Origin of the sequence: Stenotrophomonas sp. NPDC047960 (assembly GCF_043204395.1) — a bacterium.
GTDB lineage: Bacteria > Pseudomonadota > Gammaproteobacteria > Xanthomonadales > Xanthomonadaceae > Stenotrophomonas.
This window is the reverse complement of sequence record NZ_JBIDBX010000001.1, coordinates 1,045,655-1,102,867: the sequence shown is the minus strand read 5'-3', so window position 1 is coordinate 1,102,867 and position 57,213 is coordinate 1,045,655. Positions and strand designations below refer to the sequence as shown.

54 protein-coding genes (2 of these 54 only partly in view) are annotated in these 57,213 nt (G+C 67.2%); 51 read left to right on the top strand and 3 right to left on the bottom strand.

Going from position 1 to position 57,213, the window contains the following annotated elements; genetic code table 11:
• The 51 genes from ACGFZ3_RS05220 to ACGFZ3_RS04970 form a co-directional block, all read left to right on the top strand.
• Positions 1-525: the final stretch of a flagellin gene (locus ACGFZ3_RS05220; RefSeq protein ID WP_392917315.1), read on the top strand. The gene continues 648 nt to the left of window position 1, outside the view; 525 of the gene's 1,173 nt are visible here — the last part of the coding sequence; the start codon falls outside the window, past its left edge; it ends in the stop codon at positions 523-525.
• 193 nt (positions 526-718) lie between these two features.
• Entirely contained in the window at positions 719-1,936 is a 1,218-nt protein-coding gene (locus ACGFZ3_RS05215; protein WP_392917312.1) for a flagellin, read from the top strand.
• Between the two features lie 234 nt (positions 1,937-2,170).
• Entirely contained in the window at positions 2,171-3,391 is a 1,221-nt protein-coding gene (locus ACGFZ3_RS05210) for a flagellin (protein ID WP_392917309.1), read from the top strand.
• A 234-nt stretch (positions 3,392-3,625) separates the two neighbouring features.
• The gene (gene fliD, locus ACGFZ3_RS05205; RefSeq protein WP_392917306.1) at positions 3,626-4,984 is read left to right on the top strand and encodes a flagellar filament capping protein FliD; all 1,359 of its coding nucleotides are present in this window, start codon (positions 3,626-3,628) and stop codon (positions 4,982-4,984) included.
• Between the two features lie 102 nt (positions 4,985-5,086).
• Entirely contained in the window at positions 5,087-5,503 is a 417-nt protein-coding gene (gene fliS, locus ACGFZ3_RS05200; RefSeq protein ID WP_392917303.1) for a flagellar export chaperone FliS, read from the top strand.
• Positions 5,503-5,817: a hypothetical protein gene (locus ACGFZ3_RS05195; RefSeq protein ID WP_392917300.1), complete on the top strand. Its 315-nt coding sequence runs from the start codon at positions 5,503-5,505 to the stop codon at positions 5,815-5,817. The genes fliS and ACGFZ3_RS05195 overlap by 1 nt, the downstream gene beginning before the upstream one ends.
• Positions 5,814-6,395 (top strand): PilZ domain-containing protein, encoded by a 582-nt coding sequence (locus tag ACGFZ3_RS05190; RefSeq protein WP_392917297.1) that lies wholly within the window; start codon positions 5,814-5,816, stop codon positions 6,393-6,395. The genes ACGFZ3_RS05195 and ACGFZ3_RS05190 overlap by 4 nt, the downstream gene beginning before the upstream one ends.
• 133 nt (positions 6,396-6,528) lie before the next feature.
• Positions 6,529-7,161 carry a response regulator gene (locus ACGFZ3_RS05185; protein WP_392917294.1) on the top strand — a complete coding sequence of 211 codons (633 nt, stop codon included), beginning with the start codon at positions 6,529-6,531 and terminating at the stop codon, positions 7,159-7,161.
• A 264-nt stretch (positions 7,162-7,425) separates the two neighbouring features.
• Positions 7,426-8,835 carry an RNA polymerase factor sigma-54 gene (gene rpoN / locus ACGFZ3_RS05180; protein WP_392917291.1) on the top strand — a complete coding sequence of 470 codons (1,410 nt, stop codon included), beginning with the start codon at positions 7,426-7,428 and terminating at the stop codon, positions 8,833-8,835.
• A 14-nt stretch (positions 8,836-8,849) separates the two neighbouring features.
• Positions 8,850-9,227, top strand: a complete 378-nt coding sequence (locus ACGFZ3_RS05175; RefSeq protein ID WP_068851692.1) for a response regulator transcription factor — start codon at positions 8,850-8,852, stop codon at positions 9,225-9,227.
• Positions 9,224-10,720 carry a sigma-54 dependent transcriptional regulator gene (locus ACGFZ3_RS05170; RefSeq protein ID WP_392917287.1) on the top strand — a complete coding sequence of 499 codons (1,497 nt, stop codon included), beginning with the start codon at positions 9,224-9,226 and terminating at the stop codon, positions 10,718-10,720. The genes ACGFZ3_RS05175 and ACGFZ3_RS05170 overlap by 4 nt, the downstream gene beginning before the upstream one ends.
• A 529-nt stretch (positions 10,721-11,249) precedes the next feature.
• Positions 11,250-12,314: a YadA-like family protein gene (locus tag ACGFZ3_RS05165; RefSeq protein WP_392917284.1), complete on the top strand. Its 1,065-nt coding sequence runs from the start codon at positions 11,250-11,252 to the stop codon at positions 12,312-12,314.
• A gap of 349 nt (positions 12,315-12,663) precedes the next feature.
• Positions 12,664-13,026, top strand: coding sequence for a flagellar hook-basal body complex protein FliE (gene fliE, locus ACGFZ3_RS05160; protein WP_392917281.1), 363 nt, complete (start codon positions 12,664-12,666; stop codon positions 13,024-13,026).
• 12 nt (positions 13,027-13,038) lie between these two features.
• Positions 13,039-14,685, top strand: coding sequence for a flagellar basal-body MS-ring/collar protein FliF (gene fliF, locus ACGFZ3_RS05155; protein ID WP_392917279.1), 1,647 nt, complete (start codon positions 13,039-13,041; stop codon positions 14,683-14,685).
• Positions 14,686-14,707: 22 nt separating this feature from the next.
• On the top strand, positions 14,708-15,694 hold the full coding sequence (gene fliG, locus ACGFZ3_RS05150; RefSeq protein ID WP_392917607.1) for a flagellar motor switch protein FliG: 987 nt from the start codon (positions 14,708-14,710) through the stop codon (positions 15,692-15,694).
• The gene (locus ACGFZ3_RS05145; RefSeq protein ID WP_392917276.1) at positions 15,691-16,326 is read left to right on the top strand and encodes a FliH/SctL family protein; all 636 of its coding nucleotides are present in this window, start codon (positions 15,691-15,693) and stop codon (positions 16,324-16,326) included. The genes fliG and ACGFZ3_RS05145 overlap by 4 nt, the downstream gene beginning before the upstream one ends.
• Positions 16,323-17,705: a FliI/YscN family ATPase gene (locus tag ACGFZ3_RS05140; RefSeq protein WP_392917274.1), complete on the top strand. Its 1,383-nt coding sequence runs from the start codon at positions 16,323-16,325 to the stop codon at positions 17,703-17,705. Before ACGFZ3_RS05145 ends, ACGFZ3_RS05140 begins: the two co-directional genes overlap by 4 nt.
• A 3-nt stretch (positions 17,706-17,708) precedes the next feature.
• Entirely contained in the window at positions 17,709-18,164 is a 456-nt protein-coding gene (fliJ, locus tag ACGFZ3_RS05135) for a flagellar export protein FliJ (RefSeq protein ID WP_392917271.1), read from the top strand.
• The gene (locus ACGFZ3_RS05130) at positions 18,164-19,303 is read left to right on the top strand and encodes a flagellar hook-length control protein FliK (protein WP_392917604.1); all 1,140 of its coding nucleotides are present in this window, start codon (positions 18,164-18,166) and stop codon (positions 19,301-19,303) included. The genes fliJ and ACGFZ3_RS05130 overlap by 1 nt, the downstream gene beginning before the upstream one ends.
• A 245-nt stretch (positions 19,304-19,548) precedes the next feature.
• Entirely contained in the window at positions 19,549-20,082 is a 534-nt protein-coding gene (gene fliL, locus ACGFZ3_RS05125; RefSeq protein ID WP_392917268.1) for a flagellar basal body-associated protein FliL, read from the top strand.
• A gap of 9 nt (positions 20,083-20,091) precedes the next feature.
• Complete coding sequence (gene fliM, locus ACGFZ3_RS05120; RefSeq protein WP_392917265.1) at positions 20,092-21,099, top strand: flagellar motor switch protein FliM; 1,008 nt, start codon at positions 20,092-20,094, stop codon at positions 21,097-21,099.
• Positions 21,096-21,437: a flagellar motor switch protein FliN gene (gene fliN / locus ACGFZ3_RS05115; RefSeq protein WP_392917262.1), complete on the top strand. Its 342-nt coding sequence runs from the start codon at positions 21,096-21,098 to the stop codon at positions 21,435-21,437. Before fliM ends, fliN begins: the two co-directional genes overlap by 4 nt.
• Positions 21,434-21,835, top strand: coding sequence for a flagellar biosynthetic protein FliO (fliO, locus tag ACGFZ3_RS05110; RefSeq protein ID WP_392917259.1), 402 nt, complete (start codon positions 21,434-21,436; stop codon positions 21,833-21,835). The genes fliN and fliO overlap by 4 nt, the downstream gene beginning before the upstream one ends.
• A gap of 2 nt (positions 21,836-21,837) precedes the next feature.
• Entirely contained in the window at positions 21,838-22,620 is a 783-nt protein-coding gene (fliP, locus tag ACGFZ3_RS05105; RefSeq protein WP_392917256.1) for a flagellar type III secretion system pore protein FliP, read from the top strand.
• Positions 22,621-22,627: 7 nt separating this feature from the next.
• Complete coding sequence (locus tag ACGFZ3_RS05100; RefSeq protein ID WP_017356083.1) at positions 22,628-22,897, top strand: flagellar biosynthetic protein FliQ; 270 nt, start codon at positions 22,628-22,630, stop codon at positions 22,895-22,897.
• 7 nt (positions 22,898-22,904) lie between these two features.
• On the top strand, positions 22,905-23,696 hold the full coding sequence (fliR, locus tag ACGFZ3_RS05095) for a flagellar biosynthetic protein FliR (protein ID WP_392917252.1): 792 nt from the start codon (positions 22,905-22,907) through the stop codon (positions 23,694-23,696).
• 211 nt (positions 23,697-23,907) lie between these two features.
• A complete protein-coding gene (locus ACGFZ3_RS05090; protein ID WP_392917249.1) occupies positions 23,908-26,049 on the top strand; it encodes a putative bifunctional diguanylate cyclase/phosphodiesterase in 2,142 nt (713 codons plus the stop codon).
• Between the two features lie 177 nt (positions 26,050-26,226).
• Entirely contained in the window at positions 26,227-27,357 is a 1,131-nt protein-coding gene (flhB, locus tag ACGFZ3_RS05085) for a flagellar biosynthesis protein FlhB (RefSeq protein ID WP_392917246.1), read from the top strand.
• Positions 27,354-29,459 carry a flagellar biosynthesis protein FlhA gene (gene flhA / locus ACGFZ3_RS05080; RefSeq protein ID WP_392917243.1) on the top strand — a complete coding sequence of 702 codons (2,106 nt, stop codon included), beginning with the start codon at positions 27,354-27,356 and terminating at the stop codon, positions 29,457-29,459. The genes flhB and flhA overlap by 4 nt, the downstream gene beginning before the upstream one ends.
• A gap of 151 nt (positions 29,460-29,610) precedes the next feature.
• A complete protein-coding gene (locus ACGFZ3_RS05075; protein WP_392917240.1) occupies positions 29,611-31,512 on the top strand; it encodes an AAA family ATPase in 1,902 nt (633 codons plus the stop codon).
• Positions 31,499-32,386 (top strand): MinD/ParA family protein, encoded by an 888-nt coding sequence (locus ACGFZ3_RS05070; RefSeq protein WP_068851643.1) that lies wholly within the window; start codon positions 31,499-31,501, stop codon positions 32,384-32,386. The genes ACGFZ3_RS05075 and ACGFZ3_RS05070 overlap by 14 nt, the downstream gene beginning before the upstream one ends.
• The gene (locus ACGFZ3_RS05065) at positions 32,383-33,129 is read left to right on the top strand and encodes an RNA polymerase sigma factor FliA (RefSeq protein ID WP_392917236.1); all 747 of its coding nucleotides are present in this window, start codon (positions 32,383-32,385) and stop codon (positions 33,127-33,129) included. The genes ACGFZ3_RS05070 and ACGFZ3_RS05065 overlap by 4 nt, the downstream gene beginning before the upstream one ends.
• A gap of 16 nt (positions 33,130-33,145) precedes the next feature.
• Entirely contained in the window at positions 33,146-33,538 is a 393-nt protein-coding gene (gene cheY / locus ACGFZ3_RS05060; protein ID WP_017357461.1) for a chemotaxis response regulator CheY, read from the top strand.
• A complete protein-coding gene (locus ACGFZ3_RS05055; protein WP_392917232.1) occupies positions 33,538-34,152 on the top strand; it encodes a protein phosphatase CheZ in 615 nt (204 codons plus the stop codon). The genes cheY and ACGFZ3_RS05055 overlap by 1 nt, the downstream gene beginning before the upstream one ends.
• Positions 34,153-34,156: 4 nt before the next feature.
• Positions 34,157-35,989, top strand: coding sequence for a chemotaxis protein CheA (locus ACGFZ3_RS05050; RefSeq protein ID WP_392917229.1), 1,833 nt, complete (start codon positions 34,157-34,159; stop codon positions 35,987-35,989).
• Positions 35,990-36,056: 67 nt separating this feature from the next.
• Positions 36,057-36,797, top strand: coding sequence for a flagellar motor protein (locus ACGFZ3_RS05045; RefSeq protein ID WP_392917227.1), 741 nt, complete (start codon positions 36,057-36,059; stop codon positions 36,795-36,797).
• A gap of 1 nt (position 36,798) precedes the next feature.
• Entirely contained in the window at positions 36,799-37,791 is a 993-nt protein-coding gene (gene motD, locus ACGFZ3_RS05040) for a flagellar motor protein MotD (protein ID WP_392917225.1), read from the top strand.
• 4 nt (positions 37,792-37,795) lie between these two features.
• The gene (locus tag ACGFZ3_RS05035; protein WP_392917222.1) at positions 37,796-38,578 is read left to right on the top strand and encodes a ParA family protein; all 783 of its coding nucleotides are present in this window, start codon (positions 37,796-37,798) and stop codon (positions 38,576-38,578) included.
• Positions 38,575-39,642 (top strand): chemotaxis protein CheW, encoded by a 1,068-nt coding sequence (locus tag ACGFZ3_RS05030; RefSeq protein ID WP_392917219.1) that lies wholly within the window; start codon positions 38,575-38,577, stop codon positions 39,640-39,642. The genes ACGFZ3_RS05035 and ACGFZ3_RS05030 overlap by 4 nt, the downstream gene beginning before the upstream one ends.
• 104 nt (positions 39,643-39,746) lie before the next feature.
• Complete coding sequence (locus ACGFZ3_RS05025) at positions 39,747-40,055, top strand: lipid asymmetry maintenance protein MlaB (protein WP_095363812.1); 309 nt, start codon at positions 39,747-39,749, stop codon at positions 40,053-40,055.
• Positions 40,052-40,417 carry a response regulator gene (locus ACGFZ3_RS05020; RefSeq protein ID WP_038688521.1) on the top strand — a complete coding sequence of 122 codons (366 nt, stop codon included), beginning with the start codon at positions 40,052-40,054 and terminating at the stop codon, positions 40,415-40,417. The genes ACGFZ3_RS05025 and ACGFZ3_RS05020 overlap by 4 nt, the downstream gene beginning before the upstream one ends.
• A gap of 48 nt (positions 40,418-40,465) precedes the next feature.
• Positions 40,466-42,445, top strand: coding sequence for a chemotaxis protein CheA (locus ACGFZ3_RS05015; protein ID WP_392917215.1), 1,980 nt, complete (start codon positions 40,466-40,468; stop codon positions 42,443-42,445).
• Positions 42,446-42,808: 363 nt separating this feature from the next.
• Complete coding sequence (locus ACGFZ3_RS05010; protein ID WP_392917212.1) at positions 42,809-45,043, top strand: methyl-accepting chemotaxis protein; 2,235 nt, start codon at positions 42,809-42,811, stop codon at positions 45,041-45,043.
• A gap of 155 nt (positions 45,044-45,198) precedes the next feature.
• Positions 45,199-45,978, top strand: a complete 780-nt coding sequence (locus ACGFZ3_RS05005; protein ID WP_392917209.1) for a flagellar brake protein — start codon at positions 45,199-45,201, stop codon at positions 45,976-45,978.
• A 477-nt stretch (positions 45,979-46,455) separates the two neighbouring features.
• Positions 46,456-46,947 (top strand): chemotaxis protein CheW, encoded by a 492-nt coding sequence (locus ACGFZ3_RS05000; RefSeq protein WP_392917206.1) that lies wholly within the window; start codon positions 46,456-46,458, stop codon positions 46,945-46,947.
• 147 nt (positions 46,948-47,094) lie between these two features.
• Positions 47,095-47,478 carry a hypothetical protein gene (locus tag ACGFZ3_RS04995; protein ID WP_392917203.1) on the top strand — a complete coding sequence of 128 codons (384 nt, stop codon included), beginning with the start codon at positions 47,095-47,097 and terminating at the stop codon, positions 47,476-47,478.
• A 94-nt stretch (positions 47,479-47,572) separates the two neighbouring features.
• A complete protein-coding gene (locus ACGFZ3_RS04990) occupies positions 47,573-49,933 on the top strand; it encodes a methyl-accepting chemotaxis protein (protein ID WP_392917200.1) in 2,361 nt (786 codons plus the stop codon).
• 195 nt (positions 49,934-50,128) lie between these two features.
• Positions 50,129-52,399: a methyl-accepting chemotaxis protein gene (locus tag ACGFZ3_RS04985; RefSeq protein ID WP_392917197.1), complete on the top strand. Its 2,271-nt coding sequence runs from the start codon at positions 50,129-50,131 to the stop codon at positions 52,397-52,399.
• A gap of 12 nt (positions 52,400-52,411) precedes the next feature.
• On the top strand, positions 52,412-53,278 hold the full coding sequence (locus ACGFZ3_RS04980; RefSeq protein ID WP_392917194.1) for a CheR family methyltransferase: 867 nt from the start codon (positions 52,412-52,414) through the stop codon (positions 53,276-53,278).
• Entirely contained in the window at positions 53,275-53,871 is a 597-nt protein-coding gene (gene cheD, locus ACGFZ3_RS04975; RefSeq protein ID WP_282248259.1) for a chemoreceptor glutamine deamidase CheD, read from the top strand. Before ACGFZ3_RS04980 ends, cheD begins: the two co-directional genes overlap by 4 nt.
• Positions 53,868-54,935, top strand: coding sequence for a chemotaxis response regulator protein-glutamate methylesterase (locus ACGFZ3_RS04970; protein WP_392917190.1), 1,068 nt, complete (start codon positions 53,868-53,870; stop codon positions 54,933-54,935). Before cheD ends, ACGFZ3_RS04970 begins: the two co-directional genes overlap by 4 nt.
• A gap of 272 nt (positions 54,936-55,207) precedes the next feature.
• On the opposite strand, the gene ACGFZ3_RS04965 is transcribed toward ACGFZ3_RS04970, so the two are convergent.
• The 3 genes in view from ACGFZ3_RS04965 to ACGFZ3_RS04955 are tightly spaced (at most 23 nt apart) and all read right to left on the bottom strand, a layout consistent with a single transcriptional unit that may run on beyond the window.
• Complete coding sequence (locus tag ACGFZ3_RS04965; protein WP_392917187.1) at positions 55,208-56,095, bottom strand: amidohydrolase family protein; 888 nt, start codon at positions 56,093-56,095, stop codon at positions 55,208-55,210.
• Positions 56,095-57,117, bottom strand: coding sequence for an amidohydrolase family protein (locus ACGFZ3_RS04960; protein ID WP_392917184.1), 1,023 nt, complete (start codon positions 57,115-57,117; stop codon positions 56,095-56,097). The genes ACGFZ3_RS04965 and ACGFZ3_RS04960 overlap by 1 nt, the downstream gene beginning before the upstream one ends.
• Positions 57,118-57,140: 23 nt before the next feature.
• Positions 57,141-57,213: the end of a carbohydrate porin gene (locus ACGFZ3_RS04955; RefSeq protein ID WP_392917181.1), read on the bottom strand. The gene runs 1,208 nt beyond the window's last position; 73 of the gene's 1,281 nt are visible here — the last part of the coding sequence; its start codon lies off the right edge, out of view — the gene reads right to left on this strand; the stop codon is at positions 57,141-57,143.

Below are 57,213 nucleotides of genomic sequence, written 5' to 3'. Positions count from 1 at the left end.
GCCGCCGACGTCAGCAAGAAGCTGGTCAACGCCATCAACGACAAGATGGACCAGAGCGGCGTGTATGCCTCGCTCGATTCCACCGGCAAGCTGGAGCTGACCTCGCTGAAGTCGGGCAAGGACTTCACCTTCACTGCCGCCACCACCGATGCCACCGGCCTGACCGTGGCACTGGCCGGCATTGCCGACGCCGATGCCGACGCCCGCGACACCGTTGCCGGCGTGAACATCTCCTCGGTGGCCGGTGCCCAGAAGGCGCTGTCGATCGTTGACGATGCCCTGAAGGCCGTGAACTCCTCGCGCGCCGACATGGGTGCGATCCAGAACCGCTTCACCTCCACCATCGCCAACCTCAACACCACGTCGGAAAACCTGTCGGCCTCGCGCAGCCGTATCCGCGACACCGACTATGCCAAGGAAACCGCCGAACTGACCCGCACGCAGATCCTGCAGCAGGCCGGCACCGCGATGCTGGCCCAGGCCAACCAGTCGCCGTCGAGCGTGATGAGCCTGCTGAACGGCTGATCCCGGTAGTGGACGCACCACAGAAAACCCCGCTCCGGCGGGGTTTTTTGTTGACAAATCAAAAAATCCGGCCCGCCGGGGCTAAAGGTTCCGGCCGGGGTGTCGTTAATGATTTCAACCAGGGCACATCGCCCACTGCCTCCCCCGGGGCACCCCAAAAAACCGCAAGACCTTCGTATCCAGGAGCACGGAAATGGCACAAGTCATCAACACCAATGTGATGTCGCTGAACGCACAGCGCAATCTGTCGACCAGCGGTTCCAGCCTGGCCACCACCATCCAGCGCCTGTCCTCGGGCCTGCGCATCAACAGCGCCAAGGACGACGCCGCCGGCCTGGCGATCTCCGAGCGCTTCAGCACCCAGATCCGCGGCCTGGACGTGGCCGTTCGCAACGCCAATGACGGCATCTCGCTGGCCCAGACCGCCGAAGGCGCGATGGTCGAAATCGGCAACAACCTGCAGCGTATCCGTGAGCTGTCGGTGCAGTCGGCCAACGCCACCAACTCCGACAGCGACCGTGAAGCGCTGAACGCCGAAGTCAACCAGCTGGTCTCGGAAATCGACCGCGTTTCCCGCCAGACCAACTTCAACGGCACCAAGCTGCTGGACGGTTCGTTCTCCGGCGCGCTGTTCCAGGTCGGTGCCGATTCGGGCCAGACCATCGGCATCAACAGCATCGTCGATGCCAGCGCCAGCGCCCTCGGCGGTGCCAAGTTCGACAAGAACACGTTCACCGTGGCAGCCCCGGCCGCCAACGGCGCTGTGAGCATCAAGGGCATGGAAATCCAGGGTGCCGACGGCAAGTCGTACAAGCTGGACGATATTGAAGTGAAGGCAGGCGTCGACGCCGCCGCGACCCAGAAGGCCACGACCGCCGCGATCGCTGCCGCCATCAACGCCAAGATGGACCAGACCGGCGTGTATGCCTCGGCCGATGCCGCCACCGCCGGCAAGCTGGACCTGACCTCGGTGCAGAACAATGTCGCTGCCGACGGCACCTTCAACGCCATCGACGTCACCATGGGCACCTGGACCGGCGCGACCGCACCGACCGCACCGACCCCGACCGCCGACGCGACCGGCCTGACCGCACAGTTCGCCAGCAACCTCAACATCTCCACCTTTACCGGCGCCCAGCAGGCCCTGTCCATCGTCGACAAGGCGCTGACCGCGGTGAACTCCTCGCGTGCCGACATGGGTGCGATCCAGAACCGCTTCACCTCCACCATCGCCAACCTTGGCACCACCTCGGAAAACCTGTCGGCTTCGCGCAGCCGCATCCGCGATACCGACTACGCCAAGGAAACCGCCGAACTGACCCGCACGCAGATCCTGCAGCAGGCCGGTACCGCGATGCTGGCCCAGGCCAACCAGTCGCCCTCGAGCGTGATGAGCCTGCTTCAGGGTTGATCAGCGCCAATGGTGTGTAACGAAAAACCCCGCTTCGGCGGGGTTTTTTGTGCTCGACGCCCGCAACTACCGGAGTCCGCGCAAAAACACGATTTTCTGGATAAATCGGCTAAAGGTTGTTGACATTGTGTCGTTAATGATTTCAGCCACGGCATGACGTAGCGCTGGGCCGCCTCCGACAAGGGGGAAACACCTCGACAACCCGGCGACATCATCGCCACCAGGAGCAAGAAAATGGCACAAGTCATCAATACCAACGTGATGTCGCTGAACGCCCAGCGCAACCTGTCGACCAGCGGCTCCAGCCTGGCCACCACCATCCAGCGCCTGTCCTCGGGCCTGCGCATCAACAGCGCCAAGGACGACGCCGCCGGCCTGGCGATCTCCGAGCGCTTCAGCACCCAGATCCGTGGCCTGGACGTTGCCGTGCGCAACGCCAACGACGGCATCTCGCTGGCCCAGACCGCCGAAGGCGCGATGGTCGAAATCGGCAACAACCTGCAGCGTATCCGCGAACTGTCGGTGCAGTCGTCCAACGCCACCAACTCCGACAGCGACCGCGAGGCACTAAACGCCGAAGTCAACCAGCTGGTCTCGGAAATCGACCGCGTTTCCCGCCAGACCAACTTCAACGGCACCAAGCTGCTGGACGGTTCCTTCTCCGGCGCGCTGTTCCAGGTCGGTGCCGATTCGGGCCAGACCATCGGCATCAACAGCATCGTCAATGCCAGCGCCAATGCCCTGGGCGGCGCCAAGTTCGACACCAGCACCCTGGACATCGGCGTGCCGGGCACCAACGGTGACGTGACCATCAAGGGCATGACCATCAAGGGCGCCGACGGCACGGCGTACACCCTGAAGGACATCGAAGTGAAGGCCGGCGTCGATGCGGCCGCCACCCAGAAGGCCGCCACCGCCGCCGTCGCCGCCGCCATCAACGAAAAGATGGACCAGGCCGGTGTGTACGCCACGATCAACGCCACCGCCGGCAAGATCGACCTGACCTCGGTCAAGAACAGTGTCAGCGACACCGGCACCTTCAATGCCATCACCGTGACCGCAGGCACCTGGACCGGCATCACCGCCCCGACTCCGGCCACCCCCACCACCGCCGCCGCTGGCGCCGCCCTGGCCAGCAAGTTCGCCAGCGACCTGGACATCTCCTCGGTCGCCGGTGCCCAGCAGGCCCTGTCGATCGTCGACAAGGCGCTGACCTCGGTGAACTCCTCGCGTGCCGACATGGGTGCGATCCAGAACCGCTTCACCTCCACCATCGCCAACCTGAACACCACCTCGGAGAACCTGTCGGCCTCGCGCAGCCGCATCCGCGACACCGACTACGCCAAGGAAACCGCCGAACTGACCCGCACGCAGATCCTGCAGCAGGCCGGCACCGCGATGCTGGCCCAGGCCAACCAGTCGCCGTCGAGCGTCATGAGCCTCCTGCAGGGCTGATACCTGCAGAGGGTGCGCAACAGGAAACCCCGCTTCGGCGGGGTTTTTTTTGTGGTCGTCGCGCATCGAACGACGGCCGATGCCTGCCTGCTCTGGCATGACACTTGCAGCTGCCGTTGCATCAGCGCGCCCACCGTCGGGTGGACGGGCCTCAAGCCTCCCCGTTCCGGGCCGATACCACCTGCAGGAAGCGCAGGTGGATGCGTGCCCACTTTTCAAGACAGGACTGCAGACATGGCGATTGGCACCATTGGTACCGGCCTCGATATTCCCACCCTGGTAGCCCAGCTGGTCGCCAAGGAACGCGAGCCGCAGGAGAACCAGATCAATTCCGCCGGCACCGCCGCCAGTGCCAAATTGTCGGCACTGGCGACCCTCACCAGCGGCATGACCAACCTGCAGACCACCCTGGCCAGCCTGATCAAGAACGCGGACAAGCCGTCCTACAAGACCAGCACCGTCACCGACTCGAACTTCAGCGCCAGCATCGACACCAGCGAGGGCGCCGCCTCGGCCACGGCCGGCACTCACCAGGTCGAGGTCAAGTCGCTGGCGCAGGGCCAGAAGCTGAGCTCCGGCGCATTCGCCAAGGACGCCGTGGTCGGTGACGGCAAGCTCACCATCGCCTATGGCGACAAGACGCTCGATGTCGCCATCAACGCCGACAGCAAGCTCAGCGACATCGCCGCAGCGATCAACAAGGCCGCTGGCGGCAAGGTGGTCAGCGCCAGTGTCATCACCGCCGATGATGGCCAGCACCTCATGCTCAGTGCGGTCGACACCGGCCTGGCCGGCGCCGTCAGGATCAGCGCCTCCGGCGGCAACGGTGGCCTCGCCGCCCTGACCTATGACGGCACTGCAGGCTCGCCGATGACCCAGGCGGTCGAGCCCAAGGACGCGGTCGTCATCGTCGATGGCTTCACGCGCACCTCCAGTTCCAACACCATCAGCGACATCGTGCCGGGCGTGAACCTGACCCTGACCAAGGCAGGCACCGAAGCCGGCAAGACCCAGACGCTGACCATCACGCGCGACAACACCTCGCTCAAGACCGACATGGCCGCATTCGTGGCCGCCTACAACTCCATGAACACCGCGCTGAAGTCCACCAGCGCCTACAACGCCACCAGCAAGACTGCCGCCGCGCTCACCGGCGATGCCATGGTACGTGGCCTGCAGCAGCAGCTGCGCAGCCAGTTCAGCAGCAACATCAACGGCCTCAAGGATATGGGCATCAGCCTGGCCGCCGACGGCAGCCTGACCCTGGACAGCGGCAAGATGGAAACGGCCATCGGCAAGGATCCCGACGCCGTCGCCAAGCTGTTCGGCAAGGACGGTGCCATCGGCAAGCCCATGGACACGCTCATCAAGAGCAATCTGGACAAGGAAACCGGCACCCTCACCCAGCGCACCAATTCGCTGAACAAGCAGATCAAGGACCTGGAAAGCCGCCTGGACGCGCTCGACGCGCGCATGGAAAAGGTCTCCGACCGTTACACCAAGCAGTTCACCGCCATGGAAACCCTGGTTACCCAGATGCAGACCACCAGCGACAGCCTGACCCAGGCACTGGCCAAGAAGACCAGCAGCTGAACCCCGGCGTCGCAACGCTCAAGTTTCCGCATTGCACCGCCGATATTCATGGCAGCACCCACCATCTGATTGTCGGCGTGGGGCCCAGAGGAGAGATTCCCAATGTACGGTTCCAGCCGTCAGTTCGCAGAGCAGTACCGAAAGGTCGGCGTGTCCAGCGCCGTCAACGATGCCGACCCGCACAAACTGGTCGCCATGCTGCTGACCGGCGCGTGCGAGCGCATCCGCCTGGCCGAAGCCTGCCTGGAGCGCAATGACCAGGCCCGCAAGGGCAAGGCGATCGGCGAGGCCTGCGCCATCGTCGGTCACCTCAATGGTTCGCTCGACCACGAAGCAGGCGGCGACATCGCCGGCAACCTGTCGGCCCTGTACGACTACGTCATGCAGCGCCTGACCGACGCCAACCTGCACAATGACGGCGCCGCCCTGCAGGAAGCCCTGCAACTGCTGACCGAGATTGATTCGGCGTGGAACGCCATCCCGCATGACCAGCGCCAGCCCGCTGCGGCAGGCGCCTGATGCGTGCCGCACTCGCCACCGACGTTCTGCCACCCCTGCACGACGCGCTGGACGAGTTGTCGCGCGCCGTTGAAGGCGAGGACCACGACCTCACCCAGCGCCTCATGGATGCCTACGACCAGCAGGTACGGGCGTACCTGGACGAACACGATGCGCGGATCGACGCCGGCTCGCTGCGTGGGCTGATCGCCCGCCAGCAGCAGCTCAGCATCCGCATGGCCGCCCGCCGCGACGAAGCGGCGACCCACATCACCGCCGACCGACGCGCCGTTCGCGCGTCCCTCGCCTACCTCCGGGCAGAATCCCTGACATGAGCGACCTTCGCCCCAGCGACATCCATCATCCGGCCGAAAGCGAGCTGTTCGATGAAACGCTGAGCTGCGATGTCGCCCTGCCCGCCGAATTCCGCCTGGGCACCAGCGTGATCCGCCCGGGCAGCGCCGAAACCCTGCTGCGCAGCGTTGCCCTGGTCGAGGATTCCCGGGGCGACGACGGCCACGACGACCGCGGCGAATCCAGCACCCAGCTGCAACGCCTGGAAGCCAAGCTGGACCTGACCATGGTCCTGCTCGGCCGGCTGGTGCGGCAGAGCGCCCAGGACCTGGACCTGCGCCCGCTGCGGTGGTCGCGCCGGGGCATCCGGCTGGAGCTGGGTGCGCGCACCGGTGCGCCTGCCGGCAGCCTGGGGGTGATCCGCCTGCAGCCCTGCGACTGGCTGCCCGACCATATCGACCTGCCCGTGGCCGTGCTGGCCGAGGCGGCCACCGGGTCCGGCTCCTGTTTCCTCTGGCTGCGCTTCGAGCCCATGAGCGACGGCCTGGAAATGGCCCTGGAGCGGCACCTGTTCCGCCTCCACCGGCGGCAGGTGGCAGATTCCCGGCGCTTGCGATAAAAGCCAGCGGCTGACGGGTTGCCCGGCCAGGCGGTGGAGCCGATCGCGCCGCCGCCCGGGGCTACCCGCGCTTGGCTTGGGCCCCGCGCTAGGCTAATGTGAAGAACTTCTTGTCTTCACATCGCCTTTGCCCGTGCGCGTTCTCATCGTCGACGATCACACCCTGGTCCGCGCCGGCCTCAGCCGCCTGCTCCAGGGCTTTGCCGACGTGGACGTCGCCGCAGAGGCCAGCAATGCACAGCAGGCGCTTGAAATGGCACTGCTGCATTCACCCGATGTCATCCTGATGGACCTGTCCCTGCCCGGCCGTACCGGGCTGGAAGCGCTGAGCGACATCCTGGTGCGCGCCCCCGGCACCCGGGTGGTGATGATGACCATGCATGACGACGCCGTGCACGTGCGCGACGCCCTGGACCGCGGCGCGGTCGGGTTCGTGGTCAAGGACGCGGCACCGCAGGAACTGGAGCTGGCCCTGCGCGCGGCGCACGCCGGCCAGGTCTTCCTGAGCCCGCAGATCTCGGCAAAGATGCTTGCGCCCATGCTGGGCAAGGAAAAGCCGGTCGGTGTCGCCGCGCTATCGCCGCGCCAGCGGGAGATCCTGCGCCAGATCGGCAAGGGCGAGAGCAACAAGGAAATCGCCGCCGACCTGGGCATCAGCGTCAAGACGGTGGAAACCCACCGCGCCCGCATGATGGAATCGCTGGGCTGCCGCCGCGCCAACGACCTGCTGCTGCTCGCCGCCCGTCACCAGCACGAACTGGAATAGCTGCCGTCGATTCCCCGACACGCACCGGACTCAGCGGCCATCGTCGTCGGCTTTTTGAACCGGGTGCCGCCGGAAGGCCCCCGGAAATCACGCTTCAACCCGCGCACAGCGTCAAATAACCAGACATCCTGTAAGGAATCTCCCTACACACTGTCGGGAAGCTGACGACCCCGCTAGGGAACCCCCTGATTTCGCCCCTGCGAGATCACAAGCAAGATGTGTTCCATAACGCACCGGGGAGTCGGTGCGACGGGGATACACCATATGAAGCCGATGATGTCGACCCAGATGGGTCAGCAGCTGCACCTCACGCCGCAATTGCTGCAGTCGATCCGACTGCTGCAGCTGGATGGCATGCAGCTGGAGCTGGAAATCCGCCGCGCACTGGACACCAACCCGCTGCTGGAGCTGGAAGAGGCGCCTGCGCCCGAAACCGCGGAAACCGGCGAGGCCGGGGCCACGGTGGAGGTGGCCGCCTTCGACGAACTGCCCGAACCGGCGATGTGGGACGTGGCCGGTGCCAGTTGGCACGATGGTGACGACGACCGTCTGCAGCGCATCGCCGCCGACGAATCCAGCGACCCGCAGCTGCGTGCCCTGCAGCGTCTGTCGCTGGAACTGGGTGCACGCGAGCTGGCGGTCGCCCGCTTCTGGCTGGAGCACTGCGACGATGCCGGCTACCTGGACGCGCCGCTGGAGCAGCTGACCCTGTTGGCCAGCGCCCACTGCGATGTCGACGCTGCCGGCGTGGAAGCGGTTCGCCAGCAGATCCTGCAGGGCGACCCGGCCGGCCTGGCCGCCCGCGACCTGCACGAATGCCTCTCGGTCCAGCTGCGCGCCCTGCACGGCCGCGTGCCGGCCCGCCCCCTGGCCCTGCGCGTGCTGGACCATGGCCTGGAAGCCCTGGCTGCACACGACTACCCTGCCCTGGCCCGCCAGCTGGACGCCGAAGTGGCCGACATCCACGAAGCGGTGCGTCTGATCCTGTCGCTGCAGCCGCGCCCGGGCGACAGCCTGCTGCCGGATACGGCCGGCGCGGTGATCCCGGACGTGGTCGCCTGGCACGCCGACGGCCAGTGGCGCGTGGCGCTCAACCCGGCCACCAGCCGCCGCCTGAGCATCAACGCGACCTACGAGAGTGCCCTGGCCGATGCTGGCGACAGCGCCCAGCCGCTGCGCGACATGCTGCAGGAAGCCCGCTGGCTCACCCGTGGCCTGTCCATGCGCTACGACACCCTGCTGCGCACCACACGCGTCATCATCGAGCGCCAGGCCGGCTTCCTTACGCGCGGCGAAGAGGCCATGGCGCCGCTGACCCTGAAGGAAGTGGCCGACGCCATCGGCATGCATGAGTCGACCGTGTCGCGCATCACGACCGGCAAGTACCTGCAGACCCCGCGCGGCACCCTGGAGCTGAAGCACTTCTTTGCCGTGCGGCTGGAGGGGGCCAGCGTCTCCGGCCAGGCCGTGAAGGCCATGGTCCGGCGGCTGATCGACGCCGAACCGGCCGGTCGGCCGCTGGCTGATGAAGCCATTGCGGGACTTCTGTCACGCCAGGGCGTGAACATTGCGCGTCGAACCGTTGCAAAATACCGCGAACAACTGGACATCGCCCCGGCCCGGGACCGCCGCCGGCACAATGCCCGCACCCCGCTACTGGCCCGGGTGGGCTGAAGGAAGTACACGACATGAACAAGCTCACCGTCCTGCTGGTCGATGACCACGAGGGCTTCATCAACGCCGCCATGCGCCACTTCCGCAAGGTGGACTGGCTGGATGTGGTCGGTAGCGCCGGCAATGGCCTGGAAGCCATCGAGCGTTCCGAATCGCTGCGCCCGCAGGTAGTGCTGATGGACCTGGCCATGCCGGAAATGGGCGGACTGCAGGCGACCCGCCTGATCAAGACCCAGGATGATGCGCCGTACATCGTCATCGCCAGCCACTTCGACGACGTCGAACACCGCGAGCACGCCCTGCGTGCCGGCGCCGACAATTTCGTGAGCAAGCTGTCCTACATCCAGGAGGTCATGCCGATCCTGGAGGGCTTGAAGGAGCCCACGCCATGAGCGAGTCGCGCATCCTGGTGCTCGACAACGACGCCGTGCGTGCAGAGCGCACCGTTGGCCTGCTGGAATTCATGGACTTCAACCCGCGCTGGATTGCCGACGCGGCCGATTTCGATACTGCCCGCCACCGCGCCACCGACTGGATGGCCGTCATCATCGGCGGGCTGGAGCCGGGCGCGCGCTGTGAAGCGCTGTTCGCCTGGGCCGGCCAGGGCGCATTGCCGCCGCCGGTGATGTTGATTGACGGCGACGCCGCCGCGTTCGCCCAGCGGCATGGTCTGCATGAGGCCAACGTATGGCCGCTGGAAGCTCCGCTGCGGCATGCACAGATGGAAGCCCTGCTGCGCCGGGCCAGCCTGAAGCGGCTCGATGCCGAGCACCAGGCCGGTGCCAGCCAGGACCAGGGACCGACCGGCGACGGTGCAGCGGTCAGCGCACTGCGCCAGATGATCGAGCAGGTGGCGGCCTTTGACACCACCGTGCTGGTGCTGGGCGAATCGGGTACCGGCAAGGAAGTGGTGTCGCGCTCGATCCACCAGCGCTCCCCGCGCCGCGATGGACCCTTCGTGGCGATCAACTGCGGTGCGATTCCGGCCGACCTGCTGGAAAGCGAACTGTTCGGTCACGAAAAGGGCGCCTTCACCGGCGCGCTGAGTGCCCGCAAGGGTCGCTTCGAAATGGCTGAAGGCGGCACCCTGTTGCTGGATGAAATCGGCGACATGAGCCTGCCGATGCAGGTGAAGCTGCTGCGTGTACTGCAGGAGCGCAGCTTCGAGCGCGTGGGCGGCAACCAGACCATCCGCTGCAACGTGCGCGTGATCGCGGCCACCCACCGCGACCTTGAATCGCGTATCGCCGATGGCAAGTTCCGCGAGGATCTGTTCTATCGGCTCAATGTGTTCCCGATCGAAGTGCCGGCGTTGCGTGATCGCAGTGAAGACCTGCCCGCGCTGGTGGGCACCATTGCCGGCCAGCTGGCACGCACCGGGCGTGGCGAAGTGCGCTTCAGCCCGGAAGCGCTGCAGGCGCTGGCCAGCTACGAATGGCCGGGCAATGTGCGCGAGCTGACCAACCTGGTGGAGCGCCTCGCCGTGCTGCATCCCGGTGGCAACGTCCGGGTGCAGGACCTGCCGGCGCGGTATCGGGGTGATTTCGCGGTCACGGCGCCGGTTGCGGTGGCGGCCCCGGTGGCTGCGGCAGGCGACGACCGGCTGGATCTGCGCAGCTTCTCGTTCCATGCCCCGGCAGCGGACGCCGGTGCGGTGACGAACGGTGCCGCCGCCAATGGCAAGGCACCTGCCCTGCCCGATGCAGGGCTCGATCTGCGCAACCATATGGCCAACATCGAGTTGAACCTGATCAACGAGGCATTGGAACGCACGCAGGGGGTGGTGGCACATGCCGCCCAGCTGCTTGGGTTGCGCCGTACCACGCTGGTGGAAAAGTTGCGCAAATACGGCATTGAGCGCGACCAGTCCGAACTGGCGGGTTGATGGGCCGCAGCGTTCACTCCCGTGTAATGAAGGCGCGGTCATCCTGCGGATACCCGATGAACGTTGAGCTCGATTGCAGCGCACGTCGGGGAACCGGGGGTTTATGACGCGCCGCTCACGCACTCGTGAAAGCACGGCATGCGCGCCCACAGAGGGTACCGTCCATGGCGACTACTTCGAAATCAACGCACGACACCACTGCCGACCTGCTCAAACCCCTTAAGGCCCGGTTTTTTCCGGGCCTTGTCCGTTCTGGGCGGGACATTCCAAAGCGAGCGCAACAATCGTGTCATCCGTGACCGTCTGTCTTCAGTACCTGTAGAAGATCCAGCCGACGGAGCCGTCCTAGATCACGATGGCAGATCAGTGCGGACCTTCACTCCGTCATGACGGCCACGGGCATAGCGTCGCCAGCAGCCGCGTGCAGGGGCCAACGACACGCTCCGGCACGCGGGGAATCGGGGGATTCACGCAGTTCGCTCGACCGGACAGACCCGGCCGGGTGCGCTGTCACCCGAGGATTTCCGCCATGGATCGTTCCTGGTATAGCATTGCATTGCGTGGCGTTTCGCGCGCCTCCTCCGCACGTTCCCTCGCCATCATCGGCGCAGCGCTGGGCGTGTTCCTGTCTACTTCCGCACCTGTGATGGCCCAATCGGTCTGCGACCAGACCGGGGGCACGGCGCCTACGGCTACCGGCGGGAGCGCCTTTGCGTGCGGCGATGGCGCAACAGCTGCGGGCGGCCTGGGCACCGCGTTCGGTACCGACAGTGCCGCTGGCGGCGGCAACTCCGTCGCCGTAGGTGGGATTGCCAACGCATCGGGTGACTTCAGCAGTGCCATCGGCCGCAGTGCCGCGGCAAGCGCCACTGCGGCTACCGCCGTGGGCTTCAACAGTGCTGCGTCAGGCGAGAACTCGATGTCGTTTGGTGCAAACTCCGCCGCGAGCGCAGCCAACGCCCACGCGTTCGGTACCGGCGCGGTCGCGTCCGGCGCCGACAGCACTGCCATCGGCAACGCCGCCAGCGCGACGGCTGCCAATTCGGTGGCGTTGGGTGCTGGATCCGTGGCTGGCGAAGACAACACCGTGTCGGTCGGTGCGGCCGGCGCCGAGCGCAAGGTCACCAACGTTGCCGCGGGCGTCAACGATACTGATGCGGTGAACGTGAGCCAGCTCAACGATACAGCAGCCACCACGCTTGCGGCGGCCAATACCTACACCGATCAACAGATCAACCAGATCGGCGGATTGGCCAACAGCGCTGCTGCGGACCTGGCGCAGTTCAAAGCGGAAGCCAATGACCGTTTCGTGGGCATTGACGACCGTTTGAACGGCATGGACGAGAGCCTCCGCAACATGGACCGCCGGATCAGCCGCCAGGCGGCCATGGCGACCGCCCAGGTCCACTCCCTGGGCTCGCCCGAAGCGGAAGGCGAAAGCTGGTTCGGCGTTGGCGTAGGTCGGTCGGAAGGATCCAACGCCGTCGCGGTTGGATTCCGCCATCGCTTTACCAAGGGGTTCTCCGCCTCAGCGGGAGTTTCGAAGAGCAGCGGCGAGAGCTCCGTGGGTGGTGGCGTCGGGTTCACCTGGTAACGCTCCGCCGCAATGAAGCAACGGACGCCCGGGCCTCCCGGGCGTCTTCATTTCAACGGGCACATCGCCGCCGCTGGCGGGCCAGGTGACCTCCGGACTTGATGTGCGCCGGCCAACAGCGCCACCGGATGCCGGCTTCGAATCCCGGCGACGGTTTCCCGACGCCGGGGTTCCGTCACCTGCCCCGCGTCGCCTTGACGCAGCGGCATTCCGTCGCGCCTGTCCTGTAACCGGTTGCGCCGCAGGCCTTCACACGGCGCCATCACCACATCGCTGAACCACTCAGCCGTTTCGGCACGGGGCTTGCAACGTCATCACTCGAAACCCCCAAACAGCCGGAACGTTCCAGATGTCACACTCCGTCACCTCGATTCTCTCCCAGATCCGCACCTACCAGACCCAGGTCGGGCAGTCCGTAGCCAGCCCGCTGGCCGAGACTCCCCAGACCAACGCCCTGCAGGGGCTGGTGGCGCCGCGCGATGTCCAGGGCCCGAGCTTCACCGAGACCCTGCGCGGGGCGATCGCCGGGGTCAACGAGGCCCAGCAGAAGTCCGGCGCACTGGCCCGCGCCTTCGAGCTGGGTGAACCGGGCGCCGACCTGGCCAAGGTGATGGTCGCCTCGCAGCAGTCCCAGATCGCCTTCCGCGCCACCGTGGAAGTCCGCAACCGTCTCGTCCAGGCTTACCAGGACGTGATGAACATGCCGCTGTAAGGATAGAAACGCATGGCCCTGTCGCTCACCAAGGAATCCCTGAACGCCGAAAAGGCGGGCCAGTGGTTCGACCGGCTGCAAAGCCTGCAGATCACCCGTCGGCTCGGCCTGATGGCGATGATCGCCGTGGCCGTTGCGGCAGGCCTGTTCGTGTTCTTCTGGTCGCAGAAGCCGGGTATGGTTCCGCTTTACACCGGCCTGGACCAGAAGGCCACCGCCGAAGCCACCGACCTGCTGCGTGCCGCGCAGATTCCGTTCGAGCTGGACCCCGCCACCGGCGGCATCACCGTGCCGGAAAAGAACCTGCACGATGCGCGCCTCAAGCTGGCCGGCTCCGGCCTGACCGACAGCGGCAGGCTTGGCTTCGAGTTGATGGAGCGCGACCCCGGCTTCGGGGTCAGCCAGTTCATGGAGAACGCGCGCTATCAGCATTCGCTGGAAACCGAACTGTCGCGCACCATCAATACCCTGCGCCCGGTGCGCGATTCGCGTGTGCACCTGGCCATTCCCAAGCCCAGTGCCTTCACCCGGCAGCGCGACGTCGCCAGCGCCTCGGTGGTGCTGGAACTGCGCGGCGGCCAACAGCTTGAGCGCGGCCAGATTGACGCCATCGTGCACATGGTGGCCGCCAGCATTCCCGACCTGGCCGCCGAACGGGTCACCGTGGTGGACCAGAGCGGACGCATGCTCAGTGTGTCCGACCCCAACAGCGAAGCGGCGGTCAACGCCGCCCAGTTCGAGCAGGTGCGGCGCCAGGAAACCTCGTTCAACCAGCGCATCCGCGAACTCCTCGAGCCGATGACCGGCCCGGGCCGGGTCAACCCGGAAGTCAGCGTGGACATGGACTTCTCGGTCACCGAAGAAGCCCGTGAGCTGTACAACGGCGAGCCGCAGAAGCTGCGCAGCGAACAGACCAGCGAAAACAGCACCAGTACTCCTGGCCCACAGGGTGTACCGGGTGCGGCCAGCAACACCCCGCCGGGCCCGGCTGCCGCGCCGGCTACCGCCGCCACGCCGACCGAAACTGCACGCAACGCCACCCGCAATTACGAGCTGGACCGCACCCTCCAGCACACCCGCCAGCCGGCCGGCCGCATCAAACGCGTTTCCGTGGCGGTGCTGCTGGACAACGTGCCGCGCCCCGGCGCCAACGGCAAGACCACCGAACAGCCGCTGTCGGCGGCCGAGCTCACCCGGGTCGAAGCACTGGTCAAGCAGGCAGTGGGCTTCGACGCCGAGCGCGGTGACACCGTGTCGGTCATGAACGCCCCGTTCGTGCGTGAGGTCATCCCCGTCGAAGGCCCCAAGTGGTGGGAGCTGCCGCAGGTGCAGGATGGACTGCGCCTGCTGCTCGGCGCCATCGTGGTGCTGGCGCTGGTGTTCGGCGTGCTGCGCCCGGCGCTGCGCTCGATCACCGGTACGCCAAGGAAGCTCGTCAAGGACGACAACCTGGAGCCGCACAGCGCCGACGTACAGCTGGTGGACGATGGCGAAGGCCTGCCGCAGCTCGCCTCGGACCGGGTAAACCTTTCAGGGCATGAGCCGCTGGCATTGCCCGTGGACTCCTACGAGGAACGACTGCGCATGGCGCGTGAAGCTGTAAAGACCGATTCCAAGCGCGTGGCCCAGGTGGTCAAGGGCTGGGTGGCCAATGATTGATCCCGCCGCCCCCCCGGCCCCGCTGAGCGGCGTCCAGCGCGCGGCCGTGCTGCTGCTGTCCCTGGGTGAAGTGGAAGCAGCCGACGTGCTGCGCCACATGGAACCCAAGGAAGTACAGAAGATCGGTATCGCCATGGCAACGATGAGTGACATCACCCGCGACCAGGTCGAACGGGTGATGGACCAGTTCAACGCCGAACTGGGCTCCAAGACTTCGCTCGGCGTCGGCTCTGACGATTACATACGCAACATGCTGGTGCAGGCGCTGGGCACGGAAAAGGCCGGCAACCTGATCGACCGCATCCTGCTGGGCCGCAACACGACCGGCCTGGACGCGCTGAAGTGGATGGATCCACGCGCGGTCGCAGACCTGGTCCGCAACGAGCACCCGCAGATCATCGCCATCGTGATGGCGCACCTGGAGACCGACCAGGCTGCCGACGCGCTCAAGCTGCTGCCCGAACGCACCCGGGTCGACGTGCTGCTGCGCATCGCGACCCTCGACGGCATCCCGCCCAACGCGTTGAACGAACTCAACGAAATCATGGAGCGCCAGTTTGCCGGCAACCAGAACCTGAAGTCGTCCAACATCGGTGGCGTGCAGTGCGCGGCCAACATCCTCAACTTCATGGACAGCGGCCAGGACCAGGCGATTCTGGGCGAGATCTCGCGCATCGATGCGCCGCTGAGCGCGCGTATCCAGGAAAAGATGTTCGTGTTCGACGACCTGATCGACCTGGAAGACCGCGAACTGCAGCTGGTGCTGCGCGAAGTGAGTGGCGAACGCCTGGGCCTGGCGCTGCGCGGCGCCGACATCAAGGTGCGCGACAAGATCACCCGCAACATGTCCCAACGTGCCGCGGAAATCCTGCTCGAAGACATGGAGGCGCGCGGTCCGGTGCGGCTGTCGGATGTGGAAACCGCGCAGCGCGAGATCCTGGCCATCGTCAAGCGCATGGCCGATGAGGGGACCGTCACGATTGGCGGCAACGCGGAGGCCATGCTGTGAACCACGCCGTGCGCTGGCTTGCCCCGGACCTGCTGGCGGCTCCTGCTGCGCCGCAGGACGACCATTACGATCTCGACGGACCGGTTGCCGAACACGAGCCCGAACCACTGCTGCAGCTGCCGACCCTGGAGGAAATCCAGGCGATCCAGGAGGCTGCGGAAAAGGATGGCTTCGAACAGGGACACGCCGACGGCCAGGCCCAGGGCCAGGCCGAAGTGCGCCGCCTGGTCGCGCAGATCGAAGGCATCCTGGACAACTTCGGCCGCCCGCTGGCGCGGCTGGAAAATGAGGTAGTGGCCGCGCTCGGCGAACTGGCCGTGCGCATCGCCGGGACCCTGGTCGGTCGCGCCTACGAGGCCGACCCGGCCCTGCTCGCACAGCTGGTCAGCGAAGCGGTCGACGCGGTCGGCGGTGCGAACCGGGAAGTCGAAGTGCGGCTGCACCCTGACGACATTGCCGCACTGGCCCCGCTGCTGCAGCTGTCGCCCACCCAGCGCCTCACCGCCGACCTCACCCTCAGCCGCGGCGACCTGCGCGTGCATGCCGAGGCCGTACGCATTGATGGCACCCTTGAAGCGCGCCTGCGCGGCGCGCTGGATGCGGTGCTGCGTAAATCCGGAGCCAGCGCATGAACCCTGACTCCCTGCCCCCGCCGGCGGCGGACTGGCTGGCTGCGCGCAACCTGCGCCTGGCCGCGCGACTGGACGGCATCCAGCCCGACGGCGCGCATGGCCGCGGCCTGATCCGCGAAGGCGTGCTGCGCCGCGCGGTCGGCCTGACCCTGGAAGCGGTCGGCTGCGAATCGCCGATGGGTGCCAGCTGCAAAGTCGAAGTCGCCGACGGTGGCTGGGTCGATGCCGAAGTCGTCGGCTTCGCCGGTGAGCGCACTTACCTCATGCCCAGCGCCGAACTGCATGGCCTGCTGCCCAACGCCCGCGTGGTGCCCTCGCTGGGCCGCGGCGGCGTGGAAGTGGGCGAAGGGTTGCTTGGCCGCGTCATCGACAGCGACGGCGTCCCGCTCGACGGCAAGGGTCCGATCCGCGCCGAAGGCACGGTCGGCATGGCCGGGGTCTCGATCAACCCGCTCGCCCGTGAACCGATCACCCAGCCGCTCGACGTGGGCGTTCGCGCCATCAACGCCCTGCTGCCCATCGGCCGTGGCCAGCGCGTGGGGCTGTTTGCCGGTTCCGGCGTCGGCAAGTCCACCCTGCTCGGCATGATGACCCGTTACACCGCCGCCGACGTGATCGTGGTCGGCCTGATTGGTGAACGTGGCCGCGAAGTGCGCGACTTCGTCGAAAGCACCCTGGGCGAAGAAGGCCTGCGCCGCGCCGTGGTGGTGGCCAGCCCCGCCGACCGCCCACCGCTGGCCCGCCTGCACGGCGCCTACCGCGCCACTGCGATCGCCGAATGGTTCCGCGACCAGGGCTTGAACGTCCTGCTGCTGATGGACTCGCTGACCCGCTTTGCCCAGGCCCAGCGCGAAATCGGCCTGTCGGTCGGCGAACCTCCGACCACCCGCGGCTACCCGCCGTCGGTGTTTGCCAAGCTGCCTGCGCTGGTCGAACGCGCCGGCAACGGTGCCAAGGGCCGCGGCTCGATCACCGCCTTCTACACCGTGCTGACCGAAGGCGACGACCCGCAGGACCCGATCGCCGATGCCGCCCGCGCCATCCTCGACGGCCACATCCTGCTCTCGCGCCGGGTGGCCGACAGCGGCCTGTACCCGGCCATCGACGTCGAATCGTCGGTCAGCCGCGTCGTCACCGAGATCGCCGACGAACCCTGGCGCCTGCGCATCCGCAAGCTCAAGCGCCTGGTCTCGGCCTACTCCAGCAACCGCGACCTGATCGCCATCGGCGCCTACCAGCGCGGCAACGATCCGGCCACCGACGAAGCACTGGAACGCTGGTCGGACATTGTCGATTTCCTCGGCCAGGACGTCGGCAAGGCCGCCGACCTGCCGCACAGCCAGGCTGCACTCAAGCGCCTGGTGGAACCTGAGGGCTAACCCATGCAATCCAAGCGCATCGACCCCCTGCTCAAGCGGGCCCAGGACCACGAAGACGAAGTCGCCCGCGACCTCGCAGAACGCCAGCGCGTGCTCGACACCCACCTCTCGCGCCTGGAAGAACTACGCCGCTATGCCGAGGAATATGCCAACGCACAGATGGCCGCCACCAGCCCGGCCCAGCTGCTCAACCGCCGCGCCTTCCTCGACCGACTCGACACCGCCGTCGCCCAGCAGCGCCAGACCGTCGACAGCAACCGCGAAAAGGTCGAAGCGGAGCGCGCCCGCCTGATCCTGGCCAGCCGCGACAAAGCCGTGCTCGAACAGCTCGCCGCCAGCTACCGCGCCCAGGAAAAAGTGCTGGTCGACCGCCGTGACCAACGCGAAATGGACGACCTCGGTGCCCGCCGCAGCCGCCTGGCCCGTGCCGAAGACACCGACAGCGGAGACGCCCCGTGATGCCCCCCAGTCTGCTCGGCAGCAGTGCCGGCGCCACCGCCGGCAGCAGCGCCACCTCCACCAGCTCCAGCGCGCGCAGCACGACCAGCGGCAACGACCGACGGGACTTTGACGCCCTGCTCAAGCCCGACAGCGGCAGCAAGGACATCCCGGCCAAAGCCGCCACCAACACGCCCAGCACCGCCGACGCCGGCGGCAAGGCCCCAGGCGACGCCAAGCGCAGCCCGGGCAACGACGAACCGACCGAAGAAGCGGCCCCGGCGGCCGCGCCGTCCACTGCAGCCACCGACACGCCGGCAAGCAGCGAGCCCAGCGACGACACCGACGCCGCGCCCTGGCCCCCGCTTGGCCTCGCCGGCCTGGCCCTGGCCGGGCTCGAACCGGCCACGGTGATGGCAGCCCCCGCGGCCAACGCCGATGCCGCCGCCCTGGCCAAGGCAGATCCCGCCCTGCCCACCCTGCCGACCGCCACGACCACCCCGACAACGCCGGCGTTGCCGGGCGCGATCGCAGCCGCCGACAGCAAACCCGCTCCCATCGCCCTGCCGCTGGACGCCGAAGCCGCCGAAGACATCCCCCTGCCCAAAGCCCTCACCGACGCCATCGCCAACGCCGGCGGCGACACCGACGCCCCCACCACCCCGCTCCTGCACGCCCTTCACGCCGCCGCCGAACTCAAAGCCGCCGCCACCGCCAGCACCCCGTTCCAGGGCGATCCCACCGCCACCCCGCACATCGGCGGCGACGACTTTGACGATGCCATTAGCACCCGCATCGGCTGGCTCGCCGACCAGAAAATCGGCCACGCCACCATCAAGGTCACCCCGCACGACCTCGGCCAGATCGAAGTGCGCCTCCAGATGGACGGCGACAAGGTCCACGCCAGCTTCAGCAGCGCCCACGCCGACGTCCGCCACGCCCTCGAATCCAGCATCCCGCGCCTGCGCGAAATGTTGAACGAGCAGGGATTCCAGCTGGGCAACGCCGACGTTGGACACCAGCAGACCGCGCAGGATGGCAAAACCGGCGGTGGCCAGGCCGGCCACGGAACCACCGACGGCGACCCGGCATTAGCCGAAACGACGATTTCGCCATCTCAGTTGATGCGCCAACGCGGATTGGTCGACGCATACGCGTAAAGCCGGCCCGACCAACGGTCGGGCCCTACCGAAAGACAGGCCAATACCGGGCGCCCGACCAGCGCACCGGTTTTGCATTTGGTTTTTCCCCCGTCAATGGGACACCGACCCGCCAAGCCCTCAGACAGCGCACAGCCGACGCCTTTGACGTTGACGTTGACGTTGACGCCAGACCGTCAAATTCCCGACAACGGAACACCGGCGCATTACGGCACACCCTTTGCATGTAGCCAGGAAGCAATCCTATGGAGCTTCCCCTCGTGGCCGCAGCCGCTGACAAAACCAAGAAATCCACCGACAAGGACAAGGCCGCCAAGCCGCGCAGCCCCCTCCTTGTCACCGCCCTGATCGCCGTCGTCGCCGCTGGCGCCGCCGGTGGCGGCGTGTGGTACTTCACCCAGTCCCACGACGAGAAGACCCCCGCCAAAGCCGCCACCGCCAAATCGGCCGTCCCCGCCCCCGCCCAGTACTTCGGCCTCGAACCCCCGTTCGTCGTCAACCTCAGCAGCAGCTTCGACGGCCCCCGCTACCTCCAGGTCGAAGTCCAGCTCATGACCCGCGACCCGGCCGCCCTGGAAGCCATCAAGCTCCATGCCCCCGCCATCCGCGCCAGACTGCTCATGCTGTTCTCCCAGGTCGAACCGGCCCAGATCGCCGACCGCGCCGGCAAAGAACGCCTCCAGGCCGATTCCCTGGCCGAAGTGCAGAAACTGCTCAAAGCCGAAACAGGCAGCAAGGGCGTCGACGAACTGATGTTCACCAGCTTCGTCACCCAGTAAGGGCATCCCATGAACGACCTGCTTTCCCAGGACGAAATCGATGCCCTGCTGCATGGCGTGGATTCCGGCGCCGTCGAAACCGAAGTCGACGCCATCGCCCCCGGCGAAGCGCGCAACTACGATTTTGCCAGCCAGGACCGCATCATCCGGGGCCGCATGCCGACCCTGGAAATGGTCAACGAGCGCTTTGCCCGCCTCTGGCGCATCGGGCTGTTCAACCTTATCCGCCGCTCCGCCGAACTATCCGTGCGCGGCATCGAGCTGATCAAGTTCAACGACTACATGCACTCCCTGTATGTCCCGACCAACCTCAACCTGATCCGCTTCAAACCCCTGCGCGGCACCGGCCTGATCGTCTTCGAGCCGACCCTGGTCTTCGCCATCGTCGACAACTTCTTCGGCGGCGACGGACGCTACCCCACCCGCATCGAAGGCCGCGAATTCACCGCCACCGAAATGCGGGTCATCCATCTCCTGCTCAAGCAGACCTTCGCCGACCTGCGCGAAGCCTGGGCCCCGGTGATGGATGTCGAGCTGGAATACATCAATTCCGAGATCAACCCCCACTTCGCCAACATCGTCACCCCACGCGAATACGTCGTGGTCTGCCGCCTGCATGTCGAACTTGACGGCGGTGGCGGCGACATCCACGTCACCCTGCCGTACTCGATGCTCGAACCGATCCGAGAGCTGCTCGACGCCGGCATCCAGAGCGACCGCAACGACCGCGACGAAAGCTGGGGCACCATGCTGCGCGAACAGCTCAATGTCGCCGAAGTCACCCTGTCCAGCGTGCTCGCCACCAAGCGCATGAGCCTGCGCGACCTGACCCGGCTGAAGATCGGCGACATCCTGCCGATCGACCTGCCCCCGCAGGTGCCGCTGTGCGTGGAGAACATCCCCGTGTTCACCGGCCAGTTCGGCGTGGCCAACGGCATGAACGCCGTGAAGATCACCGCTACCCACCCCCCGGGCACCCGCCCGCGTGCTCCCGTTATCCAGGAAGACCCGCAATGAACGACGACATCGAAACCAACGAACCGGCACCGGCGCAGTTCACCACCCTGCACTCCGACGATACCAGCGGCGGCCCGGATCTGAACCTCGACGTGATCCTCGACGTACCGGTCACGCTGTCGCTGGAAGTCGGCCGCGCCCGCCTGCCCATCCGCAACCTGCTGCAGCTCAACCAGGGCTCGGTGGTCGAACTGGAACGTGGCGCCGGCGAATCGCTCGACGTGTTCGTCAACGGCACCCTCATCGCCCACGGCGAAGTGGTGGTCATCAACGACCGCTTCGGCGTGCGCCTGACCGACGTGGTCAGCCCCAGCGAACGGATCCGGAGACTGCGTTGACCGCCCTGGCACTCATTGCCTCCGGCGCACCGGCCGCCAAGGTGGGCCAGCACGCCGCGGCAGCACCCAGCATGTTCGGTGCCGTGCTTGCACTGCTGGCCGTGCTTGCCCTGATCGTCGGCCTGGGCTGGGTGCTCAAGCGCATGCCGGGCAGCGGCTTCAAGCCTGCCGACGGCCTGCGCGTGGTGGCCAGCCTCAACGTGGGTGCCAAGGAGCGCGTCGTCGTCGTGGATGTCAACGGCGAACAGCTGCTGCTCGGCGTCACTGCGGGCGGCATCAACACCCTGCACCGCCTGCCCGAGCCGCTGCCGACCCCGGAACCGGCACGCCTGCCGGATTTCAAGAACCTGCCGAATTTCGCCCAGCTGCTGCAACAGCGGCTGCGCAAGGAAACATGATCATGCGTGGCCCCCGAGCACCCTGGACCCGTTACCTGCCGTTGCTGCTGACCCTGCTGCTGTGCGCGCTGCCCGCGCTGGCCATGGCCGCGCCCGGCCTGCCCGGCAGCCCCGCGCTGCCGGACGTGAATGTCGGCAGGATCGGCAGCCAGCCGGTCAGCCTGCCGCTGCAGACCCTGCTGCTGATGACCGCGATCACCCTGATCCCGTCGATGCTGCTGGTGCTCACCGCCTTCACCCGCATCATCATCGTGCTCGGCCTGCTGCGCCAGGCGCTGGGTACCGGTCAGACCCCGTCCAACCAGGTCCTGCTCGGCCTGGCCCTGTTCCTGACCGCCATGGTGATGCTGCCGGTGTGGCAGAAAGCCTGGGGCAGCGGCATGGCGCCCTATCTCAACGGCGAGATCGATTTCCAGACCGCCTGGACCCTGACCACCCAGCCGCTGCGCGCCTTCATGCTGGCCCAGATCCGCGAAACCGACCTGATGACCTTCGCCGGCATGGCCGGGCATGGCACCTACGCGAGCCCCGACGCCATTCCGTTCCCGGTGCTGGTCGCGTCCTTCGTCACCAGCGAACTGAAAACCGCCTTTGAAATCGGCTTCCTGATCTTCATCCCGTTCGTGATCATCGACCTGGTCGTGGCCAGCGTACTGATGTCGATGGGCATGATGATGCTCTCGCCGATGCTGGTCTCCGCGCCGTTCAAAATCCTGCTGTTCGTGCTGGTCGACGGCTGGGTGCTGGTGGTCGGCACCCTCGCCGCCAGCTTCAACGCCGTCTGAGGCCGCCATGACGCCCGAACTTGCCCTGACCGAACTGCGCGGTGGCCTGATAACCGTGCTGTGGGTGGCTGGACCGCTGCTGTTGACCGTGCTGATCGTCGGCGTAGTGGTCGGCGTGGTGCAGGCTGCCACCCAGCTCAATGAACCCACCATCGCCTTCGTGGCCAAGGCGGCCGCACTGACCGCCGTGCTGTTCGCGCTCGGCAGCCTGCTGATCGGTCACCTGGTCGAGTACACCACGCTGCTGTTCCAGCGCATACCGCACCTGATCGGATAGCCGCGCGATGGATTCGGCAACCCAGATGGCCGCCGACGGGCTCAACGCCTTCGGCATGATCGGCACCGTGCTGTGGACCATGCTGCGCATCGGCGCCATGATCATGGCCATGCCGCTGGTCGGCAGCCGCGCGGTGCCCAACCGGGTGCGCGTCATGCTCTCCGGCGCACTGGCCATCGCGCTGTCGCCGATGCTGCCGCCGGTACCTGCCTGGACCGGTTTCGATGCCGCCACCGTGCTCAGCATCGCGCGCGAACTGGCCATCGGCGTGTCCATCGGCTTCCTGCTGCGGCTGGTGTTCGAAGCCGGCGCCATGGCCGGTGAACTGGTCTCGCAGGGCACCGGCCTGGCCTTCGCGCAGATGAGCGATCCCATGCGCGGCGGCACCTCGGGTGTGATCGGGCAGTGGTTCTACCTGTTGTTCGGCCTGCTGTTCTTTGCCGCCAATGGTCATCTGGCGTTGATCTCGCTGCTCATGGACAGCTACAAAGCCGTGCCGATCGGGGCCTCGCTGCCCAACATCGATGCGTTCCTGGGTGCGGCGCCCGACTTCCTGCTGCAGGTGCTGCGTGGGGCGTTGAGCCTGTCCCTGCCGATCACCGTGGCCATGTTGGCGGTGAACCTGGCCTTCGGCGTGCTGGCACGTGCCGCACCCGCGCTCAATCCGATCCAGCTGGGCCTGCCGGTCGCCCTGCTGTTGGGGTTGTTCCTGCTCACGGTGCTCGCAGGTGAAATGGGCCCGCCCGTGCAGCGCCTTTTCGACGCTGCGTTCCAGGCCGCAGACGCTGTGACCCGTTGAGGAGCGTCCGCACCCCGCATCCCCGGGCGTATGCAGAACGGATGACGGCCGCGTGATGACGTCATGAAAATTGGCCGGATTTGCCCTTGCATTTGCCCCCGCCTGTGTCGTTACCATGCGCATACGGCAGGGGGAACGTGCCAGAGCAGTCCACGCAGAAGCGCGGGCCAGTCTTTCTAGATTGCAGCTGTGTACGCCAAGGAGAGTCATGATGCTCGTCGGCAGCTACACCCCATGGTTGGTCGTGGTTTCCCTGCTGGTCGCCATCATGGCGTCCTTCACCGCGCTGGACATGGCCAATCGCGTCACCACCGCGCCCTCGTCCCGGATCAGTATGTTGTGGTTGCTGGGCGGCGGCTGTGCCATGGGCCTGGGCATCTGGTCCATGCACTTCATCGGCATGCTGGCCTTCAAACTGCCCATTCCGCTGGGGTACGACCTTGAACTGACCAGCGTCTCGCTGTTGGCTGCGGTGGCCTCTTCGATGTTCGCGCTATGGCTGGTTTCCCGGGCCACGCTGCCGCACTCCCGGCTGGCCCTGGGCGCACTGCTGATGGGCAGTGGCATCGCGAGCATGCACTACCTCGGCATGGCGGCCATGCTCATGCGCCCCGGCATCGAATACCACCCTGGCTGGTTCACGCTGTCGATCATCATCGCGGTGGCTGCCTCATGGGTCGCGCTGTTCGTCGCGTTCCGCCTGCGTCACAACGACATCCGGCTCCAGCATCGCCTTGCACCGGCGGTGGTGCTGGGCTCGGCCATTGTCGGCATGCACTACACCGGCATGGCCGCTGCGCGGTTCCCGGCCGACAGCGTCTGTGGTGCAGCCGCCGGCACCGGCCTGCAGACCCAGTGGCTGGCAGCACTGGTGATGGTGCTCACCACCGCCATCCTGGCCGTGGTGCTGCTGGTGTCCTGGCTGGACCAGCGCCAGCAGGCGCAGCTGCTGCGGTTGCGCAATCAGCACCTGCGCAGTTCGCTGGACGATGCGCACGCCGAGCTCAGCCAGGCCGCACTGCATGATCCGCTGACCCACCTGCCCAACCGCCTGCTGCTGCAGCAGCGCATCGAACAGGCCTTGGTGGACGCCGAACAGCGCGGCGGACGCTTTGCGGTGATGTTCATGGACCTGGACGGTTTCAAGCAGGTCAACGATGCCTATGGCCACCAGACCGGCGACGCGCTGCTGGTGGCGGTCGCCACGCGGACCCGCCAGTTGCTGCGCGCCGCCGACGTGATGGCCCGACTGGGTGGCGACGAATTCGTGCTGGTGGTGGGTATCGACAATGACGAGGACGTGTCCGCCCTGGCCGGTCGCATCATCCAGGCCGTGGGCACCGGCAACCTGGTGCCCGGACACGAACTGCAGGTCACCGCCAGCGTCGGGATCGCCATCTGTCCCGACCACGCCACCACCGAACGCCAGTTGATGGGATATGCCGACGCTGCGATGTACCAGGCCAAGGAAGCCGGACGCAATGCGTTCGTAGTGTTCTCCGCATGGATGAGCGACAGCGCCGAGCAGCAGTTCCGGCTGCTGGCCGACCTGCGCCGCGCGATCCAGGGCAACCAGCTGTTCCTGCACTACCAGCCCAAGGTGCGGGTCAGCACCCACCAGGTGTGCGGTGCGGAGGCCCTGATCCGCTGGCACCACCCCGAGCATGGCTTGATTCCCCCGGATCGCTTCATCCGCCTGGCCGAACGCAGCGGCGTCATCCACGATATCGGACGGTGGGTGCTCAACGAAGCCTGCCGCCAGCTGCGGCGCTGGCATGACGCCGGCCATGACGGCTGGTCGGTCTCGGTAAACCTCTCCCCGATCCAGTTCGGCTCTCCGAACCTGCTCGGCGAAATCAGCGACGCGCTCAAACTGCACCGGGTGGAGCCGCGCCGATTGATCCTGGAGATCACCGAAAGCGCGGTGATGCGCGATACCGAGACCAGCCTGCGCCTGCTGCAGGCATTGGCGCGGCTGGGCGTGGGCATTTCCATCGACGACTTCGGCACCGGCTATTCCAGCCTGCTGTACCTCAAGCGCCTGCCGGCCACCGAGATCAAGATCGACCATGCCTTCGTGCGCGACCTGGAAAACAGCTCCGAAGACGTGGTGATCGTCTCGGCCATCGTCGCGCTGGGGCACGCACTGGACATGGACATCGTGGCGGAAGGGGTGGAAACCGCCGGCCAGCGCGCCTACCTGGAGCGTCTGGGCTGCGATTTCCTGCAGGGTTACCTGCTCGGTCGCCCGGTTGACGCCGACCGCTTCGCGCAGCTGCACGACCTGCCACGCCCAAGAATCGTGGTATCCCAGGACCACAAAGCCTCGCAGGGCGGGCATTTCCTGGATTAGCCGGACACGCGCAACACCACGGCTCCCGCCACGATCAATCCGGCATCGACTGCACGTACATCCCCGACGTTCGGTCAGGGCATGACCATCAACGAAGCAGGCTGTTGCCGTCCAACGGCCCGGTAACGGAACGGTTCTTGCAGCACCCCCGGTACCCCCCGTGGTGCCCTGCTCCCGATGTCCGACGAAGAACAAGCCGGCGAAAAAACCGAACAACCTACCGAAAAACGCCTGCGCGATGCCCGTGAACAGGGCAACATCCCGCGTTCTCGCGAGCTGGCCACCGCCGCCGTGTTTGGTGCCTCGGTGCTGGCGCTGATGGCGTTTTCGGCGGGCATGGCCCGCAGCGCCAAGGACTGGATGAAGCTGGCCCTGACCCCGGAGGCGGGCCTGCGGCTCGAGCCGCTGGGGTTGTTCAACCACTTTGGACACCTGTTCCTGCAGCTGATGCTGGCCCTGTGGCCGCTGCTGCTGATCTGCCTGCTGGCCAGCTTCCTGGCCCCGGTGGCCATGGGCGGGCTGCGCTGGTCGAACAAATCGCTGATGCCGCAGTTCAACCGGCTCAGCCCCATGGCCGGCATGAAGCGGCTGTACGGCGCCGAGGCCATCGGCGAATTCACCAAGTCCCTGTTGCGCATCGTATTCGTCGGCACTGCCGCCGGGCTGGTGGTGTGGCATGGCATCCGCGGGCTGCGTGACCTGGTCCACCAGCCGCTGGAAGCGGCCATGGTGAACGGCCTGGGCTTCACCCTGAAGCTGATGCTGGCCACGGGCGGGGCCATGATGCTGCTGGCCGCCATCGATGCCCCTTACCAGCGCTGGAACTGGATGCGCAAGCTGAAGATGACCCGGGAGGAACTGCGCAGGGAAATGAAGGAAAGCGAGGGCAGCCCGGAAGTGAAGGGCCGCATCCGCCAGCTGCAGCAGCAGATGTCCAACCGCCGGATGATGGAAGCGGTGCCCACCGCCGACGTGGTGGTCGTCAATCCCACCCACTACGCGGTAGCCCTCAAGTACGACGGCGGCAGGATGGGCGCCCCCACCGTCGTGGCCCTGGGCGTGGACGAAACCGCCCTGCGCATCCGCCAGGTGGCCGACGGCAACAAGGTTGCGATTGTCTCGGCCCCGCCTTTGGCACGCGCCTTGTATCGGGAAGGTCAACTTGGAAAGGAAATTCCCGTGAGACTGTATTCGGCCGTTGCCCAGGTGCTGTCCTACGTCTACCAGCTGCGTACCTGGCAGGGGGGGCCGATGCCGGCCGCACCCAGCATCGACGTGGATGAGTTCGGCAAGAGAGGCCGCCCATGAGCGCCCAGCCCGCCGGCATGAACACCCGCCGCGCCCTGGACATGATCCGCCAGGGCCTGGGCGCCCCGCTGATCGTGCTGGCCCTGCTGGCCATGGTGGTGGTGCCACTGGCCGCCCCGGTGCTGGACGCGCTGTTCACCTTCAACATCGCCATCTCGCTGATGGTGCTGCTGGCGGTGGTGTACGTGAAGCGTCCGCTGGATTTCACCATCTTCCCGATCGTGCTGCTGATCACCACCATGCTGCGGCTGGCGCTCAACGTGGCCTCCACCCGCGTGATCCTGCTCAACGGCCAGAACGGCCATGAAGCGGCCGGCAAGGTGATCGCCGCCTTCGGTGAATTCGTGATCGGCGGCAACTACGCCGTGGGTATCGTGGTGTTCGCGATCCTCACCATCATCAACTTCGTGGTGATCACCAAGGGTGCCGGCCGCGTCTCCGAAGTGACCGCGCGCTTCATCCTGGACGCCATGCCAGGCAAGCAGATGGCGATCGACGCCGACCTCAACGCCGGTTTGCTGACGCGTGAGGAAGCCAAGCTGCGGCGTGAAGAAGTCCGTGAGGAAGCCGACTTCTACGGCGCGATGGACGGTGCCAGCAAGTTCATCCGTGGCGATGCCATCGCCGGCATCCTCATCCTGTTCATCAACATGCTCGGCGGCCTGGCAGTTGGCGTGCTCCAGCACGGCATGCCGTTCGGCGAAGCAGCAGCCACCTACACCCTGCTGTCGATCGGTGACGGTCTGGTGGCGCAGCTGCCGGCGCTGCTGGTGTCCTCGGCCGTGGCGATGCTGGTCACCCGCGCCTCGCGCTCGCAGGACATGGCCCAGGCCATGATGGGCCAGGTGTTTGGCCAGCACCGTGCCCTGACCATCGCCGCGGCGATCCTGGGCCTGGTCGGCCTGGTCCCGGGCATGCCGAACGTCGCCTTCTTGACGCTGGCCGCGATCCTTGGCTTCATCGCCTGGACGCTGTGGAAGAAAAGCGTGGCCGCCGAACGCGCCGCCGCGGCCCCCGCCGCCGGCTCGACCAACGCGCTGGGGCTGCCCGGAGCCAGCAGCCCCTCGCCGACCGCCGAACTGACCTGGGACGAACTGCGCCCGGTCGATCCGCTGGGCCTGGAAGTGGGCTACCGGCTCATTCCGCTGGTGGACAAGAACCAGGGCGGCGAACTGATGGCGCGCATCAAGGGCGTGCGCCGCAAGCTCACCCACGACATCGGCTTCCTGATCCCGTCGGTGCACATCCGGGACAACCTGGAACTGGGCGCCAGCGCCTACCGGCTGCTGATCCACGGCGTGCCGGTGGCCACCGCCGAGATCCACCCCGACCGCGAACTGGCGCTGGACCCTGGCAGCGCGCTTGGCGCGCTGGAAGGCATTGCCGGCAAGGACCCGGCGTTCGGACTGGATGCCACCTGGATCCAGCCGCACCAGCGGGCCCACGCCGAATCGATGGGCTACACCGTGGTCGACCCGGCCACCGTGGTGGCCACCCATCTGTCGCACCTCATCCGCGAACATGCGCCGGAGCTGCTTGGCCACGAAGAGGTGCAGCAGTTGCTGGCCAACCTGGCCAAGAGCGCGCCCAAGCTGGTCGAAGACCTCACCCCCAAGGCGCTGCCGCTGTCGGTGGTGGTGCGCGTGCTGCAGAACCTGCTGATTGAACGCATCCCGGTGCGCCAGCTGCGCAAGATTGCCGAATCACTGGTCGAGAACGCGCCGATGAGCCAGGACCCCGGCGTACTGACGGCTGCCGTGCGCAATGCGCTGGGGCGTTTCATCGTCCAGGAGATCGCCGGCATGTCCGCCGAGCTGCCGGTGTTCACCCTCAACCCGCAACTGGAACGGGTCTTGCAGGAGTCCACACAGGGCAACGGCGCAGCGCTGGAACCCGGACTCGCCGAGCGACTGCACCAGAGCCTGGCCGAATGCGTCGGCAAGCAGGAAGCGAAGAACGAGCCCGCGGTGGTGCTGGTGCCCGGCCCGGTACGTGCCGCGCTGGCACGGCTGGTACGCCACAGCGTTCCCTCGCTGTCCGTGCTGGCCTACAGCGAGGTACCCGAGGACAAGCGGTTGAAGCTGGTCGGCACGATCAGCTGAGCCGGAACTCCGACAGCAACGCGTCAGAAAACAGACACCCCAATTTCGCATTCACCGCAGCAGGACAAGAAGGGAAACCCGGACCGTGCAGACCACCGACAACCAGCGCTCCCCTTCCACCCCCCAGCCGCCCCAGTCCCGGTACCACAGCATGAAAATCAAACGCTTCGTCGCTCCCGATATGCGCTCGGCCATGAACCTGGTGCGCAAGGAACACGGTCCGGATGCCGTGATCCTGTCCAATCGCCGGATCGAAGAAGGCGTGGAAATCGTGGCCGCGGCGAACTACGACGAAGGCGCGGTGCAGCGTGCGTTGGAAGCCGCCCGCAAGGACGTGGCCCCGCCGCCGCCGGCCCCGCGCCCGCGCAATGCTGCCGATGCGGTGATTGCCGCGGTGACCCGCCGCAGGGCACCGGCCACCGCGCCGGAGCCGGTGGCCGCCACCACCTCGGCCGTGGCGGCCCTGGCCCGGGCCGCCGTCGGCGCCACGGGACGCACCCTGGACAGCGCCCACGAAATCGTCCCACCGCCGGGCAGCAGCGGCTTCGCCGCGACGCTGGCCCGCGCCAGCGTGCAGCCGGCCCCCCAGCTGCCGGAACAGATCTTCGCCCCGTTCAGTGTCGAACAGGCGGCGGCCGCCGAGCGCGCCGTGGCTGCGCAGGTCGCCGACCCCGTACCGGCAGGTGTGGAAACACCGGTCCGCGCCGCCGCGCCGGCCGCGGCCAACCGCGCCCGCTTCATCATCGACCCGCCACTGGACGAAGCACCGCTGTTTGAGATGCATGCCGCACCCGGTCGCACCCGCCTGCCGCCGCAGCTGCCGCAGATGCCGCAGATGCCGGCACAGCAGATGCAGCGCGCTCCGCTTGAAACCCCGGCCGCCCCCCTGTGGGAAACCGTGCCGGTGGTTCCGGCTGCCGCCAGCCCGGCCATCCAGATCGACGATTCGGCGGTGTTTGCTGCACCCGCTCCGGTGATTCCGGTGGTTCCGATCGTTGTGGACGACATCGCCGCGCCGGTCGCCGCGATGACCGTTGCTGCACCGGTCGAGCCGTCGCTGCAGGCCGCCAACGAACCGACGGTGACCGCCGAGGTCATCACCGCCCCGGTGGCTGCCGTTGCCGCACCGGTAACCCTGGTCCGCGACGATGAGGAACTGCGCCAGCTGCGCCATGAAGTGGCCGGCATGCGCACGGTCATCGAGCGCGAAATGAACCGCTTCACCGACGAGCGCCTGCGTGGCTCGGCGGTGCGTGCCGCGGCCCTCGACCTGATGGACGAGTACGGCTTCGACGCGGGCATCTGCCGCGACGTGGCCCTGCAGATCCCGCTCGACACCGAAGCCCACCGGGGCCGCGGCCTGATGCTGGGCCTGCTCTCGAAGAAACTGCCGATCGCTCCGGTCGACCCGCTTGAAGCCGGCGGCGTGATCGCCCTGGTGGGCCCCACCGGCGCCGGCAAGACCACCACCATTGCCAAGCTTGCCTCGCGCTTTGCCGAGGCCCATGCCGCCCGTGACGTGGCCCTGGTCACCACCGACACCGCCCGCATCGGCGCCCGCGAACAGCTGTACGGCTTCGGACGCCAGCTCGGCATCGCCGTGCATGAAGCCAGCAGCGGCAGCGACCTGGCCCAGCTGCTGGAGCGCCTGAAGGACTACAAGCTGGTCTTGATCGACACCGCCGGCCTGGGCCCGCGTGACCGCGCGCTGGCCGCACAGCTGCAGTGGCTGCGCGCGGCCCCGCAGATCCGCACGCTGCTGGTGCTGCCGGCCAACACCAGCTTCGGCGACATGGACGAAGTCGTCCGCCGCTTCAGCGCCGCCAACCCACAGGGCGTGGTGCTGAGCAAGCTGGACGAGACCGGCCGCTTTGGTACCGCCCTGTCGGTGGCGGTTGACCACCGCCTGCCGATCACCTGGGTCACCGATGGCCAGGACGTTCCCGAAGACCTGCACCGGGCCAGTGCAGCCAATCTTGTACTTCGCCTTGAAGATTTGCGCCGCGCGGCCGATATGCCCTGCAACCCGGAGTTGAACCATGCCGTCGCGTGAGTATGAAAACCTGACCAGGACCTTCCCGTTGTCGGCCACCCGCAGCCAGCCGCTGGGACCGGTGCGCACCATCGCCGTCACCGGCGGCAAGGGCGGCGTGGGCAAGACCAACGTGTCGGCGAACCTGGCCGTGGCGCTGGCCGACATGGGCAAGCGCACGCTGCTGCTGGATGCCGACCTGGGCCTGGCCAACATCGATGTGATCCTGGGCCTGCAGCCCAAGCTGACCCTGGCCGACCTCGTCGCCGGGCGCTGCACGCTGGATGAAGTGATCCTGGAAGGCCCCGGCGGCGTGCTGGTGGTGCCGGCCGCGTCCGGTCGCCGCCACATGGCCGAACTGCAGCCGGCCGAACACGTGGGCCTGGTCAACGTGTTCTCCGAACTGGAACGTGACCTTGACTTCATGGTGGTCGACACCGCCGCCGGCATCACCGACGGCGTGCTGACCTTCTGCCAGGCCGCGCAGGACACCGTGGTGGTGGTCTGCGACGAACCGGCCTCGATCACCGACGCCTACGCCCTGATCAAGGTGCTCTCGCGCGAACGCGGCGTGGACCGCATCCAGGTGGTGGCCAACATGGTCCGCGACCCCAACGAAGGCCGCGTGCTGTATGAAAAGCTCAGCCGGGTCTGCGACAAGTTCCTGGCCGATGTCTCGCTGAACTACCTGGGCTGCGTGCCGCAGGACGACTGGCTGCGCCTGTCGGTGCAACGCCAGCAGCCGGTGGTGAAGGCCTACCCTTCCAGCCCGTCGGCCCAGGCGATCGCCGAGATCGCCCGCCGTACTGCGCGCTGGCAGGCTCCGACCGAGCCGCGCGGCGGCGTTGAATTCTTCCTGGAACGCATCCTCAAGCAACGCGGGGTGACCGCATGAAAGGCGCCGCACAATACAAAGAGGTGCAGCGCGCCGCCGCCAACGAGTGCATTGCCCAGCACTCGGACCTGGTCCGGCGCATCGCCCACCACCTGGCCGCACGCCTGCCGGCCAGCGTAGAAGTCGACGACCTGATCCAGGCCGGCATGATGGGCCTGATCGAGGCCTCGCGCAGCTACGACGCCGACCAGGGCGCTTCATTCGAAACTTATGCCTCGATCCGCATCCGCGGCTCGATGATCGACGAGATCCGCCGCGGCGACTGGGTGCCACGTTCCGTGCACCGCCGTGCCCGCGACGCCGCTTCCACCATCCGCCGCCTGGAACAGAGCACCGGCCGCGCCGCCAGCGCCACCGAAGTGGCTGCCGCGATGGACATGCCACTGGCCGATTATCTGCGCCTGATGGAAGACGCCGCGCGTGGGCAGGTATTGAGCCTGGAATCGCGGATCGAAGACCAGGGCGAACTGGATACCGTCGCCCAGGGCGGTCCGACCCCGCAGCAGGTGCTGGAGCGTGGCGAATTCGGCCGCGAACTGGGCAATGCGATCGGGCTGCTGCCCGAACGCGAACAACTGGTTCTGTCGCTGTACTACGAGCAGGAGCTGAACCTGAAAGAGATCGGCGCGGTGCTCGGCGTCAGCGAGTCGCGCGTCTGCCAGATCCATGGCCAGGCAGTGCTGCGCCTGCGTGGCCGACTGAAGATCTTCGAGGCGGCCGACGCCGGCCTCGAGAACACTTGATACCGAGGAAAGTGCTTTGAACAAGAACATGCGTATCCTGATCGTCGATGACTTCTCGACCATGCGTCGTATCGTCAAGAACCTGTTGGGCGATCTGGGCTTCACCAATACGGCCGAAGCCGAGGACGGGCATGCCGCGCTGGCGCTGCTGCAGAGCCAGCCATTCGATTTCGTGGTCACCGACTGGAACATGCCGGTCATGACCGGCATCGACCTGCTCAAGGCGATCCGCGCCGACGCCAAGCTCAAGACCCTGCCGGTGCTGATGGTCACCGCCGAAGCCAAGCGCGAGCAGATCATCGAAGCGGCGCAGTCCGGCGTGAACGGCTACATCATCAAGCCGTTCACCGCCCAGACCCTGGAAGAAAAGCTCGGCAAGATCTTCGAGCGCCTGGCGGCGAGCGCCTGATGGAGACCCTTCGCGACAAATCGGCGCTGGTGCAGCGCCTGCAGGATGCCCTGGCTGCGCTGGAAAGTGGCGACGAAGCCGGTTGGCGCCGGGAAATCGACGCCCTGGCCGCACTGCGCACCCAGCCGATGATGGCTGGCCTGAACCGGCTTGCCCGTGAGCTGGGCCAGGCGCTGGGTGAACTGCCCACCGTGCCCAGCGAAGCCGGCGAGCTGGACGATGCCTGCGCGCGCCTGGACCACGTAGTGGCGATGACCGAACAGGCCACCCACCGCACCCTGGACCTGGCCGAAGAATGCCGCGCGCTCACCGAGCAGCTGCGTGCCAACGGGCTGAGCCCGGACCAGGATCAGCAACTGGACCGGATCCGTCACAACCTCACCGAGATCGCGCTCACCCAGAGCTACCAGGACCTCACCGGGCAGATCATCCGCCGCGTGGTGGGCATCGTGCGCCGCGTGCACGAAGGCTTCGGCGCGCTCGGCCTGCCGCCACCGGAAGACAGCGCCCACAAGCGCGACAACGGCTTGGCCGGCCCGGCCGTGAGCGGCCTGGACCGCCATCAGGTGTCGCAGGTTGACGCCGACGACCTGCTTTCCGATTTGGGGCTTTGAAACCATGAGTGCCGTTCCAGACGACATTGCTGCAGACTTCATCCTCGAGGCCCAGGAGATCCTGGATCGCCTCGGCGAACAGCTGGTGTCGCTGGAGCAATCGCCCCAGGACAGCGACCAGCTCAACGCGGTGTTCCGGGGTTTCCACACGCTCAAGGGCGGTGCCGGCTTCCTGGGCATCCAGGCCATGGTCGAGCTGTGCCACGCCGCCGAAGAAACCCTGGGCATGGCTCGATCGGGCCAGGCCGTATTGCAGGCCCACCACTTCGACGCCGGCCAGCAATCGCTGGATTACCTGCAGTCGATGCTGGATTCGGTGGCCGCCGGCACCGAGCCGGGCTATGCCCCGCCGGAACTGATCGCGCAGTTCGACGTCAACGGACCCGCCACGCCGGCCCCGGTCGCGGCGGCCGCCGCCTCCAGCGGCGAGCTGATCACCGACGATGAGTTCGAAGCCCTGCTCGATACGCTGCACGGCGGCGCCGCACCCACTGCGGTGACGAAAAAGAAAGGCGATGACCTGATCGGCGAGGACGAATTCGAAGCCCTGCTCGACCAGCTGCATGGCGGCGCCGCCCCCGGCGCGCAGGCCATTGCCGCCCCGGCGCCGGCCCCGGCCGTCGCAGCGCGCCCGGTTGCGGCCCCGGCCCCGGCCAAGCCGGCCGCCAGCAAGCCGGTCGCCGAAGCCGAACACACCGTGCGCGTGGATACAAAGCGCCTGGACGCGATCGTGAACCTGATCGGCGAACTGGTGCTGTCGCGCAACCGGCTCAAGACCCTGCGTGCGCGCCTGCACGACGAGGAACTGGACCGCGCCGTGTCTACGCTGGACATCGCCACCGCGCGCCTGCAGTCGGCGGTGATGCGCACCCGCATGCAGCCGGTTGGCAAGGTGTTTTCGCGCTTTCCCAAGGTCGCCCGCGACGTGGCCCGCAACCTGAAGAAGGAAGTGGAGCTGGAACTGATCGGCGCGGAAACCGAACTGGACCGCAACCTGGTCGAAGCCCTGGCCGACCCGCTGGTGCACCTGGTGCGCAATGCGATCGACCACGGCATTGAAATGCCCGACCTGCGCGAAGCCCAGGGCAAGACCCGCAGCGGCAACGTGCGCCTGTCCGCGCAGCAGGAAGGCGACTACGTCAGCATTGAAGTGCAGGATGACGGCGCCGGCATCGATCCCGAGCGCCTGCGTGCCAAGGCCCGCGAGAAGGGCCTGATCGACCCCGAAGCGGCCGCCCGCCTGACCAGCGAGGAGTGCCTGCATCTCGTGTTCCTGCCCGGCTTCTCGACCAAGCAGGAAGTCACCGATATCTCCGGCCGTGGCGTCGGCATGGACGTGGTGCAATCGCGTATCCGCGAACTCAGCGGCCAGATCCAGATCCAGTCCGAACTGGGCCGCGGCAGCCGCTTCATGATCCGCGTGCCGCTCACCCTGGCGATCCTGCCGACCCTGCTGGTGCAGGCCGGTGAGGATGTCTATGCGCTGCCGCTGGCGCGCGTGATGGAGGTGCTGCACGCCCCGAACTCCTCGCTGGGCTGGTTCGACGGCCGCGCGGTGCTCGACCGCAAGTCGCACACCCTGCCGCTGGTCGATCTGCGGCACTGGCTGGCGGTGGAGCCGGCGCCGTCGTCACTGCTCACCATCGTGGTGTTGCAGGCCGGCGAGGCGCGCTTCGGGCTGGTGGTGGACCAGGTCCGCGGCCGCGAGGAAGTGGTGATCAAGCCGCTGCCCAAGGCGCTCCGCGGCCTGCGCGGCTACGCCGGCGCCACGCTCATCGGCGACGGCCGCATGTCCCTGATCCTCGACGTGGACGGGCTGCGCACCCAGCACGATTGACATGCCGGGCTGAACCCCCGGCAGCCCTGCAATTCAAGTCCCCCACCCGCAAGCCGATATCGGACAAATGGACAGACTCAGCCTCATTGGACTTTTCCTTGCCCTGGCCTCGCTGGTCGGGGGCAGCATCCTCAAGGGTGCCGGGCTGGCTTCGCTGTGGTCCCCTGCCGCGTTCGTGATCGTCATCGTCGGCACCCTGGCCGCGATCCTGCTCCACACCTCGCCCGCCGTGTTCAAGCACGCTTTCAGGATCGTGCGCTGGGTCGTGCGCCCGCCGGCCAGCGACCGCGCCGAGCTGATCCGCCAGATCGTGGAATGGAGCAACATCGCCCGCCGCCAGGGCCTGCTGGGCCTGGAAGCGCACGTCGATGCCCAGGACGACCCGTTCCTGCGCAAGGGCCTGCAGCTGCTGGTGGATGGCGTGGAGCCGGAAACCATCCGGCACATGATGGAAATCGAACTGGGCAGCCAGGAGAGCCAGGACCTGGCCGCGTCCAAAGTGTTCGAGGGCATGGGCATCTACGCCCCCACGCTCGGCATCATCGGCGCCGTGCTCGGCCTGATCGCGGTGATGAAGAACCTGGCCGACCCGAGCAAGCTCGGCCACGGCATTGCTGCCGCGTTCACCGCCACCATCTACGGCATTGCCTCGGCCAACCTGCTGTTCCTGCCGGTGTCGGCCAAGCTCAAGAGCGTGATCCACCACAACAGCCGCGACCGCGAAATGATCATCGAAGGCCTGATCTCGATTGCCCAGGGCGAGAACCCGCGCAACATCGAGACCAACCTGTCGGGGTTCCTGCACTGACATGGCCCGCCGCAGAGCCCACGAAGAGCATGCCAACCATGAGGCCTGGGCGATCCCCTACGCCGACCTCATGACGCTGCTGCTTGCCTTTTTCGTGGTCATGTACGCCATCTCGTCCCTCAACGAAGGCAAGTACCGGGTCATGGCCGACGCGCTGACCACCGCCTTCGGTGGCGCGCCGCGCACCATCAACCCGGTGCAGGTCGGCAACCAGCAGGTGCAGGGGGGCGGCTGGGACAGCCCGTCGGTGATCAGGGCGGGCAACCGGGTCGGGCCGTCGGCACCGTCGCCCAGCAACGACCCGACCCTGCTGCCTGCGATGGCCTCGCAGATGCGCATGCCAGTGTCGGTACATAACCAGCAGCAGCTGCAGGCCGCCGAGCGCCAGCTCAACGGCATTGCCGATCGCCTTACCGCCACCCTGGCACCGCTGATCGACCGCGGCATGATCACCGTGCGCCGCACGGAGCTGTGGATCGAAGTGGAGATCAACAGCGACATCCTGTTCACCACCGGCTCGGCGACCCTGGACGTGCATGCGCGCGACACCCTCGCCTCACTGGCCAAGGTGTTGCACGACGCGCCCAATGGGGTCCGCGTGGAAGGCCACACCGACGACGTGCCGATCGCCACCGCCCTGTTTCCGTCCAACTGGGAACTGTCGGCGGCGCGCGCGGCCAGCGTGGTGCACCTGTTCGCCGACCAGGGCGTGCAGCCGGCGCGGCTGGCCATGGTCGGCTACGGGCAGTTCCGCCCGCGCGAAGACAACACCAGCGCGCAGGGCCGCAACCGCAACCGCCGGGTGATGGTCATCATCCTGGCCGACACCGCGCAGGGCGTGGACCCGCTGGGCCCGCAGCTCACCGCCGAAACCGGCACCGCGCCGGCCACGGCCGCGCCCTCCCCTGTTCCCCCCCTCGCCCCGGTGCAGCTGCCACCAGGGCCGGCCGGCAGCCGTGTTGGCGCCGCCGTTTCCCCCGCAATGAAGGAGTAAGCCGATGCGTATCTGGGCAATCGCCAACCAGAAAGGCGGCGTGGGCAAGACCACCACCACACTGGCGCTCGGCCGCGGCCTGGCCGCCCTGGGCCACCGCGTGCTGCTGATCGACCTCGATCCGCATTCGTCGCTCACCCGTGCCTTTGGTGTGCCGCTGGATCCGCCACCCGCCGGCGTACTGGAGCTGTTCGCGACCCCGCCGGCAGAACTGGGCAGCCTTGCCCATCACAGCCAGGTGCCGGGCCTGGACTTCATCTGCGCGCAGGCCGCGCTGGCCACGCTCGAGCGCCGCAGCGCCAACCAGCCCGGCCTCGGCCTGGCCCTCCAGCACGCAATGGCCCGCCACCAGGGCCAGCACGACTACATCCTGCTGGACTGCGCGCCCACCCTGGGCCTGCTGATGATCAATGCGCTGGCCGCAGCCGATCGCCTGATCATTCCCACCCAGGCCGAACCGCTGGCCCTGCACGGGCTGGATGGCATGGTACGCACCGGCGAGATGGTCGAGCGTTCGCGCCGCCGGCCGCTGCCGATGTCGATCCTGCCGACCCTGTTCGACCGCCGCACCCGCGCCGGCAACGAAACCCTCAAGCAGATGCAGGACCGCCACGGCCACCGCGTGTGGGAAGACGCGATCCCGGTCGATACCCGTATCTGCAACGCCGCCAGCCTGACCGTGCCCGCGACCTCCGACGACTACCCCGGCCGTGGCCTGGCCGCGTACCGGCGTGCGCTGGAATGGATCCTGGCCGATGACGCGCTGCAGATGGAGCGCGCGGCATGAACAGCACCGGCGTACTCGACGACTATCTCGAGGAACTCCTGGGCGACGCCGTGCCCGTGACCGCCGTGGCGGGCGCTGACACGGAAGACGCCAGCGGCGTGGCCAAAGCGATCCGCGCCGAATTCACCGCCGACGATGAAACACCGTCGTTCGACACACCCACCTCGCCCGGCGCGCCTGCCGCCATGGCGCTGCTCGACGAGCTGATGAACGACCCGGCACTGGGTCCGGTGCCGGAAACCGCTGCGCCTGCCCCCGTTTTCGACACGCCGACGTCGCCGGGCGCGCCTGCCGCGCTGGCGCTGCTGGACGAACTGCTCAATGACCCGGCGCTCGGCCCGGTCGAGGTGGCCGCGACGCCGGACGCCGCGCGTCCCAGCTGGGACGATCTGCCTGCCGAAGCGCTCCACGACACCGCGCCGTCGATTGCCGCCGCTCCCGTGCGCGCACCGGTCCCGGCCACTGTCCCGGCACCGGTCGCACGTACTGCACCGCCGCCGGCACCCGTGGCCGCACCGCGCCCGGCGGCGACCGCGCCCGTTCCCGCGCCCGTCTCCTCCAACCGCCCCAGCAGCTGGCAGGAGCTGCAGGCGCAGGCCCGCAACCCGGCCTCCAGCCCGCGCGGCGACCGCCGCGCCAGCGAGCGCACCTCGCGCTGGCTGCGACTGCGCTGCGGGCCCCAGGCCTACGCACTGGAGCTGCTGAAGGTGCAGGAAGTGGTGCTGCCGGTACCGCTGCTGCCGCTGCGCGGCACCCCGTCGGCGATGCTGGGCATCATGAACCTGCGTGGCCAGGTGGTGCCGGTGATGGACCTGGGCATCCACCTGGGCACCGGCCCGGCCCGCGACGACGCCAACACCCGCATCGTGGTGCTGGAGGAAGACGGCGAAACCATGGGCCTGCGCGTGTCAGCCGTCGAAGACGTGGCCAACCTCACCGATTCGCAGATCGAACCGCCCGATACCGCGCGCATCTGCCAGATATCCAACGATCTGTTCCGCGGCGTGGCGCGGGTGACGTCGCAGCCGATGATCCTTCTGGACGCCACGCAGCTGTTGAACTGATCGGCAGGGGCCGGCGGCAGGCGGCACACGCCATGCGCGTCCGCCCCTAAAGGTTTCGCCAATTACGCCGTTATAGACCTCGGAACCGATTGTCCGGAGCAACGATGAGCACTGTGGCCCTGGGTGATGATCTCGGTATCGAGACCAGCACCGAGCTCAAAACACGCCTGGCCCCCTTGGTGGACCAGGGCGGCGACCTGACGCTGGATGCCAGCCAGGTGGGCCGTATCCATACCGCGTCGGTGCAGGTCCTGTGCGCGTTCGTCGAGGCCCGCCGCCAGGCCGGCCACCCGACCGCGTTCGACGGCTGTACGGCCACCTTCCGTGACGCCGCGCGCCTGCTCGGTGTCACCCAGGCCCTGGGCCTGGACGCAACCCATGACAACCTGAAATCTGTGGAGAACGCGGCATGAGCGCACGTATCTTGGTGGTGGACGATTCGGCGTCGATGCGCCAGATGGTTTCCTTCGCCCTCACCTCGGCCGGCTTTTCCGTCGAGGAAGCCGAAGACGGCGCCGTCGCCCTGGGCCGGGCCAAGGGCCAGCGTTTCAACGCGGTGGTGACCGACGTCAACATGCCGAACATGGACGGCATCTCGCTGATCCGCGAACTGCGCCAGCTGCCGGACTACAAGTTCACCCCGATGCTGATGCTGACCACCGAATCGGCCGCCGACAAGAAGTCCGAAGGCAAGGCCGCCGGCGCCACCGGCTGGCTGGTCAAGCCGTTCAATCCGGAACAGCTGGTCGCGACCGTCCAGAAAGTCCTGGGCTGATCCCCACCCGCCTCCCCCTCCCCCCTTGGTAACCGGACCCGAACGCCCATGAGCATGGACCTGCAACGCTTCCACGCCACCTTCTTCGAGGAAAGCCGCGAGGGCCTGGACGCGATGGAAGCGGGCCTGCTGGCACTGGAATCGGGCCAGCAGGATCCGGAAATCATCAACTCGGTGTTCCGCGCCGCGCACTCCATCAAGGGCGGCGCCGGCACCTTCGGCTTCGACGCCATCGCCGCGCTGACCCACGTGCTGGAAACGCTGCTGGACGAACTGCGCGCCGGCAAGCGTGCGCTGGAAGCGGCCGCCGTGGATGCCATGCTGTCCTCGGTGGACGTGCTGCGCGCCCTGCTGCGCGAAGCCGAACACGGCCAGCCGGCCGACCCGCAGGCCGTGGCCGCGGTCAAGGCACGCCTGGAAGCGGTGCTGTCCGGCCAGGCGCCGGGCGCCGCCGCGCAGGTCGCCGCCAAGGTCGATGACACCCCCGAGGCGTGGCAGATCGGCTTCGTGCCGGCACCGTCGCTGTTCATGAGCGGCAACGATCCACTGCGCATCATCCGCGAACTGGAACACCTGGGCTCGCTGCAGGTGGCTGCGCGCCTGGAGCGCCTGCCCGGCTTCGACCAGCTCGACCCGCTGGAAGCCCACCTGGCGTGGGACCTGGGCCTGGTCGGCAAGGTGCCGCGCAGCAAGATCGAAGACACCTTCGCCTGGGTCGTGGACGACTGCGAGCTGGACATCCGTCCGGCCGCGCCACCGAGCCTGGCCACCCGCGCTCCGGCCACCGCCGCGCCTGCCGCTCCGGTGGCCGCCCCGGCAGCGCCTGCCGCTGCAGCGGCACCGGCGGCCACCAGCGAAGCGGAAACCTCCATCCGCGTCGCCGTGGAAAAGGTCGACGCGCTGATCAACCTGGTCGGCGAACTGGTCATCACCCAGGCCATGCTCAAGCAGGTCTCGCACGCGCTCGACCCGGTGCATGCCGAACAGCTGTTCGCCGGCCTGGACCTGCTGGAGCGCAACACCCGCGACCTGCAGGAAGCGGTGATCGGCGTGCGCATGCTGCCGGTGGATGCGGTGTTCCGCCGCTTCCCGCGCCTGGTCCGCGACCTCTCCTCGCGCCTGGGCAAGCACGTGCGCCTGCGCACCATTGGCGAAGGCACCGAGCTGGACAAGGGCCTGATCGAAAAGATCGCCGACCCGCTGGTCCACCTGGTCCGCAACTCGATCGACCACGGCCTGGAAATGCCCGATGTCCGCCGCGACGCCGGCAAGGACGAAACCGGCACGATCACCCTGGCAGCATCGCACCAGGGCGGACATATCGTGATCGAAGTCAGCGATGACGGCCGTGGCCTGAACCGCGACAAGATCCTGTCCAAGGCACTCGAGCGCGGCTTGGCCGTGCCGGACAACCCCACTGACGCCCAGGTCTGGGACCTGATCTTCCAGCCGGGCTTCTCCACCGCCGATGCCGTCACGGATCTGTCCGGTCGTGGCGTGGGCATGGACGTGGTCCGTCGCAACATCCAGGCGCTGGGCGGCGAAGTACAGCTGGAAAGCAAGGCCGGCAACGGCACCCGCGTGCTGATCCGGCTGCCGCTGACGCTGGCCATCCTCGACGGCATGACCGTGGCGGTGGCGGGCGAAACCGTGATCCTGCCGCTGGCGTACGTGCTCGAGGCGCTGCAGCCGCAGCCTGAAGACGTCCGCTCGATGGCCGGCGAAGGCCGCGTGCTGCGCGTACGGGGTGAGTATCTGCCGATCCTGTCGCTGAGCGAGTATTACGGCTTCGGCCGCCGCACCCACGATGATTCGCTGGTGGTGGTGGTGGAAGGCGACGGCCAGAAGATTGCGCTGGAAGTGGATGAACTGGTCGGCCAGCAGCAGGTGGTGGTGAAGAACATCGAGAACAATTATCGCCGCATCAGCGGTGTGTCCGGCGCGACCATCCTGGGCGACGGCCGCGTCGCGCTGATCGTGGATATCGGTGGCCTGGTGCGTTCGCTGCGGGTGCCGCAGGCGGCGTAATCGCCCCGGCCCCTGCCCGCTGCAAGCGCCCCCGTTTGATGACGGGGGCGTTTTTTTTACGCCGCGCGCAAAACCGTGATGTCGGTCGGAGCCGATACGGCCGCGTATCGATGCCCCATTCGCCACCGCACGGCGAAACCATTGGTATTGCTTGCTCTCGCAACCATCGGCTGCAAACCGCGCTGCCGCGTGGTCCACGAAACAATGTGACATCGCGCACTCAAGAAACCGTCGTGCGCCGCCGTTATCCGCAATAGCGATGAGACGTTGATCGCCCGCCTGACGCCCCACCGCCCTGCCGCGTTCGTCCTTACGCCCAGCACCCCACGGCTGCGCGCCCCCGCCCTGCCCGGAGTTTCCCGCATGAAGTGGTTCCATGATCTGCCCATCAGCCGCAAGCTCGCGGTCGGGTTTGCCCTCACCACCCTGATGACGATCGCGCTGGGCGTGTTTGCCCTGGTGCGCCTGAACAGCGTCAACGCCGAACTTGCCGCGATGGCGAGCAACGACATCCCCTCCGTCCAGCACCTGGGCGAGGTGCGCGCGCAGCTGGGTGAGTTCCGCACCTTCGAGCTGGCCCAGCTGAGCATGCTGGACCAGGCCGACAAGGTGGCCGACTACAACAAGCGCATGGACGCCACCGCCAAGACCGTGCGCGATGAACTGGCAGCCTACGCGGCCCTGCCCGCGGGCGAAAAGGAAAAGGGCCTCTACAGAAAGGTTGCGGCCGATCTGGACGTCTACTTCGCCGCCAACGCGGAAATGCGCGCCGCCGTGGCCGCCGCCGATGGCGTGCTGGCGCAGCAGATCTCCGATGAAAAGTCGCGCCCGGCACGCCGCAAGATGTTCGACGACCTCAAGGAGCTCGGCGCCTTCAGCAGCGGCCTGATGCAGTCCAAGATCGCCGCCGCCAATGCCACCCATCGCACCAGCGTGGTGGCCATCCTGGTCACCATCGGCCTGCTCTCGCTGCTGGCCATCGCCATGGGCGTGGTGATCTCGCGCGCCATCACCGGCCCGATCCGCCAGGCCATGCACGCCATCCAGTCGGTGGCCCGTGGCGACCTGTCGGTGAACATCGCCTCGAGCACCACCGCCGACGAAGCCGGCCGCATGCTGGCCGCTACCCGTGACATGACCGTGATGCTGCGCCGCTTCTCCAGCGAAACCCAGCAGATGGTGGAAATGCATGCCGGCCCGGATATCAGCCACCGCATCCCGGAAGACTTCCCGGGCGTGTACGGCCAGCTGGCCGTGGGCGTGAACACGGTGATCTTCGAGCACCTGGATTCGATCAAGGACGCCATCAACGTGCTGAACCAGTACGCAGCCGGCGACCTGTCGCAGAACGCGCGCCGCCTGCCCGGCACCCGCGCGATCCTGCACGAATCGATGGACGCGGCCAAGGCCAGCCTGCTGGCCATCAACACCCAGATCCAGACCCTGGCCCAGGCTGCGGCCGCCGGCGACTTCAGCCAGCGCGGCGATGCCCTGCGCTTCGACCACGACTTCCGGGTCATGATCGAGCACCTCAACACGATGATGGAAGTGGCCGACGGCAACCTGTCGCAGCTCTCGCACCTGCTGCAGGCCATCGCCAACGGCGACCTCACCGCACGCATGCAGGGCCAGTTCCACGGCGTGTTCGCCAGCATGCGCGACGATGCCAACACCACCGTGGCCCAGCTGACCCAGATCGTCAGCCGCATCCAGCACGCCTCGGGCAGCATCAGCACGGCCGCCGGCGAAATCGCCTCGGGCAACAACGACCTGTCGCGCCGCACCGAGCAGCAGGCGGCCAATCTGGAGGAAACCGCCGCCTCGATGGAGGAACTGACCTCCACCGTGCGCCAGAACGCCGAACACGCCCGCCAGGCCAACCAGCTCGCCATTGGCGCGCACTCGGTGGCCTCGCAGGGCGGCGAGGTGGTCGGCAAGGTGGTCAGCACCATGCACGAGATCGACGCGTCCTCGCGCCGCATCGCCGACATCATCACCGTCATCGATGGCATCGCCTTCCAGACCAACATCCTGGCCCTGAACGCGGCGGTGGAAGCGGCGCGTGCCGGCGAGCAGGGCCGCGGCTTCGCCGTAGTCGCCTCGGAGGTGCGCACCCTGGCCCAGCGCTCGGCCAGCGCGGCCAAGGAGATCAAGGGCCTGATCGACGAGTCGGTCGGCAAGGTCGCCGAAGGCTCGGCGCTGGTCAACCAGGCCGGTGCGACCATGGGCGAGATCGTCGCCTCGGTGCAGCGCGTGACCGACATCATGGCCGAGATCTCGGCCGCCTCGCAGGAGCAGTCGGCCGGCATCGAGCAGGTCAACCAGACCGTGATGCAGATGGACGAAACCACCCAGCAGAACGCGGCGCTGGTCGAAGAAGCCACGGCCGCCGCACGCTCGATGGAAGAGCAGGCCGGCCACCTCACCGATGCGGTGTCGCTGTTCAAGCTCGAGGGTCAGGCGGCGCCGGCCGTCGCCGCCGCACCGGCAGCACGCCACGCCGCCCCGGCCCGCCCGCGTGCGCCGGCCGCGCCGGTCCGCCGCGCAGCGGCGCGGGAACCGGTACTGGCCAATGAAGGCGACTGGCAGGAGTTCTGAGCCCGGCCACCCTGCGCACTGACAGCACCCCGCTACGGCGGGGTGTTGTTTTAGCGCTACACAAACGTGCCCTACATTATTGTGAACTGCTGCCGATAAACGGACAGAGACCTGATATCGCACGATATCCGTACCCGCCCAACGCAGCAGAGTCCATGTCCGAAGGCAGCCTCGACCCTCATGACGCATCCCATGCCGCGCACGACGATGGCACGGACGATCGTTACCTGGTGCGCAATCCCCGGCAGATCCGTCAGCTGCTGCAGGCCCTGATTGACCAGCGCTCGCTGATCAACGCGCACCTCGGCGGGCGAGATCAGTCGTTCCCGACCGCGATCCTGGAGCTGGACGAGGACGACGACTGGCTGCTGCTCGACGGCAGCCCATCCGAACCGGCCAACCGCGCCGCCGAAGACGCCGGTCACCTGCTCTGCTTCGCGCAGCTGGACCGGGTGATGGTCCGCTTCCGGCTGGACCACCTGGAGCGCACCGGGGACCACCGCCATGTCGCGTTCCGCGTGCCCTTCCCCACCGAGCTGGTGCACCTGCAGCGCCGCGAACTCTATCGGCTGGAAACCCCGTTCACCGACTCCCCGCACCTGCTGTTCCCGATCAACGAAGACCGCAGCGAAGCGCTGCACCTGCGCGTAGTGGACATCAGCGGCGGCGGCCTGGCCGTGACCGTCCCGGTGGACTGCAACGTCTTCAGCATCCAGAAGCGCTACGACGCCCGCCTGGACATGCCCGACAGCGGCCCGCTGCAGATCTCGCTGGTCGTCTGCAACCAGCTGGCGGTCAAGCTGCCCAGCGGCGTGGAAATGAAGCGCATCGGCATGCGTTTCGATGGCCTCCCGCGCGGCGGCGACAGCGCCATCCAGCGCTACATCTTCCGCATCGACCGCCAACGCAGCGCCCGCAAGAACGGCGAGAGCTGAACGCGGCGGCAGGTTCGTCGCGGCTACGGAGCGGTGGGGATAGGGTTGCGGGGGACGCCGTAAACCCATCCTTGGGGGCTTGGTCGCGGCATCCATGCCGCTCACACCCCCGCAACCCTATCCCCACCGCTCCGTCCATACCGGGCCGGCGCTTCATTGAAGGCAAAAGCAGTACCGACCAACGGCGGTACCTACCGCTTTTTGCTGGCGCACCGGCCAAGCGTCAAAGGGCTGGCGGGGGTGGGTTTGCAGGGGTGTGAGCGGCATGGATGCCGCGACCAAGCCTACATGGACGTATTTACGGCGTCCCCTGCAATCCCACACCCGCCAGCCCAAGCCAGGGACACCCGCAGACCAGACGCTCTTGCTCTTGCTGTTGCTGTTGGCCCCGCACCTCTAAAGTCGCGGCATCCCAGGCCGATATCCAGCGTGACGCCCCGGTTTTCCGACCGCCACGCCCGACCCAGGATTCCTTCCATGAACGACAGCAACCCCAACGCCGCCAGCAGCGGTGGCGAGTACCTCAGCTTCACCCTCGGCGCCGAGCACTACGGCGTGGACATCCTCAAGGTGCAGGAAATCCGCGGTTACGACTCCGTCACCCGCGTGCCCGATGCCCCCGATTACATCAAGGGCGTGATCAACCTGCGCGGCACCATCGTTCCGGTCATCGACCTGCGCCTCAAGCTGCGCCTGGACGAAGCCCGCTACGACGCCTTCACCGTCATGATCGTCCTCAACGTCGACAACCGCGTGGTCGGCATCGTCGTGGACAGCGTCTCCGACGTGATCCCGCTCAGCGCCGACCAGATCCGCCCCACCCCCGAATTCGGCGCCGCCGTCGATACCCGCTTCATCTCCGGCATCGGCACCCAGGACGATCGCATGCTCATCCTGCTCGATATCGAAACCCTGCTCGACAGCGCCGACATGGGCCAGCCGGCCGTCGTCGAAGACGCAGCTGCCTGATCCGGCCGCTGCGACAGACCGGAACGACTTTCGTTCAACAAAGTCCTTAAGTTGTGTCGCGATTGGCCGATAGCTGGATTCAGGAACCGGACGCGCGGCCCCGCCACGCCCCGGACCGTTTATCCATATCCCCCGGAGAATCTCCCGATGAAGTCCCTGCTCGCATTGCTTTCGGTCGCTGTCCTCGCCACGTCCGCCTCGTCCGCTTTCGCCCAATCGGCTGAAATGATCCCGCCGGAGCTGGCCGCGCGCGCCGTCGGCAAGGATGGCATGGTCTGCGGCAAGGTTGAAAAAGCCCGTTACGCCGAAGGCTCCGAAGGCCAGCCGACCTTCCTGTACATGGGCGGCGCCTTCCCGCGCCACACCTTCTCGGCGCGCATCGCCGGCGAGAACCGCGGCAAGTTCAGCTTCCCGCTGGAAACCCTGGAAGGCAAGACCGTCTGCGTGATCGGCAAGATCGCCCGCGACGCCTCGCGCGCTGAAATTGAAGTCAGCTCGCCGGCTGGCCTGAAGCTGGCCAACATCAAGTAATCGCCCCACGCCCCGCCACGCCGGTCCAGGCCGGCGTGGCCGCTGCAACCGGGCACCACGCCCGGACGCGTCTGCCACCGGAGAGTGCACCACCATGCAATGGATCAACAACCTCAAACTGATGCCGAAGTTGATGCTGACTTTCGGTGTAATCCTGCTGGTGATGCTGCTGCAGGGCGTCGTCGCCTATCGCGGCCTGCACTCCCTCAACAACGTGACCACCGAGCTGGCCGGCAACCGGATGGAAAGCATCCGCATGGCCGGTGAAATGCGTGGCATGCTCGGTGAATACCGCAATTCGGCCTACCAGGGCCTCATCCGCGCCAGCGACGACGTCAAGGCCGAAGCCAAGACGCGTGCCGCCGACCTGCGCACCAAGATCGACGCCTCGATCAAGAAGTATCCCGCCCTGATCGACAGCCCGCAGCAGAAGAAGCTGTTTGACGCCTTCGCCAAGGATTGGACCGAATCGCTGGCCTCATACGATTCGGTCGCCGAAATGCTGGAGCTGGACCTGCCGGACGACGCGGTCGACACCTTCGTTGGCGAAACCCGCGCCAAGCACCTCAAGGCCGCAGCCGCCCTTGAAACCCTGATTGCCGAAGACAACCGCCTTGCCCGCGCCTCGCGCGAACAGGCTGAATCCACCTACGCCACCTCCGCTACCCTGACCATCATCGCCCTGCTTGGCGGCGCCGCCCTCGGCCTGGTGCTGGTGTACCTGTTCGCCCGCTCGCTGGTGGGCAGCGTCCGCGGCGCCGTATCAGTGGCCAACGAAGTGGCCGGCGGCAAGCTGGACGGCCATATCGACGTCACCCGCAAGGATGAAGTGGGCGACCTGATGCAGGCCATGCAGCGCATGCAGCGCGACCTGCGTGACCGTACCGAAACCGAACAGGTCGTTGCCCGCGAGAACCTGCGCATCCGTACCGCGCTGGATTACAGCTCCACCGGCGTGTACCTCACTGACAACAACCTCAACATCGTCTACGCCAACCGCGCGCTGGAACAGACCCTGTCCCAGTACCAGGACGAGCTGCGCAGGAGCCTGCCGGACTTCGATGCCACCACCTCGCTGGTCGGCCGCCCGCTGACCGTGCTCGAGCATCGCGGTGAAATGGACGCCACCCTGCTGGGCAACCTCAAGCAGCACGGTGTGGCCCGCCGCGCCATGCAGTTCGGCGACGCCCAGTTCGCCCAGGTCGTATCCACCATCCGCAACGAAGAAGGCGAGAGCGTCGGCCACGTGGTTGAATGGCGCGACCGTACTCCCGAAGCGCTGGTCGAAGCCGAAGTGGCCCGCGTCATCGCCCAGGCCGCCGCCGGCGACCTGTCCGGCCGTATCAGCGCCGAAGGCAAGGATGGCTTCTTCCTGCAGCTGGCCCAGCAGATCAACGGCCTGCTCGACGCCAACGCATCCAGCATCGAACAGATCTCCGGGCTGCTCACCGCACTGTCGCAGGGCGACCTGACCGTGCGCATGCACGGCGAGTTCGAAGGCGTGTTCGCCACCATGCGCGACGACGCCAACGCCACCGCCGAACAGCTCAGCGGCATCGTCACCCGTATCAAGCAGTCCAGCCAGGCCATCAGCTCGGCCGCCAGCGAAATCGCCACCGGCAACAGCGACCTGTCGCGCCGCACCGAGCAGCAGGCAGCCAACCTGGAAGAAACCGCCGCCTCGATGGAGGAACTGACCTCCACCGTGCGCCAGAACGCCGAACACGCCCGCCAGGCCAACCAGCTCGCGATCGGTGCCCATACCGTTGCCTCGCAGGGCGGCGAGGTGGTCGGACAGGTGGTGACCACCATGAGCGCGATCCAGACCTCGTCCAAGAAGATCGCCGAGATCATCTCGGTGATCGACGGCATCGCGTTCCAGACCAACATCCTGGCCCTCAACGCGGCAGTGGAAGCGGCGCGTGCCGGCGAACAGGGCCGTGGCTTTGCCGTGGTGGCCTCCGAGGTGCGCACCCTGGCCCAGCGCTCGGCCGCGGCCGCCAAGGAGATCAAGGGCCTGATCGATGACTCGGTCGGCAAGGTCAACGACGGTTCGGCGCTGGTGCACAAAGCGGGCACCACCATGGGCGAGATCGTCGCCTCGGTGCAGCGCGTGACCGACATCATGGCCGAGATTTCGGCGGCCTCGCAGGAACAGTCCGCCGGCATCGAACAGGTCAACCAGACCGTGGTGCAGATGGATGAGACCACCCAGCAGAACGCCGCGCTGGTGGAAGAAGCCACCGCCGCCGCCCGTTCCATGGAAGAACAGGCCGGCCACCTCAGCGATGCCGTCTCGATCTTCCGCCTGGACGAGCAGGCGCTGGCGCCTGTCGCACCGACGCAGGCACCGCGCGCCGCGAGCCGCCCGGCCCCTGCACAGGCACCGGTGCGCAAGCCGGCCGGCCGCGCGGTGGCGGCAGAGCTTGCCGAAGGCGACTGGCAGGAGTTCTAAGCTGCGCTGCACACCCGTGCGGTGCTGAATGACACAGGCCCCCATGCTCCGGCATCGGGGCCTTTTTACGTCTGCAGCTGAATGCGCTCAGCTCGTGCAGCTAAATCGTGACCGCTTTCTGCCGATAACAGCATTGCCTCGACACGTTCGTCGACGTCGGCTTGCGCTGTACGCCCCTGCTAGAGAAGGCCCCCCATGAATCTTTCCAGTCGCTTCGCCAACCTGTCCGTGCGCGGCAAGTTGAACCTGCTTACCGCCCTGATCGCCATCGGCGTGATCGCGCTGGCCATCATCGCCGCGCGTATCCAGTACCTGGACCTGGCCGAAACGCGCAAGGACGCCCTGAAGACCCAGGTCGAACTGACCTACGGCATCCTCGACCACTACAAGCGACTGGCCGGCACGGGGGAACTCACCGAAGCCGCGGCCAAGGCCGCCGCGCTGCAGGCGCTGCACGGCATGCGCGCCGACGGGGAGAGCGCGTACTACAACGTGCTGGCGACCGATTACACCCTGCTGATGCACCCGTTCGCCCCCGACCGGGTGGGCAAGGTGCAGAAGGACTACCTGTCCAAGGACGGTGTGCCGCTGTATCTGCAGCAGGTGGACATGGCCAGGACCGGGGGCGGCTACACCTACTACTCGACCACCAAGCCCGGCGCCGGTGAAGCGCTGATTGAAAAGGCCACCTACGCCGGCATGTATGCACCGTGGCAGTGGGTGGTCACCAGTGGCGTGTACCTGGACGACGTACAGGCCGACGCACTGGCGTTCACTGGCATCATGGCCGCTACCGGCGGCGCGCTGGTGCTGGTCGTGCTGGCGCTGAGCTGGCTGATCGGCAACCGCATCACCGGGCCGCTGCGCCAGGCCACCAGCGTTGCCGACAGCATCGCCAACGGCAAGCTCGACACCCGCATCGGGGCACAGGCGAAGGACGAACCCGGCCGCCTGCTGGAAAGCATGGGCCGCATGCAGCAGCAGCTGCACGCGGTGATCGGCGCCCAGCGCGAAATGGCCAGCCAGCATGATGCCGGCCAGACCACCTTCCGCATGGACCAATCCGCGTTCCCGGGTGAGTACGGCTTGATGGTGCATGAAACCAATGCCCTGGTCGGCGCGCATGTGCAGACCATGCAGGACGTGCTGGCCGTGGTGCAGCGCTACGCCGTGGGCGATCTGAGCGCGGACATTGCGCGCTATCCGGGCGACAAGGCCGCCATCAGCACCACCGTGGACACCGTCAAGCAGAACCTGGCCAGCATCAACGCCGAGATCAAGCGCCTGGGCGCCGCCGCGGCCGCAGGTGATTTCTCCCAGCGCGGCGACGCGGCCCGCTTCGATCACGATTTCGGCCAGATGATCGCCAGCCTCAACGCGATGATGCAGGTCAGCGACGACAACCTGGGCAAGCTCTCGCAGCTGCTGTCGGCGATTGCCGAAGGCGACCTCACCGCGCGCATGCACGGCGAGTACCAGGGCGTGTTCGCCACCATGCGCGACGACGCCAACGCCACCGTCACCCAGCTGACCCAGATCGTGGGCCAGATCCAGGAAGCGGCCGGCAGCATCAACCTGGCCGCCGGCGAGATCGCCACCGGCAACAGCGACCTGTCGCGCCGTACCGAGCAGCAGGCAGCCAACCTGGAAGAAACCGCCGCCTCGATGGAGGAACTGACCTCCACCGTGCGCCAGAACGCCGAACACGCCCGCCAGGCCAACCAGCTCGCCATCGGTGCCCATACCGTCGCCTCGCAGGGCGGCGAGGTGGTCGGACAGGTGGTGACCACCATGAGCGCCATCGAAGCCAGCTCCAAGCGCATCGCCGAGATCATCTCGGTGATCGACGGCATCGCGTTCCAGACCAACATCCTGGCCCTGAACGCCGCGGTGGAAGCCGCGCGTGCCGGCGAACAGGGCCGTGGCTTTGCCGTGGTGGCCTCTGAAGTGCGTACCCTGGCCCAGCGCTCGGCTGCGGCCGCCAAGGAGATCAAGGGCCTGATCGACGATTCGGTGGCCAGCGTGTCCGATGGTTCGGCACTGGTGCACAAGGCCGGTACCACCATGGGCGAGATCGTCGCCTCGGTGCAGCGTGTCACCGACATCATGGCCGAGATCTCCGCCGCCTCGCAGGAACAGTCGGCCGGCATCGAACAGGTCAACCAGACCGTGGTGCAGATGGACGAGACCACCCAGCAGAACGCCGCGCTGGTGGAAGAAGCCACCGCCGCTGCGCGTGCCATGGAAGAACAGGCTACCCAGCTGGCCGATGCGGTGTCGATCTTCCGCCTCGACAACCAGGTGGCTGCCGCCGTCAGCGCGGTCACCGCCCGCATCGCCAGCCCGGCGCCGCAGCGCAGCGTGACGCCGGCGGCCGCGCCAAAGGCAATTGCCCGCAAGCCGGCCCCGGCCGCACGCGCCGCCCGCAGCACCAGCGCCGATGACGGCAACTGGCAAGAGTTCTAAGGAACCCCACCCGTGACCACGCCCGCCGCACCTGTCTCTGCTGCATCTACGACCGGCCGCGAATTCGAGTTCGCCGACCGCGACTTCCGCCGCATCTGCGACCTGATCTATCAGCGCGTCGGCATTTCGCTGGCGCCGGCCAAGCGCGACATGGTCTACGGCCGGCTCTCGCGCCGGCTGCGCACGCTAGGCCTGCGCAGTTTCCAGGAGTACCTGGACCAGCTGGAAAGCCAGGGCGGCGATGAGTGGCAGGCATTCACCAATGCACTGACCACCAACCTGACCGCGTTCTTCCGCGAACCGCATCATTTCGAAAAGCTCGACACCGAGCTGCGCGCGCGGGCCGGCCACGGCCCCCTGCAGCTGTGGTCATGCGCGGCTTCCACCGGTGAAGAGCCCTACTCCATGGCGATCACCGCCTGTGAGGCGTTCGGCACGCTGAAGCCGCCCGTGCGCATCCTCGCCACCGACGTGGACACCCAGGTGCTGGCCACCGCGAGCCGCGGCGTATACGCCATCGACCGCGTCTCGGGCCTGGACCCGGCGATCAAGAAGCGCTACTTCCAGCGCGGCAGCGGACCCAACGAAGGCCAGTGCCGCGTGCATCCGGCATTGCGCGAGCTGATCGATTTCCGCCCGCTCAACCTGCTCGCACCCCGGTACGACGTCGGTGGCCCGTTCGATGCCCTGTTCTGCCGCAACGTCATGATCTATTTCGACAAGCCCACCCAGCGCGGCATCCTGTCGCGCCTGATCCAGCACATGGGAGACGATGGCCTGCTCTACACCGGCCACTCGGAGAACTACCTGCACGCCGCCGACCTGATCCAGCCGTGCGGGCGCACCCTGTACAAGCGTGCGCCCGGAGCCCCGGCATGAACCTGGCTGCCCGCCCCGACGATGTGATGCGTTACTTCGACAGCCGCTTCAAGGTTACCGCCGCCAAGCTGCTGCCCACCCAGTACCTTGTGGTCGACGACGACACCGCACTGACCACCACCCTGGGCTCGTGCGTGGCGGCGTGCCTGCGCGACCCGGTGCTGAAGATCGGTGGCATGAACCATTTCCTGCTGCCCGAAGGCAACGTGGGCGATGGTGCCCCGGCCCGTTACGGCAGCTATGCGATGGAACTTCTGATCAACGACCTGCTCAAGCGCGGCGCGCACCGCAAGCGCCTGGAAGCCAAAGTGTTCGGCGGCGCCAACGTGCTCAAGGGCTTTACCAGCAACCCGGTCGGCACGCGCAACGCCGAGTTCGTCCGCCAGTACCTGCAGGCGGAACATATCCCTGTGCTGGCCGAAGACCTGTGTGGCATCCACCCACGCAAGGTCTGGTTCTTCGCCGACACCGGCCGGGTGGTGGTGCAGCGCCTGCCGCACGCCCACGAAGCCGAAGTGGCCGCGACCGAATCGGCCGTGCGTGCCCGCCTGTCCAAGGCCCCGGTCACCGGTGGCGTGGAGCTGTTCGAATGATCAACGGTTCACCCTGCAGGGTTCTGATCGTCGACGATTCGGCGGTGGTGCGGCAGATGCTGAGCGAGATCCTCGCCAGCGACCCGGCCATCGAAGTGGTCGGCACGGCCGCCGATCCGTTGCTGGCGCGCGAGAAGATCAAGCGTTTGGCCCCGGACGTGATCACGCTGGACGTGGAAATGCCGCGCATGGATGGGCTGGCATTCCTGGAAAACCTGATGCGCCTGCACCCGCTGCCGGTGGTGATGATCTCATCGCTGACCGAGCGCGGCGCCGACACCACCCTGCAGGCGCTGGCGCTGGGCGCGGTGGATTTCATCTCCAAGCCCAAGTTCGACGTGGCACGTGGTCTGCAGGGCTATGCCGAAGAGATCATCGGCAAGGTCAAGATGGCGGCGCGCTCGCGCGTGCGCACCCTGGCCCGCCCGATCACTCCGCGCATCACCCTGGACGCCATCGCGCCCACGCCCGCGCGCTCGATCCAGTTCCGTACCACCGACCGCCTGATCGCCATCGGCGCCTCGGCAGGCGGTACCGAAGCGCTGCGCGTGGTGCTCGAAGGCCTGCCGGCCGATGCGCCGGCGGTGGTGCTCACCCAGCACCTGCCCGCGACCTTCAGCACGGCGTTTGCCGAACGCCTTGACCGCCACTCGGCGATGTCCGTGCGCGAAGCCACTGACGGCGAAGCCGTGCTGGCCGGCCACGCCTATCTGCCGCCCGGCGGCAAGCACCTGCGGGTCATCCGTGACGGTGCGCGCTGGCGTTGCCGGGTGGATGACGGCCCGGCGGTGAACCGGCACAAGCCGGCCGTGGACGTGCTGTTCCGTTCGGTGGCAGAAAGCGCCGGCGCCAACGCCATCGGCGCCATCCTCACCGGCATGGGCGACGATGGGGCGCGTGGGCTGCTGGAGCTGAAGAACGTCGGCGCCCCGACGCTGGTCCAGGACGAAGCCACCAGCGTGGTCTGGGGCATGCCGGGCGCCGCCTTCAAGCTCGGCGCCACCGACGAGCAGGTTCCGCTGGAGCGGATCGCCGAGCGCCTGATGGCGCTCGCGCGGGGTTGATCCCGCGGCGGCGCCGGCCAACGCACGACCAACGATCGTGCGCTACCGGCCAACCGCGCCGGCCACCGATCGTGCGCGCCCGGCCAACCGCGCCGGCCAACGGTCGTGCGCGACCGGCCAACCGCGCCGGCCAACGGTCGTGCGCGACCGGCCAACCGCGGTAGGTCACGACCGTTGGTCGTGACGCTCTCGCCCGTCAACCCCAGTACAATCGCATCGGGTTGTCCACCAGCAGCTTAGGTCACGACCGTTGGTCGTGACGCTCTCGCCCGTCAACCCCAGTACAATCGCATCGGGTTGTCCACCAGCAGCTTCTGCTGCTGTTCGGCGGTGACTGCAATCCGTGGAATGAACTCCACCAGCGTGCCGTCATCGGGCATGTGCGACTTCAGGTTCGGGTGCGGCCAGTCCGTGCCCCACAGTACCCGGTCCGGGAACCGCTCGACCAGGTGCCGTGCGAATGGCACCACATCGTCATACGTGGGTGGCCCGGACTGCGACAGCCGCTCCGGACAGCTCACCTTGCTCCACACATTCGGGTGTTCCCGCATCAACCGCACGAAGCGCTGGAACTCCGGCCCGTCCACCGGCCGGGTCACGTCCGGCCGGCCCATGTGGTCAACGACCACCGTGGTCGGCAGCGAGGTGAAGAAATCCCAGCGCTCGGCCAGGTCGGCAGCCTCGAAGTACACGACAACATGCCAGCCCAGCGGCACGATCCGTTCAATGATGGCGTGGTAGTACGCATCCGGCTTCGGGTCCACCAGCCGCTTCACGAAATTGAAGCGCACCCCACGCACACCGGCTTCATGCAGCTCGCGCAGTTCGCCGTCGGTGACCGTATCCCTCACCGTGGCCACACCACGCGCCCGCCCATCGGCACTGCGCAGCGCATCCACCAGCGCACGGTTGTCGGCACCGTGGCAGGTCGCCTGCACGATCACGTTGCGCTCAAAGCCCAGGTAATCGCGCAGCGCGAACAACTGCGCCTTGCCGGCATCGCAGGGCGTGTACTTGCGCTCGGGCGCATACGGGAACTCGTCCCCCGGCCCGAAGACATGGCAATGGGCATCCACCGCGCCCGGCGGCGGCACGAACACCGGCCGGCTCGGGTCCGGGCAGAAATCCAGCCAATCGGCATCTTTCACGAAATCCGACATCACAGCCCCCTCGCCTTCAGCTGCGCGTCCAACCGTGGGTACACCCGGCGCGCGTTGCCCGACAGCACCTTGCTGCGATCCGCTGCCGACAGCCCCAGCGCGTCCACATAGCGCAGCGTGTCGTCGAAGTACTGCCCGGTTTCCGGGTCGATGCCCCGCACCGCGCCAACCATTTCCGAGCCGAACAGGATGTTGTCGATGTCGATCACCTTGAACAGCAGGTCAATACCCGGTTGATGGTAAACGCAGGTGTCGAAGAACACATTCTTCATCACATGCTCGTTCAGCGGCGGCTTGCCCAGCATGTCGGCCAGGCCGCGGAAGCGGCCCCAGTGGTAGGGCACCGCGCCGCCGCCGTGCGGGATGATGAAGCGCAGTTCCGGGAAGTCACCGAACAGGTCGCCCTGCAGGAACTGCATGAACGCAGTGGTGTCGGCATTGAGGTAATGCGCGCCGGTGGCGTGGAAATTGGCATTGCAGCTTCCCGAGACATGCACCATGGCCGGCACGTCAAGCTGCACCATCTTCTCGAAGAACGGGTACCAGGCGCGGTCGGTCAGCGGCAGCCCGTTCCAGTGGCCGCCAGAAGGGTCCGGATTGAGGTTGCAGCCGACAAAGCCCAGCTCGTTGACGCAGCGCTCCAGCTCGGCGATCGAGTTGGCGATGGGCACGCCGGGCGACTGCGGCAGCTGGCACACGCCGATGAAGGTCTCCGGGTACAGCGCTACCACGCGCGCGATCAGGTCGTTGCAGCGCCGGGTCCATGCCGCGCTCACCGCCTCGTCGCCGATGTGGTGGGCCATGGTGCTGGCGCGCGGCGAGAAGATCGTCATGTCCGCGCCGCGCTCCCGCAGCAGGCGTAGCTGGTTGCTTTCCACGCTCTCGCGCAGTTCGTCGTCGCTGATCAGCGGGTACACCGGCGCCGGCAGCGCAGGGTCGTTGAAATGGGCCACCTGCGCCTTGCGGAACGCATCGTGGCTGGCGGGAGCGGTCGTGTAGTGACCGTGGCAATCGATGATCATCAGGGGCCTCGTGGGGGGAGGAATCACCAGCCGAACAGCTGGGCGAAGTGGACATCGACGCGCAGCCCGACGATCAGCGCGTCGGGAATGTCGGTG

What these genes read in the sequence shown, in the direction of transcription:
- ACGFZ3_RS05215 (WP_392917312.1), top strand. Translation starts at nt 719, where the DNA reads ATGGCACAAGTCATCAACACCAATGTGATGTCGCTGAACGCACAGCGC.
- ACGFZ3_RS05210 (WP_392917309.1), top strand. Translation starts at nt 2,171, where the DNA reads ATGGCACAAGTCATCAATACCAACGTGATGTCGCTGAACGCCCAGCGC.
- fliD (WP_392917306.1), top strand. Translation starts at nt 3,626, where the DNA reads ATGGCGATTGGCACCATTGGTACCGGCCTCGATATTCCCACCCTGGTA.
- fliS (WP_392917303.1), top strand. Translation starts at nt 5,087, where the DNA reads ATGTACGGTTCCAGCCGTCAGTTCGCAGAGCAGTACCGAAAGGTCGGC.
- ACGFZ3_RS05195 (WP_392917300.1), top strand. Translation starts at nt 5,503, where the DNA reads ATGCGTGCCGCACTCGCCACCGACGTTCTGCCACCCCTGCACGACGCG.
- ACGFZ3_RS05190 (WP_392917297.1), top strand. Translation starts at nt 5,814, where the DNA reads ATGAGCGACCTTCGCCCCAGCGACATCCATCATCCGGCCGAAAGCGAG.
- rpoN (WP_392917291.1), top strand. Translation starts at nt 7,426, where the DNA reads ATGAAGCCGATGATGTCGACCCAGATGGGTCAGCAGCTGCACCTCACG.
- ACGFZ3_RS05175 (WP_068851692.1), top strand. Translation starts at nt 8,850, where the DNA reads ATGAACAAGCTCACCGTCCTGCTGGTCGATGACCACGAGGGCTTCATC.
- ACGFZ3_RS05170 (WP_392917287.1), top strand. Translation starts at nt 9,224, where the DNA reads ATGAGCGAGTCGCGCATCCTGGTGCTCGACAACGACGCCGTGCGTGCA.
- ACGFZ3_RS05165 (WP_392917284.1), top strand. Translation starts at nt 11,250, where the DNA reads ATGGATCGTTCCTGGTATAGCATTGCATTGCGTGGCGTTTCGCGCGCC.
- fliE (WP_392917281.1), top strand. Translation starts at nt 12,664, where the DNA reads ATGTCACACTCCGTCACCTCGATTCTCTCCCAGATCCGCACCTACCAG.
- fliF (WP_392917279.1), top strand. Translation starts at nt 13,039, where the DNA reads ATGGCCCTGTCGCTCACCAAGGAATCCCTGAACGCCGAAAAGGCGGGC.
- ACGFZ3_RS05140 (WP_392917274.1), top strand. Translation starts at nt 16,323, where the DNA reads ATGAACCCTGACTCCCTGCCCCCGCCGGCGGCGGACTGGCTGGCTGCG.
- fliJ (WP_392917271.1), top strand. Translation starts at nt 17,709, where the DNA reads ATGCAATCCAAGCGCATCGACCCCCTGCTCAAGCGGGCCCAGGACCAC.
- ACGFZ3_RS05130 (WP_392917604.1), top strand. Translation starts at nt 18,164, where the DNA reads ATGCCCCCCAGTCTGCTCGGCAGCAGTGCCGGCGCCACCGCCGGCAGC.
- fliL (WP_392917268.1), top strand. Translation starts at nt 19,549, where the DNA reads ATGGAGCTTCCCCTCGTGGCCGCAGCCGCTGACAAAACCAAGAAATCC.
- fliM (WP_392917265.1), top strand. Translation starts at nt 20,092, where the DNA reads ATGAACGACCTGCTTTCCCAGGACGAAATCGATGCCCTGCTGCATGGC.
- fliN (WP_392917262.1), top strand. Translation starts at nt 21,096, where the DNA reads ATGAACGACGACATCGAAACCAACGAACCGGCACCGGCGCAGTTCACC.
- fliP (WP_392917256.1), top strand. Translation starts at nt 21,838, where the DNA reads ATGCGTGGCCCCCGAGCACCCTGGACCCGTTACCTGCCGTTGCTGCTG.
- ACGFZ3_RS05100 (WP_017356083.1), top strand. Translation starts at nt 22,628, where the DNA reads ATGACGCCCGAACTTGCCCTGACCGAACTGCGCGGTGGCCTGATAACC.
- fliR (WP_392917252.1), top strand. Translation starts at nt 22,905, where the DNA reads ATGGATTCGGCAACCCAGATGGCCGCCGACGGGCTCAACGCCTTCGGC.
- ACGFZ3_RS05090 (WP_392917249.1), top strand. Translation starts at nt 23,908, where the DNA reads ATGCTCGTCGGCAGCTACACCCCATGGTTGGTCGTGGTTTCCCTGCTG.
- flhB (WP_392917246.1), top strand. Translation starts at nt 26,227, where the DNA reads ATGTCCGACGAAGAACAAGCCGGCGAAAAAACCGAACAACCTACCGAA.
- flhA (WP_392917243.1), top strand. Translation starts at nt 27,354, where the DNA reads ATGAGCGCCCAGCCCGCCGGCATGAACACCCGCCGCGCCCTGGACATG.
- ACGFZ3_RS05075 (WP_392917240.1), top strand. Translation starts at nt 29,611, where the DNA reads ATGAAAATCAAACGCTTCGTCGCTCCCGATATGCGCTCGGCCATGAAC.
- ACGFZ3_RS05070 (WP_068851643.1), top strand. Translation starts at nt 31,499, where the DNA reads ATGCCGTCGCGTGAGTATGAAAACCTGACCAGGACCTTCCCGTTGTCG.
- ACGFZ3_RS05065 (WP_392917236.1), top strand. Translation starts at nt 32,383, where the DNA reads ATGAAAGGCGCCGCACAATACAAAGAGGTGCAGCGCGCCGCCGCCAAC.
- ACGFZ3_RS05055 (WP_392917232.1), top strand. Translation starts at nt 33,538, where the DNA reads ATGGAGACCCTTCGCGACAAATCGGCGCTGGTGCAGCGCCTGCAGGAT.
- ACGFZ3_RS05050 (WP_392917229.1), top strand. Translation starts at nt 34,157, where the DNA reads ATGAGTGCCGTTCCAGACGACATTGCTGCAGACTTCATCCTCGAGGCC.
- ACGFZ3_RS05045 (WP_392917227.1), top strand. Translation starts at nt 36,057, where the DNA reads ATGGACAGACTCAGCCTCATTGGACTTTTCCTTGCCCTGGCCTCGCTG.
- motD (WP_392917225.1), top strand. Translation starts at nt 36,799, where the DNA reads ATGGCCCGCCGCAGAGCCCACGAAGAGCATGCCAACCATGAGGCCTGG.
- ACGFZ3_RS05035 (WP_392917222.1), top strand. Translation starts at nt 37,796, where the DNA reads ATGCGTATCTGGGCAATCGCCAACCAGAAAGGCGGCGTGGGCAAGACC.
- ACGFZ3_RS05030 (WP_392917219.1), top strand. Translation starts at nt 38,575, where the DNA reads ATGAACAGCACCGGCGTACTCGACGACTATCTCGAGGAACTCCTGGGC.
- ACGFZ3_RS05025 (WP_095363812.1), top strand. Translation starts at nt 39,747, where the DNA reads ATGAGCACTGTGGCCCTGGGTGATGATCTCGGTATCGAGACCAGCACC.
- ACGFZ3_RS05020 (WP_038688521.1), top strand. Translation starts at nt 40,052, where the DNA reads ATGAGCGCACGTATCTTGGTGGTGGACGATTCGGCGTCGATGCGCCAG.
- ACGFZ3_RS05015 (WP_392917215.1), top strand. Translation starts at nt 40,466, where the DNA reads ATGAGCATGGACCTGCAACGCTTCCACGCCACCTTCTTCGAGGAAAGC.
- ACGFZ3_RS05010 (WP_392917212.1), top strand. Translation starts at nt 42,809, where the DNA reads ATGAAGTGGTTCCATGATCTGCCCATCAGCCGCAAGCTCGCGGTCGGG.
- ACGFZ3_RS05005 (WP_392917209.1), top strand. Translation starts at nt 45,199, where the DNA reads ATGTCCGAAGGCAGCCTCGACCCTCATGACGCATCCCATGCCGCGCAC.
- ACGFZ3_RS05000 (WP_392917206.1), top strand. Translation starts at nt 46,456, where the DNA reads ATGAACGACAGCAACCCCAACGCCGCCAGCAGCGGTGGCGAGTACCTC.
- ACGFZ3_RS04995 (WP_392917203.1), top strand. Translation starts at nt 47,095, where the DNA reads ATGAAGTCCCTGCTCGCATTGCTTTCGGTCGCTGTCCTCGCCACGTCC.
- ACGFZ3_RS04990 (WP_392917200.1), top strand. Translation starts at nt 47,573, where the DNA reads ATGCAATGGATCAACAACCTCAAACTGATGCCGAAGTTGATGCTGACT.
- ACGFZ3_RS04985 (WP_392917197.1), top strand. Translation starts at nt 50,129, where the DNA reads ATGAATCTTTCCAGTCGCTTCGCCAACCTGTCCGTGCGCGGCAAGTTG.
- cheD (WP_282248259.1), top strand. Translation starts at nt 53,275, where the DNA reads ATGAACCTGGCTGCCCGCCCCGACGATGTGATGCGTTACTTCGACAGC.
- ACGFZ3_RS04970 (WP_392917190.1), top strand. Translation starts at nt 53,868, where the DNA reads ATGATCAACGGTTCACCCTGCAGGGTTCTGATCGTCGACGATTCGGCG.
- ACGFZ3_RS04965 (WP_392917187.1), bottom strand. Translation starts at nt 56,095, where the DNA reads ATGTCGGATTTCGTGAAAGATGCCGATTGGCTGGATTTCTGCCCGGAC.
- ACGFZ3_RS04960 (WP_392917184.1), bottom strand. Translation starts at nt 57,117, where the DNA reads ATGATCATCGATTGCCACGGTCACTACACGACCGCTCCCGCCAGCCAC.